Annotated in this window: 57 protein-coding genes and 1 pseudogene (2 of these 58 running past the window's edge); 11 read left to right on the forward strand and 47 right to left on the reverse strand. The window is 46.4% G+C overall.

The features are described from left to right. The 19 genes from ACG3M1_RS12885 to ACG3M1_RS12975 form a co-directional block, all read right to left on the reverse strand. A protein-coding gene (locus ACG3M1_RS12885; RefSeq protein WP_009270388.1) for a sensor histidine kinase crosses the window boundary here: on the reverse strand, positions 1–719 show its 5' portion. Its footprint begins 502 nt before the window's first position; only the first 719 of its 1,221 coding nucleotides appear in the window; its start codon is at positions 717–719; the stop codon falls past the left edge of the window. Continuing rightward, positions 706–1,386 carry a response regulator transcription factor gene (locus ACG3M1_RS12890; RefSeq protein ID WP_008727752.1) on the reverse strand — a complete coding sequence of 227 codons (681 nt, stop codon included), beginning with the start codon at positions 1,384–1,386 and terminating at the stop codon, positions 706–708. The genes ACG3M1_RS12885 and ACG3M1_RS12890 overlap by 14 nt, the downstream gene beginning before the upstream one ends. Next, entirely contained in the window at positions 1,364–2,350 is a 987-nt protein-coding gene (locus ACG3M1_RS12895; RefSeq protein WP_008817194.1) for a PhoH family protein, read from the reverse strand. The genes ACG3M1_RS12890 and ACG3M1_RS12895 overlap by 23 nt, the downstream gene beginning before the upstream one ends. A gap of 15 nt (positions 2,351–2,365) precedes the next feature. Further along, positions 2,366–3,292, reverse strand: a complete 927-nt coding sequence (locus tag ACG3M1_RS12900; protein WP_008817193.1) for a sporulation protein YqfD — start codon at positions 3,290–3,292, stop codon at positions 2,366–2,368. Further along, a complete protein-coding gene (locus ACG3M1_RS12905; protein WP_002609163.1) occupies positions 3,282–3,482 on the reverse strand; it encodes a YabP/YqfC family sporulation protein in 201 nt (66 codons plus the stop codon). Before ACG3M1_RS12905 ends, ACG3M1_RS12900 begins: the two co-directional genes overlap by 11 nt. Before the next feature lie 307 nt (positions 3,483–3,789). Continuing rightward, entirely contained in the window at positions 3,790–4,587 is a 798-nt protein-coding gene (locus ACG3M1_RS12910) for an ABC transporter permease subunit (protein WP_009270387.1), read from the reverse strand. Then, positions 4,580–5,476 (reverse strand): ABC transporter ATP-binding protein, encoded by an 897-nt coding sequence (locus tag ACG3M1_RS12915; RefSeq protein ID WP_009270386.1) that lies wholly within the window; start codon positions 5,474–5,476, stop codon positions 4,580–4,582. Before ACG3M1_RS12915 ends, ACG3M1_RS12910 begins: the two co-directional genes overlap by 8 nt. A 232-nt stretch (positions 5,477–5,708) precedes the next feature. After that, on the reverse strand, positions 5,709–5,888 hold the full coding sequence (rpsU, locus tag ACG3M1_RS12920) for a 30S ribosomal protein S21 (RefSeq protein WP_002609166.1): 180 nt from the start codon (positions 5,886–5,888) through the stop codon (positions 5,709–5,711). 123 nt (positions 5,889–6,011) lie between these two features. After that, on the reverse strand, positions 6,012–7,472 hold the full coding sequence (locus ACG3M1_RS12925) for a UDP-N-acetylmuramoyl-L-alanyl-D-glutamate--2,6-diaminopimelate ligase (protein WP_009270385.1): 1,461 nt from the start codon (positions 7,470–7,472) through the stop codon (positions 6,012–6,014). Beyond that, positions 7,450–8,775 carry a tRNA (N(6)-L-threonylcarbamoyladenosine(37)-C(2))-methylthiotransferase MtaB gene (gene mtaB / locus ACG3M1_RS12930; RefSeq protein WP_008817190.1) on the reverse strand — a complete coding sequence of 442 codons (1,326 nt, stop codon included), beginning with the start codon at positions 8,773–8,775 and terminating at the stop codon, positions 7,450–7,452. Before mtaB ends, ACG3M1_RS12925 begins: the two co-directional genes overlap by 23 nt. A 4-nt stretch (positions 8,776–8,779) precedes the next feature. Then, entirely contained in the window at positions 8,780–9,565 is a 786-nt protein-coding gene (locus tag ACG3M1_RS12935; RefSeq protein ID WP_008817189.1) for a hypothetical protein, read from the reverse strand. Then, a complete protein-coding gene (locus ACG3M1_RS12940; protein ID WP_009587399.1) occupies positions 9,549–10,307 on the reverse strand; it encodes a 16S rRNA (uracil(1498)-N(3))-methyltransferase in 759 nt (252 codons plus the stop codon). The genes ACG3M1_RS12935 and ACG3M1_RS12940 overlap by 17 nt, the downstream gene beginning before the upstream one ends. A gap of 224 nt (positions 10,308–10,531) precedes the next feature. Beyond that, entirely contained in the window at positions 10,532–11,269 is a 738-nt protein-coding gene (locus tag ACG3M1_RS12945; RefSeq protein ID WP_002609171.1) for a pseudouridine synthase, read from the reverse strand. A gap of 61 nt (positions 11,270–11,330) precedes the next feature. After that, positions 11,331–11,660, reverse strand: a complete 330-nt coding sequence (locus ACG3M1_RS12950; protein WP_002609172.1) for a cell division protein SepF — start codon at positions 11,658–11,660, stop codon at positions 11,331–11,333. 30 nt (positions 11,661–11,690) lie between these two features. After that, positions 11,691–12,203, reverse strand: a complete 513-nt coding sequence (locus ACG3M1_RS12955) for a spore maturation protein (RefSeq protein ID WP_008817187.1) — start codon at positions 12,201–12,203, stop codon at positions 11,691–11,693. Continuing rightward, complete coding sequence (locus ACG3M1_RS12960) at positions 12,196–12,768, reverse strand: hypothetical protein (protein WP_008817186.1); 573 nt, start codon at positions 12,766–12,768, stop codon at positions 12,196–12,198. Before ACG3M1_RS12960 ends, ACG3M1_RS12955 begins: the two co-directional genes overlap by 8 nt. Beyond that, on the reverse strand, positions 12,765–13,748 hold the full coding sequence (locus ACG3M1_RS12965) for a D-alanyl-D-alanine carboxypeptidase family protein (RefSeq protein WP_008817185.1): 984 nt from the start codon (positions 13,746–13,748) through the stop codon (positions 12,765–12,767). The genes ACG3M1_RS12960 and ACG3M1_RS12965 overlap by 4 nt, the downstream gene beginning before the upstream one ends. 562 nt (positions 13,749–14,310) lie before the next feature. Beyond that, positions 14,311–14,859, reverse strand: a complete 549-nt coding sequence (gene scpB, locus ACG3M1_RS12970) for an SMC-Scp complex subunit ScpB (RefSeq protein WP_002609177.1) — start codon at positions 14,857–14,859, stop codon at positions 14,311–14,313. Then, entirely contained in the window at positions 14,852–15,589 is a 738-nt protein-coding gene (locus ACG3M1_RS12975) for a segregation and condensation protein A (protein ID WP_008817184.1), read from the reverse strand. The genes scpB and ACG3M1_RS12975 overlap by 8 nt, the downstream gene beginning before the upstream one ends. 547 nt (positions 15,590–16,136) lie before the next feature. Between ACG3M1_RS12975 and ACG3M1_RS12980 the strand changes: the two genes are divergently transcribed. Continuing rightward, positions 16,137–16,622, forward strand: a complete 486-nt coding sequence (locus tag ACG3M1_RS12980) for a hypothetical protein (RefSeq protein WP_009270381.1) — start codon at positions 16,137–16,139, stop codon at positions 16,620–16,622. Between the two features lie 521 nt (positions 16,623–17,143). On the opposite strand, the gene ACG3M1_RS12985 is transcribed toward ACG3M1_RS12980, so the two are convergent. Genes ACG3M1_RS12985 through ACG3M1_RS13000 form a run of 4 tightly spaced genes read right to left on the reverse strand, consistent with a single transcriptional unit; the run spans position 17,144 to position 20,313 of the window. After that, complete coding sequence (locus ACG3M1_RS12985) at positions 17,144–18,520, reverse strand: spore germination protein (RefSeq protein ID WP_009270380.1); 1,377 nt, start codon at positions 18,518–18,520, stop codon at positions 17,144–17,146. After that, the gene (gene spoVAE, locus ACG3M1_RS12990) at positions 18,520–18,870 is read right to left on the reverse strand and encodes a stage V sporulation protein AE (RefSeq protein ID WP_035302927.1); all 351 of its coding nucleotides are present in this window, start codon (positions 18,868–18,870) and stop codon (positions 18,520–18,522) included. The genes ACG3M1_RS12985 and spoVAE overlap by 1 nt, the downstream gene beginning before the upstream one ends. After that, positions 18,870–19,868 carry a stage V sporulation protein AD gene (gene spoVAD, locus ACG3M1_RS12995; protein WP_009587434.1) on the reverse strand — a complete coding sequence of 333 codons (999 nt, stop codon included), beginning with the start codon at positions 19,866–19,868 and terminating at the stop codon, positions 18,870–18,872. The genes spoVAE and spoVAD overlap by 1 nt, the downstream gene beginning before the upstream one ends. A 1-nt stretch (position 19,869) precedes the next feature. After that, positions 19,870–20,313, reverse strand: coding sequence for a SpoVA/SpoVAEb family sporulation membrane protein (locus tag ACG3M1_RS13000; protein WP_008817179.1), 444 nt, complete (start codon positions 20,311–20,313; stop codon positions 19,870–19,872). A gap of 131 nt (positions 20,314–20,444) precedes the next feature. On the opposite strand from ACG3M1_RS13000, the gene ACG3M1_RS13005 reads away from it, so the two are divergent. Together ACG3M1_RS13005 and ACG3M1_RS13010 are read left to right on the forward strand one after the other, a co-directional pair. After that, positions 20,445–21,155, forward strand: coding sequence for an N-acetylmuramoyl-L-alanine amidase family protein (locus tag ACG3M1_RS13005; protein WP_100933553.1), 711 nt, complete (start codon positions 20,445–20,447; stop codon positions 21,153–21,155). A gap of 46 nt (positions 21,156–21,201) precedes the next feature. Continuing rightward, positions 21,202–21,726 carry an NUDIX hydrolase gene (locus ACG3M1_RS13010; RefSeq protein ID WP_055201237.1) on the forward strand — a complete coding sequence of 175 codons (525 nt, stop codon included), beginning with the start codon at positions 21,202–21,204 and terminating at the stop codon, positions 21,724–21,726. Between the two features lie 676 nt (positions 21,727–22,402). On the opposite strand, the gene ACG3M1_RS13015 is transcribed toward ACG3M1_RS13010, so the two are convergent. From ACG3M1_RS13015 to ACG3M1_RS13030, 4 genes are all read right to left on the reverse strand, one after another. Further along, the gene (locus ACG3M1_RS13015) at positions 22,403–22,951 is read right to left on the reverse strand and encodes a GNAT family N-acetyltransferase (protein WP_008817175.1); all 549 of its coding nucleotides are present in this window, start codon (positions 22,949–22,951) and stop codon (positions 22,403–22,405) included. 286 nt (positions 22,952–23,237) lie between these two features. Next, positions 23,238–23,657 carry a VOC family protein gene (locus ACG3M1_RS13020; protein WP_008817174.1) on the reverse strand — a complete coding sequence of 140 codons (420 nt, stop codon included), beginning with the start codon at positions 23,655–23,657 and terminating at the stop codon, positions 23,238–23,240. Positions 23,658–23,661: 4 nt separating this feature from the next. Next, positions 23,662–25,842 (reverse strand): DNA topoisomerase III, encoded by a 2,181-nt coding sequence (locus ACG3M1_RS13025; RefSeq protein ID WP_008817173.1) that lies wholly within the window; start codon positions 25,840–25,842, stop codon positions 23,662–23,664. Further along, on the reverse strand, positions 25,839–27,629 hold the full coding sequence (locus ACG3M1_RS13030) for a MutS-related protein (RefSeq protein WP_395814238.1): 1,791 nt from the start codon (positions 27,627–27,629) through the stop codon (positions 25,839–25,841). The genes ACG3M1_RS13025 and ACG3M1_RS13030 overlap by 4 nt, the downstream gene beginning before the upstream one ends. Positions 27,630–27,750: 121 nt before the next feature. On the opposite strand from ACG3M1_RS13030, the gene rpoN reads away from it, so the two are divergent. Next, positions 27,751–29,010, forward strand: coding sequence for an RNA polymerase factor sigma-54 (rpoN, locus tag ACG3M1_RS13035; protein WP_009270379.1), 1,260 nt, complete (start codon positions 27,751–27,753; stop codon positions 29,008–29,010). 215 nt (positions 29,011–29,225) lie between these two features. Here the strand turns inward: rpoN and parC are convergent, their stop codons facing one another. Together parC and parE are read right to left on the reverse strand one after the other, a co-directional pair. Next, a complete protein-coding gene (parC, locus tag ACG3M1_RS13040; RefSeq protein WP_257339629.1) occupies positions 29,226–31,721 on the reverse strand; it encodes a DNA topoisomerase IV subunit A in 2,496 nt (831 codons plus the stop codon). Then, positions 31,718–33,649 (reverse strand): DNA topoisomerase IV subunit B, encoded by a 1,932-nt coding sequence (gene parE / locus ACG3M1_RS13045; RefSeq protein WP_009587402.1) that lies wholly within the window; start codon positions 33,647–33,649, stop codon positions 31,718–31,720. The genes parC and parE overlap by 4 nt, the downstream gene beginning before the upstream one ends. 223 nt (positions 33,650–33,872) lie before the next feature. Here parE and plsY point away from each other — a divergent pair, with 223 nt between their 5' ends. Continuing rightward, positions 33,873–34,484: a glycerol-3-phosphate 1-O-acyltransferase PlsY gene (gene plsY, locus ACG3M1_RS13050; RefSeq protein ID WP_002609193.1), complete on the forward strand. Its 612-nt coding sequence runs from the start codon at positions 33,873–33,875 to the stop codon at positions 34,482–34,484. A gap of 273 nt (positions 34,485–34,757) precedes the next feature. On the opposite strand, the gene ACG3M1_RS13055 is transcribed toward plsY, so the two are convergent. Both ACG3M1_RS13055 and ACG3M1_RS13060 read right to left on the reverse strand, forming a co-directional pair. Beyond that, on the reverse strand, positions 34,758–35,618 hold the full coding sequence (locus ACG3M1_RS13055) for a DUF4299 family protein (protein WP_009587421.1): 861 nt from the start codon (positions 35,616–35,618) through the stop codon (positions 34,758–34,760). Further along, on the reverse strand, positions 35,615–36,286 hold the full coding sequence (locus ACG3M1_RS13060) for a cyclic nucleotide-binding domain-containing protein (protein WP_009587395.1): 672 nt from the start codon (positions 36,284–36,286) through the stop codon (positions 35,615–35,617). Before ACG3M1_RS13060 ends, ACG3M1_RS13055 begins: the two co-directional genes overlap by 4 nt. Before the next feature lie 137 nt (positions 36,287–36,423). Here ACG3M1_RS13060 and ACG3M1_RS13065 point away from each other — a divergent pair, with 137 nt between their 5' ends. Continuing rightward, on the forward strand, positions 36,424–36,843 hold the full coding sequence (locus ACG3M1_RS13065; RefSeq protein WP_008817167.1) for a DMT family transporter: 420 nt from the start codon (positions 36,424–36,426) through the stop codon (positions 36,841–36,843). Further along, complete coding sequence (locus ACG3M1_RS13070) at positions 36,840–37,292, forward strand: DMT family transporter (protein ID WP_054344375.1); 453 nt, start codon at positions 36,840–36,842, stop codon at positions 37,290–37,292. Before ACG3M1_RS13065 ends, ACG3M1_RS13070 begins: the two co-directional genes overlap by 4 nt. A gap of 23 nt (positions 37,293–37,315) precedes the next feature. Here ACG3M1_RS13070 and ACG3M1_RS13075 read toward each other — a convergent pair whose 3' ends face one another. From ACG3M1_RS13075 to ACG3M1_RS13085, 3 genes are all read right to left on the reverse strand, one after another. Continuing rightward, on the reverse strand, positions 37,316–37,591 hold the full coding sequence (locus ACG3M1_RS13075; RefSeq protein WP_009587419.1) for a hypothetical protein: 276 nt from the start codon (positions 37,589–37,591) through the stop codon (positions 37,316–37,318). Positions 37,592–37,803: 212 nt separating this feature from the next. Beyond that, entirely contained in the window at positions 37,804–37,956 is a 153-nt protein-coding gene (locus tag ACG3M1_RS13080) for a hypothetical protein (RefSeq protein ID WP_008817165.1), read from the reverse strand. 636 nt (positions 37,957–38,592) lie between these two features. Then, a complete protein-coding gene (locus ACG3M1_RS13085) occupies positions 38,593–39,798 on the reverse strand; it encodes an RNA-guided endonuclease InsQ/TnpB family protein (RefSeq protein WP_157813420.1) in 1,206 nt (401 codons plus the stop codon). 472 nt (positions 39,799–40,270) lie between these two features. Here ACG3M1_RS13085 and ACG3M1_RS13090 point away from each other — a divergent pair. Then, positions 40,271–41,208: pseudogene (locus ACG3M1_RS13090) on the forward strand (PD-(D/E)XK nuclease family transposase). 104 nt (positions 41,209–41,312) lie between these two features. Here ACG3M1_RS13090 and ACG3M1_RS13095 read toward each other — a convergent pair. Next, positions 41,313–42,866, reverse strand: a complete 1,554-nt coding sequence (locus ACG3M1_RS13095) for an ABC-F family ATP-binding cassette domain-containing protein (protein WP_065531564.1) — start codon at positions 42,864–42,866, stop codon at positions 41,313–41,315. Between the two features lie 435 nt (positions 42,867–43,301). Between ACG3M1_RS13095 and ACG3M1_RS13100 the strand changes: the two genes are divergently transcribed. Then, a complete protein-coding gene (locus ACG3M1_RS13100; protein ID WP_008817162.1) occupies positions 43,302–45,665 on the forward strand; it encodes an HAD-IC family P-type ATPase in 2,364 nt (787 codons plus the stop codon). 157 nt (positions 45,666–45,822) lie between these two features. On the opposite strand, the gene ACG3M1_RS13105 is transcribed toward ACG3M1_RS13100, so the two are convergent. Genes ACG3M1_RS13105 through ACG3M1_RS13115 form a run of 3 tightly spaced genes read right to left on the reverse strand, consistent with a single transcriptional unit; the run spans position 45,823 to position 49,098 of the window. Then, on the reverse strand, positions 45,823–47,025 hold the full coding sequence (locus ACG3M1_RS13105; protein ID WP_008817161.1) for an ABC transporter permease: 1,203 nt from the start codon (positions 47,023–47,025) through the stop codon (positions 45,823–45,825). Further along, positions 47,026–48,153, reverse strand: coding sequence for an ABC transporter permease (locus tag ACG3M1_RS13110; protein ID WP_008817160.1), 1,128 nt, complete (start codon positions 48,151–48,153; stop codon positions 47,026–47,028). A 12-nt stretch (positions 48,154–48,165) separates the two neighbouring features. Next, positions 48,166–49,098 carry an ABC transporter ATP-binding protein gene (locus ACG3M1_RS13115; protein ID WP_009270376.1) on the reverse strand — a complete coding sequence of 311 codons (933 nt, stop codon included), beginning with the start codon at positions 49,096–49,098 and terminating at the stop codon, positions 48,166–48,168. A 160-nt stretch (positions 49,099–49,258) separates the two neighbouring features. Here ACG3M1_RS13115 and ACG3M1_RS13120 point away from each other — a divergent pair, with 160 nt between their 5' ends. Together ACG3M1_RS13120 and ACG3M1_RS13125 are read left to right on the forward strand one after the other, a co-directional pair. Further along, entirely contained in the window at positions 49,259–50,335 is a 1,077-nt protein-coding gene (locus tag ACG3M1_RS13120; RefSeq protein ID WP_008817157.1) for a sensor histidine kinase, read from the forward strand. Further along, a complete protein-coding gene (locus tag ACG3M1_RS13125; RefSeq protein ID WP_002609207.1) occupies positions 50,332–50,964 on the forward strand; it encodes a response regulator transcription factor in 633 nt (210 codons plus the stop codon). Before ACG3M1_RS13120 ends, ACG3M1_RS13125 begins: the two co-directional genes overlap by 4 nt. Positions 50,965–51,361: 397 nt before the next feature. Here the strand turns inward: ACG3M1_RS13125 and rbfA are convergent, their stop codons facing one another. From rbfA to ACG3M1_RS13170, 9 genes are all read right to left on the reverse strand, one after another. Continuing rightward, positions 51,362–51,700, reverse strand: a complete 339-nt coding sequence (gene rbfA, locus ACG3M1_RS13130; protein WP_002609208.1) for a 30S ribosome-binding factor RbfA — start codon at positions 51,698–51,700, stop codon at positions 51,362–51,364. A 15-nt stretch (positions 51,701–51,715) separates the two neighbouring features. After that, positions 51,716–53,581, reverse strand: coding sequence for a translation initiation factor IF-2 (gene infB / locus ACG3M1_RS13135; protein ID WP_002609209.1), 1,866 nt, complete (start codon positions 53,579–53,581; stop codon positions 51,716–51,718). Between the two features lie 8 nt (positions 53,582–53,589). Then, positions 53,590–53,883 carry a L7Ae/L30e/S12e/Gadd45 family ribosomal protein gene (locus ACG3M1_RS13140; RefSeq protein ID WP_002609210.1) on the reverse strand — a complete coding sequence of 98 codons (294 nt, stop codon included), beginning with the start codon at positions 53,881–53,883 and terminating at the stop codon, positions 53,590–53,592. Next, entirely contained in the window at positions 53,880–54,137 is a 258-nt protein-coding gene (gene rnpM / locus ACG3M1_RS13145; protein ID WP_002609211.1) for an RNase P modulator RnpM, read from the reverse strand. Before rnpM ends, ACG3M1_RS13140 begins: the two co-directional genes overlap by 4 nt. Before the next feature lie 22 nt (positions 54,138–54,159). Next, positions 54,160–55,860, reverse strand: a complete 1,701-nt coding sequence (gene nusA / locus ACG3M1_RS13150) for a transcription termination factor NusA (RefSeq protein ID WP_054344337.1) — start codon at positions 55,858–55,860, stop codon at positions 54,160–54,162. An 18-nt stretch (positions 55,861–55,878) separates the two neighbouring features. Next, complete coding sequence (gene rimP, locus ACG3M1_RS13155; protein ID WP_044947953.1) at positions 55,879–56,346, reverse strand: ribosome maturation factor RimP; 468 nt, start codon at positions 56,344–56,346, stop codon at positions 55,879–55,881. Between the two features lie 143 nt (positions 56,347–56,489). Beyond that, on the reverse strand, positions 56,490–56,660 hold the full coding sequence (gene rpmF / locus ACG3M1_RS13160; protein WP_002609214.1) for a 50S ribosomal protein L32: 171 nt from the start codon (positions 56,658–56,660) through the stop codon (positions 56,490–56,492). A 15-nt stretch (positions 56,661–56,675) separates the two neighbouring features. After that, positions 56,676–57,170, reverse strand: a complete 495-nt coding sequence (locus ACG3M1_RS13165) for a YceD family protein (protein WP_021420759.1) — start codon at positions 57,168–57,170, stop codon at positions 56,676–56,678. A gap of 169 nt (positions 57,171–57,339) precedes the next feature. Continuing rightward, a protein-coding gene (locus ACG3M1_RS13170; protein ID WP_008817154.1) for an alpha/beta fold hydrolase crosses the window boundary here: on the reverse strand, positions 57,340–57,455 show its 3' portion. It continues 823 nt past the right edge of the window; 116 of the gene's 939 nt are visible here — the last part of the coding sequence; its start codon lies off the right edge, out of view; the stop codon is at positions 57,340–57,342.

The raw sequence follows: 57,455 nt of genomic DNA on the forward strand, positions 1-57,455 counted from the left end.
ACCAGAATATCCAGACGGTTGATTTCCTGTTCAATCTGATCCATAAATTCGCGGCGTGTTTCCTCATCATCAAAATCCTCGCGGTTTAAAATTTCCACCATGCCCTTGATAACGGCGATCGGTGTCTTCAATTCATGCGACGCATCTGCGATAAAACGCTTCTGCATCTTCTCCCCCTCCAGTGTTTTTGAAATATCCTGAAACAGAACCAGACAGCCGCTGTACTTCTTCTTTGCTGTCACCGGTACACTGATAGACTGGTATTCCACACCGTTAATATCGATGATTTTATCCATCGGCTTTTCCAGAATAAAGGCATCCTTGATAAATTCTCGCACAGGATGCAGATAGGCGTTGCTCATATAGGTCATATGCTCACCGACAGGACCGTCCTCACACAGCTCACTGACATTGTTATGCATGACGATATTGCCGAACTGATCGACCAGCAGCATCGGAAACGGTATACTGGTCACGACCGTCAGCAGCTGCTTATTCTTCAAATGCGCATCCTTGGCAGTCGATTTGATTTCCTCCTGCAGCTCGATATTCTCCCGGCGATGCACGTTCAGGTTTTTCTGATCCAGAAACTCCCAGAGCAAAGCAATCGAAACTACCACGAGCAGCAGCAGTACATATTCATTCAAATGATAATTGTACTGCACAACCGCAATGCAGGCCAGAATCAATCCCAGATACCCGTATTTATTGCGTTTCATGCACTTCCTCCAGCAGATAACCGACTCCGCGGGATGACCTGATATGTACATGCGACGCATTCAGCTTGTTTCTCAGCTTGAATACATGCACATCCACAATCCGTGTATCTCCGTCATAATCAAAGCCCCAGATATCATTCAGGATGCTGTCACGGGACAATACGATATCCTTGTTCTGGATAAAATACTCCAGCAGGTCAAATTCCTTCTTTGTCAGCGTCATCATCCGCTCTCCGATATATGCCTCACGCCGCTTCATATCCATGGACAGATCCCCCACACTGAGCCGCTTCTCCTGCTTGCGGTTCTGCCGCTTCAGATGGGCATTCACCCTGGCCAGCAGCTCTCTTGGAGAAAACGGCTTTGTGATATAATCATCCACGCCCTGCTCAAAGGCATACAGGATATCCGTTTCATCATCCCTTGCCGTCAGCATGATAAAGATAGCGTCAATGTGCTCACTGCGCAGTTTTTTCACGATATCGATTCCGCTGACATGAGGCAGCATCCAGTCGATGATCAGCACATCAAAATCCTCTTTCATCGCCAGATCGACAGCCGTTCTACCATCACCGCATTCCACGATATCAAAATCCGCTTTTTTCAAATCATATGCAATGATCTTGCGGATGTTATCTTCGTCTTCAATCAATAAAATCCTTGCCATATCGTTCTTCCTCCTGCTCATATCGTTCAATGATTTTCTGAACCAACGGATTACGAACTACATCGAGGCTGGTTAACTCCACAAAGGAGATGCCCTCTATCCCGGACAGCAGATGCTTGGCATTCAGCAGGCCGGAATCACGTTTTTTAATCAGATCAATCTGTGTTACATCCCCGGTAATGACGATGCGTGAATGAAATCCCATCCTCGTCAGAAACATCTTCATCTGTGCACGAGTTGTATTCTGCGCCTCATCCAGTATAATGAAGGCATTGTCCAGCGTCCGTCCGCGCATATAAGCAAGCGGCGCGATTTCAATGACTTCCTTTTCCAGCAGCTTCTCCACCTGCTCCTGTCCCAGCGTATCATACAGGGCATCATAGAGTGGGCGCAGATACGGATCCACCTTTTCCTTTAGATCGCCCGGCAGAAAGCCCAGGTTCTCTCCGGCCTCCACGGCGGGTCTGGTCAAAATAATCTTGCGGATTTCTCCCTTTTTCAGCAGATCGGCCGCATACACAACAGCGAGGTAGGTTTTTCCGGTACCGGCCACTCCAGTCGCAAAGACGATTTCACTGTTGCACATGCATTTAAACAGATGCCGCTGTCCGATCGTTTTGGGATAAATCAGCTTCCCGTTGACCGTTTTACCGATCGCCTTCTGATATGTCGTGGAAAGCTCCTGCAGCCGATTCAGCTTCGCCAGACGGCAGGCATATTCAATATCGCGTCCACTCACATCAATATGTGCCTCCATCATATTAAACAGGGCCTTTACCACAGATTCAATGCTGTGAAAGGTAACTGCATCCTCACTGAGAATGCGCAGCTCATTGTCCCGCATGATGATATCACAGGAAAAGGCGTTTCGCAGCAGCTCTAGATGCTTATCCTGTGCTCCGCATAATTTTACGATCCATTCCATCGGGTATTCTTCTAATGCAATACGAAATTGTTCACTCATAGGCGCTCCTTATCGTTATGGTGTGGTGATGTCCTTGATCAGTGTGTAATGAATCACCATCTTTATTTTACCCATATCTGTAGAGAATTGCAAAATATTTTCCTTGTAAATGCGATCGTCCTTGTGAAAGTCCTCGCTCACCTTGCGTCTGGCATCAAACAGCAGCTGAAAATACTGAAGGGCCTTCGGTTCCCTTGTCTTGTCCATCGTCACGGTGATATCCTTCCAGACATAGGCAAAGACACGTCCCTTGACATATACCTCCTGCTTGCCGCCCTTGGAATCCTCCAGCACATTGCTGACCAGCACATCACCTTTATGCACAAATTCATTGACCTTGTGCAGCTTGTTTCCATGCTGTATATCAAAGCGCTCAATCATACCGTCCTCCTGTGCAATCAGCTCCTCATGTCCCAGCTGGGATAAGGAGGCAAATTCCTTTGGCGTATAGGTAATCAGATACCGGCTGCCCTGTTTCTCAATTTCCAGCCAGGCGATATCATTTTCCAGATTCTTTTTCAGCTGTGTCTTCAGCTGTGAGACATCCCTGCTTTTAAAAGGTGGTACAACCTCCATCTTTTTCAGGGTATCCGCAATCAGCTTCCGGCTTTCATCCTTTTCTCCCTTGATTTGTATTTCAAATACCATGGACGAAAGACCGTACCACAGCAGGATAGAAAGCAGAATTGCCGCAATGCGATAGGGCTTTTTCAGGCTGCGCAGTGCATATCCCAGCATACCGGTGGTTGTGATCAGATCACATGTTTCAAAGCAGCGGTAGATTTTCGGGCGCTGCAGAATGGATGCGTAGAACTGAATATAGTTTCGATGTAGAGTAATATCGTATAGTTCCAGCTGATTTTTCTTTGTAATCCATAAAAACTCATCGCAAGAGGCCTGCACTTTCCATTGATCAAGACCGAAACCCTTTCTATTTTTCATATGCGAACGCCAGATTCTGCACACTGCCCTCCAGCAGGATCTCATCCTTTCCCAGTGCCAGCACATGCAGCTGCTCCCCGTCTATCGTGATACGGTAGGATTTCATCGTCACCTGTATTCTCGTTTCGCTCACCAGGGTCAGTTCCCGGTAATGTTCAATCATGACCTGATTCTTATCTATGGAAAGCATACTCTCACCTCTATACAAAATACGTTTGTGCGTGAGGTTTTATGCCTGTGAATGCTATCCTCCTTCGTTTCCATTATAAAGAAAAGATAAACAGGAAATGTTATAATTTTGTTAAAAGTAAATAAAATGTTGTTTTTCACCCGCATGAATGCACTTTCATGTAAAGTTTTCATTATCACGGAGTTCTATTTTATGAACACAAGCTGTTTTGAGAGGGGCTTCTGCTCATGTATAAAGCATGTACAGTGCAGACAAAAAAGAGGCAGTCCTGCACATACAGGAAATGCCTCAAAGCAGCCGCAGACAACTATAAGGAAAGATCTCTTTGCATAAAGCTTCGCCGGGCGATGAGCAGACAGCTGCTAGCGATCAGAAGCAGCACACCCAGACGTGCCCATGCCTGTGCTTCATTGGCAATCAGCCCCTGTGTGTCAAACAGCGTCATAATCGTCGCATACTGCAGCTTTTCAAGATTTCCCTTCATATTGGCGAGCATCTGTATCATGATGAATACAACACCAGTTCCGGCACCGATCAAAGCGGCATGCCGATATTCATTCAAGGCGGAAGAAGCGAGAAAGCTGATGGACGCCAATGCTGTCTGTAGCAGCAGGCATCCCAGATTCAGCCGCAGAAAGGCTGCAATATCCAAATCGCCCGGAAACATGAGTATACTACAAACAATACCCATAAGCGTACAGAAGGCAATTAGAAGAAACAGCGCACTCAGCAGCACAGCCAGCTGAGTCATCCAGACACGGCTTCGCTTTTCACCACAGCTCAGCAGATAGGTCATACTTCCGTTATCCACCTTTTTGACAAGCAGTCGCAGGGAGAGAATAACAGAAAACAAAAACGGGAACATAATCATGATCATGCCATACAGATAGGTTGAGAAGAAATCCACCAGAGTAGCTGCTGTGCCGCTCATGCCAACCGCTGCCATCATTTCCGGCATAAGCTTCTCAAACTGCGCCAGCGCAGAGCCCAGCTCCGGATCAAACATCGTTAGCATAATACTGAAATACATCGCTAGAATCAAAATGAAAATCAGCAGCAGCTTCCATGCCGATTTCCACTCCATACGAAACAGTGTCTTATTCATGTGCTTCTCCCTTCTCTCCGTAATACTGCAAAAAGATATCCTCCAGACTCTGTGTTGCGACATTGAGATCGCGCAGCTCATAGGCCGGCAGCAGCTGCAGAAGCACCTTGAGATCCTCTCGGACATATACATGCACACACAGCTCACTGATTTGCTTCATCTGCAGTCGCTCCTGCAAAAAACGCTGTGTCTGCGAGGAATCGGCAAAGGTGAGAATGTATGTCTTCGTTTTATTCTTCTGCAAGATGACAGTATCCTCGATTGCCGCCATATGTCCCTGCCGGATGATGCCGATGCGATCACAGGTTTTTTCCACTTCCTCAAACATATGGGAAGACATCAGGATTGTCTTTCCTCTCTGCTTTTCCTCCTGAATCAGCTCGACAAAGGCATTTTGCATCAGCGGATCCAGTCCGCTGGTCGGCTCATCCAGAATCAGCACCTTGGGATCATGCATAAAAGCCGCTACGATTCCCAGCTTCTGCTTCATTCCCTTGGACATGCGACGTATGGCCCCGGTTGGCCGCAGCTCAAAGCGCTCCAGCAGCTCCTGTGTCCGTCCGCTGTCCTGCATGTTCCGGTAACGTGCCATAAAGCGCAGAAATTCCTCACCGCTCATTTCATTCAGGAGATTGATTTCTCCCGGTATATAGCCAAGCTGTCTGGTAATGGCATCGGATTGCTTCCAGCAGTCCATCCCAAGAATTTTCGCTGAACCCTGTTTTGCCTTCAGGAATCCAAGCAGATGACGGATGGTCGTTGTCTTTCCTGCCCCATTCGGCCCCAGGAAGCCGAAAACCTCTCCCTCAGCGATGGAAAAGGAAATATCGAAGATTCCCCTCCCCTCTCCATAATCGCGGCTGAGACGCTCTATTTCGATGATTTGCATAGTATACCTCCCCATGTTCATGGTGTATCTCATCTTCATGCTGATTATAGCAGATTGACTCGTTTGCACAACCCCCTGCACAGCAGCTTTTTTCAATTTCTTTTTTTACCACGCCAGCTTTTGGCCGGCTCCTCTATACACGCACCACAGCCCCTGTACAAAGCAGCTCCCTTGGTAAGCCTATTCACCATGCATAAGCGGAAGTATAAAAAAAGAAGCCTATCGGCCTCTTCTATTTTCCACGACGTGCTTTACGCGCAGCTTCTGACTTTAATTTACGACGAACGCCAGGTTTTACGTAAAACTCTCTTTTGCGAGCTTCAGCAAGGGTTCCATTTCTTGATACTTGACGTTTGAATCTACGTAAAGCATCATCAAGAACTTCGTTTTCTTTAAGTACTACTTTCGGCATGATTTACCCTCCCTTCTGATGCAAGCAATATTATTATACTGAAAAACATATGAAAATGCAACATAAATATGTTCATTTTCTATAAATTCATACAGAAAATTTTTTTATACTTATTTTACAACCTTATTTTTCATCATCCTCCAGTCCGAGACTGTATTTGCGGATGCAGTGACGAGCGACATTGTGATCCCCCATCCACGGCTCACGTCCGAACTCCCGATACATGAATACCTCATCCCCCTTGCCGAGAATCAGGACGGTATCCTTCACATTGGCACTCTCGATGGCCTGCCGTATGGCGGCATAACGATCCGCGATGAAAATATTATTCGTATCGCTGATACCGCTTTTGATTTCATTTGCGATATCCCGCGGATCCTCATCCCGGGGATCATCCTCCGTCAGAATGATGCTGTCGCAATAACGGCTCGCGATTTCGCCGAAGACCCTGCGCTTCTTTGTATCCCGCTTGCCGGCAGAGCCAAACACGGCAATAATGCTGTGTCCGTCCTCTGTGATATCCTTCGCATATTCAAAAACCTTTTCCATACCGTCCGGAGTATGGGCAAAATCGACGATGACATTAAACAGCTGTCCCTCGTCAATACGTTCCATACGCCCTTCAATCTGCCGGATATCATGGAGATAGGGCAGCTGCTGTTCAATCGGAATACCGCTTTCCGCCATGGCGGCCACAGCACCCAGCAGGTTGTATATGTTATACAGGGCAACCAGATTGGTTGAAACCTCATAGCGCTCTGTTCCATGAACCAGGGTAAACCGTGATCCCGTTTTCTCAATCCGGATATTTTCCGCCTGATAGGTCGCGTGATTGTCAATGCCATAGGTAACAACACTGGCCTCGGTCGCATCCGCCAGCTGATCCACATAGGCATCATCCGCATTCAACACAGCAACGCCCTCTTTTTTCAGATTGGTGAACAGCTTTTTCTTCGCTTCGAAGTAATGCTCGATCGTACCGTGAAAATCCAGATGGTCATAGGTCAGGTTACTGAACACAGCGACATCAAAATCCACGCTCTGCACACGTCCCAGCTCCAGACCGTGCGAGCTGACCTCCAAAGCAACCGCCTGCATGCCATGCTCCACCATATCCTTCATCGTTTTATGAATCAGTACAGCATCCGGCGTTGTCAAAGACGGCGGCAGAGTCACCTCTCCATAGCTGATGGATATCGTCCCAATATAGCCACAGGGCGCAAAATGGGAATATACATCCCGAATAATGCTGGTGATGGTGCTCTTCCCGTTTGTTCCGGTAACACCGAACACCTTCATTTTACGGCTTGGATGCCCATAAAACATGGACGCCACCCGATTCAGTGTGCGATTGACATTTTCCACCTGAATATAGGCTACCCCTTTTTTCATATCGTCCACCGGCTTGGAATGCACGATGCATTTTACACCCTTTTCAATGACATCATCAATAAATTCATGCCCGTCATGCACCATGCCCTCCATGCAGAAATACATATCATTCGCCTTGGCGCAGCGGGAATCGATGCACAGCCCCGCAATTTCAATCTCCGGGGCATTTTCAAACATTTGAGACAGCTTCATAAGACTCCTCCTTTAGCGGACAGCCAACCAGCAAATCCCCGTCCAGTGCCGTGATGCGTACGGTATGCATCGTATGCAGCCAGGCAAGCGGAGCCGCTGCTGCGACCTCCAGGTATTCACTGCTGTGTCCGATCAGTTTTCCATCTTTTTCCTTCTCAAAAATGACAGAAACTTCCTTTCCAATGAAATTCTGTTTATAAGCAGTATATAACTGTTTGGAAAGATTCGCAAGTCTTGATGCGCGTTCTTTCTTTATTTTATTTTCCAGATGACCGCTCATCTGCGCAGCCGCTGTATGATCACGGCGGGAATACGGGAACACATGCAGAAAGCTTAGGCGCATGCGAGCGATATTATCCAGGGTATCCTGAAACTGCTCTTCACTTTCCTGCGGAAACCCGGTAATGACATCGCTGGATATGGAAATATCCGGAATAAGGGAGCGGATATAGTCCACCCGTTCCATAAACCATGCTATCGTATAGGGACGATTCATATTCTTCAATACCGTAGTATTGGCAGACTGCACGGGAATATGCAGATGCCGGGCGATTTTTTCTTCCCCCTTTATAAATTCCAGCAGCTCATCCGTGATTTCATTCATTTCAATCGAGGAGATACGAATTCTTTGCAGCTTGGGAATTTCCTTCACCATGCGCTTCATCAGCTGGCACAGACTGCTGTTGATGCCATTGCCGTAGCGTCCGGTATGGATGCCGCTCAGCACGATTTCCCGATGGCCGCTTTCGCTCAGACTTCGTGCGATGGCAAGTACCTCATCCTCCGGCAACGAGCGCTCCGCTCCGCGTGCAAACGGTATGATACAATAGCTGCAAAACTGATTGCAGCCGTCCTGTATTTTCAAAAAAGCCCGTGTCTGATGCTCGAAGCGATGAATCGGAAGCGCCTCAAACACATTGACCTTGCGGACATCATGAATGAGCTTCTGCGGACGCTTCTTTCGAAGACCCTCCTCAATCATATCCGCCAGTCTGCTTTTTCCATCACTTCCCAGCAGAATATCAATATTGGCATCCTGCTCCAGCTGTTCGCTTGCCGTCTGTGCATAGCAGCCGACAACGGCAATCAGCGCCTCCGGATTCAAAGCGATGGCCGCATGAATTTTCTGACGGGATTTACTGCCGGCCGTATTGGTCACGGCACAGGTGTTGATGATATAGACATCCGCTTTTTCTTTAAAGGATACCTGTTCATAGCCCTTTTCCAGCAGGGCACTCTCATAACCCTGTGATTCATATGTATTTACCTTGCAGCCCAGTGTGGCTATTGCAAATGTCGTCATGTCGTCACTCCTTGTCTGCCTTCTTTTCCTGCTTTCTCTTTTGCTTCTCCAGCAGCTTTTCCAGCTTTCTGCCCAATCGTTTTTTGATTAGTGCATGCTCGTTCAAAAACGCAACGAGTGCTTCGTGCTGCTCCTTTAACAGAAGCAGTGCGATTTCCTGCTTCCAGTCCTCCTGCAGTTCCTGCTTCATATCCACGGATACGCTGCGCTTTAATCCGCCTGCATCATACAGATACCAGCGATGCAGGATTGGATGGAAGACGACATAGCCCTCATCCGCCTCCGCCAGCAGCTCACAGCTGGAAAAGCCATACTGAAACGGCTTGGCACCATAGCGCCTGTACTGCACTTCCTTTGCGCACTCCCGGATGAATTTATGATACTGCTTCAAATCCAGCAGCACGATTTCCGTATGATAAAGATGATTAAAGCCCGGCGCAAAGGCAGGCATATAAATCGTTTCACCATCCGCCTCAAAATGCCGGAGCTCTTTCACGAAGCGTTCCACATCCACATTCATCTGTGCCTTACGCTCCAGATAATTCAGATCATACCAGTAATCGAACATTTTTACATAGGTATCAAAAAAAACATCCTCGAACTGCCGTTTTACGAGCAGGGATTCATAGACGATTTCATTCTGTATCACAGCATCATCGCTTTTCCCGTCATGGGGAATCTGATATTCCTCCAGCAGGTCGCAGATGGTACGGTAATGCTTCCGGATATCCTTTTGATCCAGAAGTGTCTTATCATACACCTTATTCAGCCGATCATATATCGTCTTCATCTTTTTCACCTGCCATATCGTAGTAAAACTCAATGGAATTCAGCAGCGAGATTGCCGCTGTTTCCGCACGCAGTATCCGTCCGCCTAAAGATACGCGGTGAAAGCCGGTTGCAGTCAGCGCTTCAACCTCATCCGCCGAAAAGCCGCCCTCACTGCCGACCACCATCAAAACACGCTTTGGGGATGGATGTGCACGCAGCACCTCACACAGGCGCTCGCTTTTGCAATCGGCATCCTCATAGGCTATCAGCCGCAGGTCGGCATCGATCTGCGACAGCTGTGAGAATGTGCAGGGCGGCTGCAGACGCACCAGCGTCGATCGCTTGCACTGCTCACAGGCCTCACATAAAATTTTATTCCATCGTACAATTTTCTTTTCCGATTTCTCATCCTTGATTTTTACAACACAGCGGCTGGATACAAACGGAATGATTTCCGCCACCCCCAGCTCTGCACTTTTCTGCAGCAGATAGTCCCATTTCTCCCCCTTGATCATCCCCTGTGCAAGAATCAGCTCTACACTTGTTTGGGAGCAATCACGCACTTCCCTTACCACTCGTGCCGCTGCTTCCTCCTGATGATATTCCACTTCCGCCAGCAGTACGCGGCCGCTGTTGTCGGCAACACGAATCACATCCCCCTGCTGCATACGCATAACGCGGCGGATGTGATGTGTCTGTTCCTTTGTCATCGGTATCAATTCTCCTGGCATCGCCAGTGTATTTACAAAATATTGCTGCATAAAATCACCGCGTTAATCATACATCATTTTCTGTGTTTCTTCAACAAAAAAAACATTTCAGAAACGTAAGCACACATGTGGAAACAGCACAAAAAACGAATCCGACATCCTTTGCCTGATTCGTTCCTCTTTTCTCATGCTCACGTTCAGGCTTTTCATATCTGCCTGCATATCCTTATGGCATCTGTTATAGCTGCACCTGTCAAAAAAGCCAACAGCGATTGCTAGCGCTGCTTCATTTCTCCCTTTTGAGCAAGACTGCGCAGCTGCTTCACCTCAAAGGGCTTCAGCACACGGTATTCTCCCTGCCGCAAATCACTGCAGTGCAAGAAAGCAAGCCTGCTGCGGTGCAGACGGCGCACCTCATAGCCCAGTGCCTCCATCATGCGCTTGATCTGCCGGTTTCTGCCCTCAACGATCGTTAAATCAAAGCTGCACTGATTTTTCTCTGTATCCTTTTCCGTCATGCGATACTTTGCAGGCAGGGTCTTGATGCCGTCATCCAGCACGATACCTGCTTTTATTTTCTTCATATCCTCCGGCGTCAATATGCCATTGATCGTCAGATTGTACACCTTGGGAATGTGATATCGCGGATGAATGATCTCATTTGCGAAGTCCCCGTCATTGGTCAGAATAATCACCCCGCTGGTATCGTAATCCAGACGCCCCACGGTAAAGATACGCTGCCTGCAGTCCACCAGATCCACCACGGTCTGTCTTCCGAATTCGTCATCGCTGGTACACATGGTGCGCTTCGGCTTGTTCATCAGAAAATAAACCTTATCTTCCTTTTCAATCGCCTTGCCATCCACCTCAATGAGATCTCCGCGCTTTACCTTATATCCAAGTTCTGTTATGGTTTCTCCATTCACAGCGACTCTTCCCTCGCTGATCAGAACCTCAGCTTTTCTTCTTGATGTGATTCCGGCTGCCGCAATCACTTTCTGTAATCGTTCCATATACTATACACCTCACATGGGTATTGTACATGAAATGCTGCGCTTTGAAAAGCAAAATCGACTAATTCTGGAATTCCTGAATCTGATAGCCGTCCGGCAGATATACCAGAATGTTCTCGCTCATCTCCTGAATCCATACCTGCATCGGATAGGCAACCCCCTTCATGAAGTCGCGGATTCTGCGTGCGCACTCCTCATCACATGCGGTGATATCCAGCAGCACCAGGAAATTCTTTTTCAAAGCCTCCCCCACAGCCTCTACATCATCAAAGCTGTCCAGACGAAACACACAGACAACATGATCGCTTTTTTCCGCAGCTACCGCCGCCTTTTCCTCATTCACTGCCAGCATATTCTTTAATCTGTTTTTCACATCGTTCATATCTGCCATTTTCATTCCTCCTGTTATTTATTATCTATTTCACGCAAACACATACAGTGCCAGCAGGATGGCCATGGAAATCCCGGCCACATCCGCCAGCAGCCCAATGGCCAGCGCATTCTTGATCCTGCGAATTCCCACACTGGAAAAGTACAGGGTGATCACATAAACGGTCGTATCGGTAGAGCCCTGGATGATGCTTGCCATATTGCCGGCCAGCGAATCAACACCGCATACCTGAAAGATATCGACCAGCACCGCCAACGAGGCGCTTCCGGAAATCGGACGAAAGATCACCATCGGCCAGATTTCCTTAGGGATATTCGCAATATGGGCAGCCAGTGCACTGCACAATATATCCATCAGTCCACTCTGCCGCAAAAGCGCGATTGCACACATCATGGCAAGCAACGCGGGATAAATATCCAGAAACAGCTTCATCCCATCCTTGACACCCTCGGTAAAGGAATGGTACGCATTGATACGACGAAGCAGTGCGACGGCGACGATGACCAGTACAAGGATTGGTAGAATATAGTCTGTGTTAATCACGGTAATTCCACCAGCGGTCAATGCTCAGGCCGACAACAGAGGCAAACAGCGTCGATACAATGGCATAGGGCATAAAACCGGTCACATGCAGGGAGTGGAAGGAGGCCCGCAGGGCAATCAGTGTCGTGGACAGCAGCGTAACACCAGCCGTATTCAAAACGAGAAAGGTAATCATGGAGCGAGAGGCCGTATCCTTGTCCGGATTCTGCCGCTGCATGCCCTTCATCGCCTGCAAACCAACCGGCGTTGCTGCAGAGCCCAGCCCCACCATATTGACGACCACATTCGTTGCCACATAGCCCAGTGTTTCCTCATCATCCTTCAAATCCGGAAACAGCCGCTTCAACAAAGGATGAAACAGCCGTTCCAGTCCATGAATGATCCCGGCGTCTCGTGCGATGTAAAGAATTCCGTTCCAGAAGCAGGTCACACACAGCAGCGGAATCACAAAGTCGAGGGTTTCCTTGCCGACATTGAGAAAAACATCATTGATGATACCGACATTACCGGTCATCAGACAGTAGAGAATCGTGACCAGCACGATGAGCAGCCAGATGATATTCACGAAAACAGACCTCCTCCCCTTACCTTTTTGCTTGCGAAGCTGTATACATTTACATCGTCATTTTTCTGAACCTCAACAACAAAATCCTTATGGTCATAGTGTGTTTTAACGCGCAGCTTGTCACTGCCATCCTTATGCAGCGTCACCTTCAGCGTTTCCGGGACATGGAATTTCCTACCGTTTACCGTATAGTCACCCTTGCGCATGATCGTTACCACATCCATCTTCTGAAACACCTCGGTGTGCTTTTGTTCATGAAAGGCGAAATCATCCCCCTCCCGCAGCGTCACCACAATGCTTTCCACACCGTCATGCTCTGCGGCACTCACCAGTGTCCGGCCGGCCTTTTTGGTGAAGCCGGTTTTCCCGCCGACGGTAAAGGGATAGTCAAACAGCAGGCGATTCTTGTTTTTCCAGCGCATATTCCAGTCAGTCGTATAATATTTGCTACCGGTAATAGTCCGAAATTCTTTGTTTTTCATCGCATAGCTCATCAGTACCGCCATATCATTGGCTGTTGAAATATTACCCCCATCCTCCTCATCCAGACCGCTGGGATTGGAAAACGTCGTATTGCTCATCCCGATTTCTGCCGCCTTGTGATTCATCAGCTCAACAAAGGCTTCCTGAGAGCCGGCAACATGCTTTGCAATTTCCACCGCTGCATCATTACCGCTTCTCAGCATGAGTCCATACAGCAGATCCCGCATGGTTACCTGCTGTCCCTGCTTCAGATAGACACTGCTTCCATAGGCCTTATTGATTTCATCATCAACCGCAAAGGATTCATCCAATTGTCCATGCTCGATTGCAATCACAGCGGTCATGATTTTGGAAATAGATGCCACGCTCTGCTTCTCATCCTTGTTTTTTTCTTCTACAATCGTATTGTCCGCACCACTCAACACCACATAGCTCTCTGCATGGACACTCATCAGCTGCAGCAGCAGACACAGCAGGATACAAAGACTTCGTTTCATTCACATCACCTACGAAAGTATATGTGCACACGCAAAAAAAGAGAACGCCTTTTCCTTTGCGTTCTCCTTTTTCTATATACGTGAATCACGGATTCTACCCGTTTCCTGATTTCCTTAACTCTCGTACGTTTCTCGCACTTATAAGTTTCATCAGTTTTCTTCTTCCGGGATTCTCACAGCCTTTACAGGTGTCCACCTACTCGCTGACCAGTGCACGGAATCCGTTCTTTTATTATATCGCTTCCGTATCTATCCAGTTTTCTGTAGTACCAGCCTGTATATAAGCTCTTGTAAGTACCTTTCCTTGGTACAAGTACAGTATAGTCCGCAATGATACATATGTAAAGTGTTGTGGAATAATTGGCATCATTATGGAAAAGACTGCAGTTTCCCACAATACCAACGCTTTATACAGTGGAAAAGTTATGGGTTTTCCACAAATGTGACAAAAACAAAAAATCCATATCCTTTTTCTATATACGCATATGCTAAGCTTCATCAAAAGAAGATAGTTTTTTTCACTTCGTCTTTTTGCATCATACCTCCACCATGTAAAAAAGAGCTATTCCTCAAACAGCTCTTCCTCCATGGTATCCTTGAAATCCGGAAGCTCCGGAAGCTCCTTCAGGCTGACCAGCTTGAAGGTATCCATAAATTCCTCCGTGACCTCATATAGAAACGGTCTTCCCGGTGCATCACTTCTGCCGCATTCCTTGATCAGATTTCTCGCCAGCAGCTTGCGCACCATCATATCGCAGCTCACACCGCGTATTTCCTCGATTTCTGCACGAGTGATCGGCTGCTTATAGGCGATGATTGCCAAAGTTTCCAACGCGGCATTGGACAGGGTTGCCACCTTGGTAGAGCTGAACAGCTTCTGCGCATACGGATGGATTGCCTCCTTGGATACGAATTTATAAATTCCGCCAAAGCGAACAAGCTCGATCCCATGCACATCCGCAAGATAATCCTGCATCAGCTCATCCAGTACCACTTCAATTTCCTTTTTATCCAGCTCCTCGACACAGCCGTTCAGCTGCTCGATGCTCAGTCCCTCATCACCGCTGAGAAAAAGCAGTCCCTCAAGAACCCGTTTTTCATGCTCATGCATATATTTGTTCACCTCGAATGATCCATATGTTTTCTTCTTCATCTATGTGGAAGGTTATTTCCTTATGCTTGATTAAATCCAGAACGGACAGAAACGTAACGATAATCATGTGCAGATCCGTACAATCACTGCACAGCTCTTCAAAGCTCATCTTTCCTACCCAGTTCTTCAGTCGTTTTTTAATTTGTATAACGCGCTCATCCAGGGATAACTCCTTGACCGTCATTCTGGTTTCATAAGGATGTGTCAATGCCGCTCTGCGCAGCACACGGTTCATCGCCTTAATGAGATCATAGGGATTCCCGACAAACTCCCCTTCTACCGTTGTATTCAGCCATTTCTGTGTTTCCTCACTCATCGGCTTACTCATCATCAGCTGGCGTTCCTCATATTTCTGTTCAAACTGCTCGCTGATTTCCTTATAGCGCTGATATTCCAGCAATCGGCGAACCAGCTTTTCCCGCTGATCCTCTTCATACTCTTCTTCAATGACAACCTTTTCCCGCGGCAGCAGCTTCTTGCTCTTGTATTCTATCAGACCAGCCAGCTCTGCCAAATATTCACTTGCTATTTCCAGATGCATCGATTCCATGGCATTGAGATAATGCAAATACTGATCCGTCAGCAAATCCATATCCAGCTCGAACAAATCCAGCTTATTGTCCTTGATCAGATGCAGCATCAGGTCAAGTGGCCCCTCAAACTGATCGATTGTCACCGTAAACGCCATAGAAATCACCTCGCATTTTTTTATTATAGCAAAAAACCGCATGAAAATGTAGAAAAATTTTCACACATGCTTTATTTTTAGTCGATTTATTACAGATTTCACACTTTTTTGAGCCTTCTCTTTGTTTCATTCAAATAATTTGTGTGAATTTATGATGTGAATAATTCATTCCATTCGTGCAAAAAAGACGTGTGCACATTTTCCTTACTGCTGCTGGACAGCTTTGTTCCTGTAGAATCAAAACGACAATACCATCATCACTCCACTATTCCTTTCTCCTGTATTGCTATATAGCACAGCAGTTTCTCATGTTTTAGCACAAGAAAGTCCGTAAGGATCCTATGTATTATAGTACGTATCTTGTATGAAGGCTTTTTATAGGAATTGATGTGTAAAAGAAGCAGCAAAAAGAATTAAACATACTTATAAATAGGTTACTATTATTAAAAAAAACTGGTATTCTTTAATTAAGGAAAGGTACCTAATCCATTGACTGTAACACATCTATTTAAAGATTATCTGTATAATAAGAAGAGAGGAGAAATATATGAAATCTTTAAAATGGTTGCTCATAAGTAGTTTAGCTGTATCTTACGTTATGGTTGGCTCTGGTTCAAAAACAATACATGCAGAGCATAATAATATAGAATTCATCCAAATTAAAGAAGGAGAAACTATTCCACTATACAAATTAAAAGGAACTTCTTTAGAAGGCAAAGAGGTCAAAATAATTGGTGATAAATTGTTTGTAGATGGACAAAAACGCGCTGCTGGAGCAATTGCAGTGTTTATAGCTGGAATTTTAGCTGGTTATTTTATCGATGGAATTCTCATTTATACAACGGGTTATTCTGGCGGTGAATTATGCGCTCAAGGATTGACAGCATTAAAAAATTTTGGAAACCGCAATGCGTCTAAGGTTTATTTTAATACAAATAAATCCACTTATGTATACAGCTATATAACAAAAGATGGGCAGCAGTGTACAAGAACACCTAGTGGAACACAATATGTTTGTGCCTATTCAGGTTAACTCTTTAAATTCCGCAGAAAGGAGAGATCATGAAAACGAAATATATCTATATCATCATATTTTTTCTTGGTATGCTGACTTACTTCATTATTTCAACGATATATTCCATGCTGTAAGCTAACATACAGAAAGAGTTTTACCGTAAGGGGCGCTTATTACAAGCCATTATGTATCTGCTTTTTCAATATCCAAAAGGAATGACAATCAATTGCTTTACGTTATCAAAAAGTTTAAAAAGGAGTAATGCTGTTCACAATGATGAATCGCTTACTCCTTTTCTCTATTATTTCATATGTTTATTCATCAGTTCTACCGTCACCCACAAACTTCATCTTTTGATTTTGTTGACAATCGAATACCTGAAATGGGCTTGTTTATATCAATAAAACATAAGGATAAAGAACAGATTGTTTCATCGCTTCTTTCTTACTTTAGAGTGTTTACAAAAAGAAGAATTCAAATTTTTATTGATAAATACAATGTTAAATTCTCCATAATCGAGTAAGAACCGTTTCATCTGTCTATCTCTTGGTTGATTTGGAGGTAGTGTCCCGTTTGACCTTGATGGGAGCACCGAACAGGATTCGCTGACATTCCTTGTAGGAAAATGGGATGAGCGGATACAGGTATGGAAATTTAATCGTCTTGGTCGATAGCAGTATCACGATGTGCAGCAGGACGCCCACACAGAAGCCGCTGACGCCAAATACGAGTGCCAGAAAGCCGATAAAGATACGAAATACCTTATTGGCAAGCGACAGCTCATAGCTTGGTGTTAACAGATTGCCGATATTGACCAGAGCAACCATGATGAGAACCTCTTTTGTATAGGCTCCCAGCTCAATTGCCATATCCCCCAGCAGAAACACAGCCACAAAGCTCATGATGCTGGAAAGGATGGTCGGTGTATGGATCAGGGACTGCCGGATCCATTCGACAATGATATCTGCCAGAATTACCTGAAAGCCGAACTGATATACATTGACATGCTGAATCGGAATATTGAGCAGCGTCGGATTCTGGTCGATGACCAGAGCAATCCACAGCGGAAGCAGATATAGAGAAAATACAATCCCAATCAGGCGGAGGACACGGGTAAAGGTCGCCACCAGCGTCGTCTGCGTATATTCCTCAATCTGCTTGGTCTGTTCAAAAAACGTCGTCGGAAGTATCACACCGGTAGGAGAATTATCAACCAGTGCAACCAGATATCCCTGCAGCAGGTGGATTGCACAGATGTCCGGGCGCTCGCAATAGCGGACATGCGGATAGGGATTCCATGTCTTTCCATACAGCAGCTCTACAAGATTTCGCTCGCTGAGGATTTCCGCCTCCGGAAGTGTATGCATGCGTGTTTCAAAATCATGCAGCACGTCCACATCCACCAGACCATCGATGTACAGGTAGGCAACGTCTGTCCGCGTCTTGATGCCTTCCTTGTTCATCGTGACAACCAGACGGGGATCACGGATTCTGCGGCGGATCAGACCGACATTGAGAATAACATTTTCCACAAAGCCGTCATGTGCCCCGCGTACGCTTTTCTCGACATTCGGTTCAGCAGTGGATCTGGCAGGATAATGCCGGGTTTCTATGCAATAGTAAACCTCGCTGGTATCCATCAGCACCAGACACTGCCCGCTCAGCATATTGGTGATTGCCTTTTTTCGATCGGTCAGCTTATCGATTGCCCCCGGATAAAAGGTGATATGCAGATCATTCCCGGCCGTGATGACAAAGCCCTCCACCAGAGAAGCAATCAGCTCACTATCCGACAGGGAGGAGAGAAAAATCAGCCATGCCTGTGTATTTTGTATGGTGACATGGCGATAGACAATGTCAAAGGACGGCGACAGTGCCGTGCGGATTTCCTCCAGCCGCTGATTCAGATCCTTCATCAGGATTTTGCACGAAACACGAGCGCTGCCAGAAAGGCAAACAGAATGGCGCTGGTGATTCCGGCCGCCGTCAAATCAAACATACCAAGTAAAATCCCCATGACACCGTCGCTTTGCGCCTTCGCAAGCGCCCCGTGAATCAGAGAATGTCCAAAGCTGGTAATCGGTAAGGAGGCCCCCATGCCGGCAAACTCCAACAGCTTGTCATACCATCCAAAGGTATCCAGGGCTGCACCGATCACCACAAATATAGAAGTGATATGTCCCGCTGTAAGCTTCGTATTGTCATAAATCAGCTGCCCTGCAAGACAGATTCCGCCGCACACTACAAACGCACTGATAAATGTCATCATTTCACATCACTCCTTTCATATACGATGGCATGTGCAATACATGGTATGGTTCCCTTTTGTGCAACTGCCACCGGCGACAGCAGTGCACCCGTCGCCACAACCATGATACGGGAGCATTCCCCGTCCTCCAGCTTTTTCAGCAGCTTTGCCATGGACACACACATACTGCAGGCACATCCACTACCACCGCAAAAGATATCCTGATGCTCAAAATCATAGATCATCAAGCCGCAGTCATGCAGGCGGTTATCGATGTCATAGCCCTCCTGATTCATAAGGTCAACCAGAAAGGAGAATCCGATTTTTGACAAATCCCCGGTAACAATCATGTCATAATCCTTCAGCTCGCGATGCATATCCTTCAGATGCTGAGTAATCGTATCATAGGCAGCCGGTGCCATCGCCAGCCCCATATCATTGGCATCCTTATGATCCCAATCGACAATTCTGCCCGGCGTAAAGGCAGCTACCCGTATGTTGCTTTTCTCATTCGATAATAAAGCAGCACCGGCACCCGTTACCGTCGAGGTCGTCGTCTCCTTCTTCTGTATGCCATATTCGTTAGGAAAGCGAAATTGTCGCTCTGCAGTTGCCACATGTGAGCTGGTAAAGGCCAAAACCTGCCTTGCCAATCCATGCTCTACCCAGACAGCGCCGGTACCGATGACCAGAGAGGAGGTGGAGCAGGCACCATACATTCCAAGAAACGGCACCTCCAGATCCTTGGCAAAATAATGTGAGCTGGTCAGCTGATTGATGAGATCACCGCCTACCAGTAAATCGATATCCTGAACTCCCTTCCCCGCTTTGCGCAGGGTCAAATCGACAGCATCTCCCAATAATACACGTTCCGCCTTTTCAAAGCTGGACTCCCCACAATAAGCATCCTCATAGCTCTTATCGAAAAGACTTCCCAGCGGCCCTTCCTTTTCCAATGGCCCTACAACAGCAGAGCGCGCCTGTACATAGACGTTCTTAAAAGTAACCGTACGCATATCAGGCACCAAAGAGCAGGTAGCGAATCGTACCGAAGACGAACGCCGCTGCGATTCCATAAGTCAGAACCGAGCCTGCCAGTTTAAACATATTGCTGCCAATACCGAAAATCGGCCCCTCTGTTCGTCCCTCAATCGCACACGAAGTCAAACAATTCGCAAAGCCACTGATGGGAATGAACAAGCCTGCCCCGCATTTCTGTGCCGCCTTATCATAGACACCGAACCCGGTCAGCAGTGCTGTGACCAGTATCACCGTAACAACGGTAACCGAAACCGCGGTATCCTTATCCAAATCGAACATATCCATACACAGCATCATAAACAGCTGTGCCACAACAGCAAGAGCTCCTCCGCTGATGAATGCAATCAGTGCATTTCTGCCCTTGTGCTGAGCAGGCACATGCTTCTTTGCAGTATCCTGCAATGTTTTCTTATCCATCATAATCACTCCTTCATGGCTAGTATGCACATGTTTTATAGAGTTATAAAACGAGTTCAGAAAAACATCACGAAACAAACAAGTGCCGAACAGACGCTTCCCTGATAATGGAGCTGTAAAAAGGAAGTGATTACATGAGAAATATACGAAGATGGGCTCGCCTTCTTATACTGTGTCTAACAATCGGATTTTTGAGTGCGGCGGCGCAGCAGGGCTATGCATGGCTCACGGACAAAGCAACCAGCAGCCCGTTGCAGGTGGAGGCAGCATCCTTTGATGCAAGCAAGGTGATCGTCCTGGATGCGGGACATGGCGGATATGATACCGGCAGCGTTTCCTATGACGGGGTTTATGAAAAGGATATTACACTTGCAATCACGCAGAAAATCGGAGAGCGGCTGGAGAAGGCAGGCTGTACGGTGGTATATACACGTACCAGTGATGAGGTCAGCTGGTCAAACGATAACAAGGACGATCTTCGCACCCGCGTTGCCATCGCGAAGGAAGCGGGAGCGGATTATTATATTTCCATACATACCAATGCCAGTGAATACGGGGATGGTGCCAGCGGCTTTGAAGCCTATATCGATTATAAAAATGATACGATTACAGCCATGGCGCAGTCCATTGAGCAGAAGCTGATGCAGCTGGGATACACGCAGAATCGCGGCTTGAAAAGCACACAGGATAGCTCGTTGTATGTGATTGACAGCAACCCTGTGCCTGCCATGCTGCTGGAGCTTGGCTTCATCACCGACAGTGCGGATGCAGCCTATATGTGCAGCGAGGAAGGACAGAATGCCCTCGCACAAGGCATTGCACAGGGAATCCTGGAACAGCTCTAGCTTTCGCACCTTTTCTAGGTTATAATTAGAACACGAGGTGAATACAATGCAGAAAAAAATATCTTCTACACCGGTATATGAGGGAACGATCTTTCACATGAGCCGGGATGAGGTTGAAATCAAGGGAAAAACATATCCCAGAGATGTGATTCATCATGACGGCGGTGTCGGTGTCCTCGCTATCAGGGATGGTAAAATTTTACTGGTCAGACAGTACCGCTATGCAATTCAGAAGGAAACGCTGGAGATTCCCGCAGGAAAGCTGGAAAAGGGAGAGGATCCGTATCTGTGCGGCTTACGGGAGCTGGAGGAGGAAAGCGGCTATACGAGTGAACGGCTGGAAACGCTTTGCGCCATGTACTCAACACCCGGCTTCTGCAGTGAGAAAATCTATCTGTACTGGACAAAAAAGCTGATTCCGGTGGAGCATCCCCGCGCCATGGATGAGGATGAGGAAATCGAAACGCTGTGGGTGGATATCCGCAAGGCTGCCGTTATGGTGAACGATGGAACGATTGAGGATGCCAAAACGATTATTGCCATACAGTATGCAAACCTGTACCTTGTCTGAGGGAAAGGTGCCAAGCAAAAAAACAGTCTGTGACGGTTCTGCCTGCCAAAGGACTGGTCAATCGAATTTTATTTTCGGTAAAGGAAGGAAATCTGTATGCTCAGTGTCCTGATGGGAATCATAGTGTTTGAAATACTATTTAGTTTCATTGCAAAGAAAGATAAGAAACTGTTCCTGGCCTGTTCCGTATCTTTTTGGATAGGCATAGCATTTATCTTATCGCTTCAATTTTTTGAGCGATAACTGAATTCCAAAAGAAAAATACAATATAGAAAAAGCGATGGTTAAGATAAAAATCCAATTATCCTCTCCATCGTTTTTATTTGTATATTATAACCTACGGTAGCTCCTGCAACCGCTTCGTCAGTATTATGTCAATCGTGCATCTACTGCTCACTTTTCTGATCTACTTTCCGTTATACATATCTACATGTGAGATAGTGAATCATCCTGAAAGAAATAAGCAAATTTAGCCCTTATCCGCTAAGATTCCACCGTCCTGGCCATTCTCACAGATTTTCTCTGTATCCCAATAGTTTCCAAAATTTTTTAAAGAGAAACCGAGAATGGATATCCATACGCATACTTGAAAAAGACATATTATGCTATCTGACAACAGCGTACGTATTTCAATAAAAGTGACCTGTTTGAAATCAGGATTTTGCCACTGTTTTATTTATTTTTGTCTTATAAGCTGCAGAAATTCTTCCTTTAAAATCCGCATCATGATGAAATTGTGATATTCATAATGGTAGTAATAACCGTCTTCCTGAATTCCCTCTTTCTTAAATCCGTTTTTCTTGTAAAATCGCAAAGCATCTGTATTGAATCCCACAACACCGATGGCCAACCTGTGAAAGCCGAGATCGCCAAAGGCATAATCCATCAGCAGGCGGATTGCCTCTGTGCCATAGCCTTTCCCCTGATGTGCCTCATGGGGAATGATAATCGTCAGATCACTTGTCCCCCAGGCAGGATACATCCGCAGCAGTCCGATTTCTCCAATTACTTCATGTTTCTCACAGGTAGCGATCGCCAGCCATATACAGTCATGTCCGCTGCGCTGCACACATTGTAAAGACTGTGCAGCCGTTGTCGGATACGGTGCGGCAATCTTCGCCCTTGTCAGCGCATCGTTGTACCAGACATCAAAAAAATCCGTATCCTCTTCTGTAAATGGGCGCAGATACACCCGTTCTCCCTTTAAAAATTGTATTTCCTTCATCGTATTCTCCATTTCTTTTCTTATGTTAACGCTAGCGTTACTGTAACTATGCCTTCAGGCACTCTGCAGATTGATTTGCACTGCCTGATTGCTTTTCCCGTTGTTAGAATAAAGCCAGTGATTATGATCATAAGCATAACAAACACCGGTATAGACATCACCGTGAAGCTTTTCTGCGCAGGCGTTTTCCTTTTCTTAACGATATCCTATTTCATCCGCAAACACAGCATACAATAAGAAAATGCAGCCACGCGTATACGTGCAGCTGCAGTACTGGCGATTCACGTTACAGACGTTTACACATCGGATGTCCCTCTTGAAACTGTACCAGATCCCAGAGGTTTCCATACAGGTCTTCAAATACGGCAACAGTGCCGTAATCCGCCTCTTTGGGTTCCCGTACAAAGTGAATGCCGTTTTTCTTCATATCCCTATAATCTCTCTTGAAATCATCCGTCGCAAGAAACAGGAAGACACGGCCACCTGCCTGATCACCGATAAATGCCTCCTGCCGTGGTTTGGAAGCCTTTGCGAGCAGAATCGTTGTGGCATTGCTTCCCGGCGGTGATACAACAACCCAGCGCTTATCCTGCTGCGGCTGATAGGTATCCTCCACAAGGGTGAAATGCAGCTTGTTCGTATAAAATTCGATGGCTTCATCATAATCACGTACGACAAGCGCAATGTGAACGATTGCCTGTTTCACAGTCTCACTCCTTTGCTTTTTGTGCAGCTTCCCAGGCGAGCTGAAAGGCACTCTTTTCCTGCTTTTTTTCAGCCTCCTGCTTTTTATTGAAATCCTGCAGCTCTGCACGTCCGGCAACATTGCGCTTTTCCTTCAGCTGCTCGTTGAAGCGGTCGAATTTCTCACGAAAGCCGCACACACAGGTATACAGACGCTTTTCCTTTTCTCCGACTACATTCAGCTTCTTATGGCATTTCGGACAACGGGCATTGCTGGTGAACGACAGATTCTGCTTGTATTTGCAGGAAGGACTGCTGCAGGCTAAAAGCTTTCCGCGCTTTCCGTTGATTTCCAGCAGGTTGCTGCCGCATTCAGGACATTTCTTCTGCGTCATATTGTCATGGCGGTAGCTTGCCTCACTGTTTTTCACCTTTTCAACCAGGTCACTGGCATAGCTGCGCATTTCCTTCATAAAGCTTTTATCCTTCAGCTTCCCCTTGCTGATTGCGGTAAGCTTTTCCTCCCAGGTCGCCGTCAACAGCGGAGAGCGTAGCTCCTCCGGTACCAGCGATACCAGCTGGATTCCCTTGCTTAGCGGATAGATGGAGTTTCCGCGTTTTTCAATATAGTTGGTTTTGAACAGCTTTTCAATGATATCCGCACGTGTTGCCACGGTACCGATTCCATTCGCATCCTCTAACACAGCCTTCATACGGCTGTTGCTGATAAATTTCGATGGATGCTCCATAGCCGATAACAGGGTTGCCTCCGTATAGCGTGCCGGTGCCTTGGTAAAATGCGAGGTGATGCGCACATCCCTGATTGGATATTGCTGTCCCTTCGCAAGAGAAGGCAGATTCTGATCATCATCCTGCTCTTCATCCTCATCAAAGCGTTCGTTTTTCTGATAGAGTGCGCGCCAGCCGTCACTGATCATAATCCTTCCGCTGGCATAAAAGTCCATATGCTCACACACCGCATGAATTCTGGTCTTCTCATATTCACTCGGTTTGCCCAGTACGGCCAGAAACCTGCGAACCACCAGATCATAGATTTTCTTTTCATTTGGTGAAAGTCTGTTCAGCTCCACATATTCCTCGGTTGGGATAATAGCGTGGTGATCGGATACCTTTGCATCATCGACAAAGCGGCGGCTTACCTTATAGCCGTTTTTCAGCAAGTCACGTGCAAATGGCTCATACACATCAATACAAATCGCCTGCAGCCGTTCCTTCAGTGTCCCAACGATATCCTGACTCAGATAGCGGGAATCGGTACGGGGATAGGTCAGCAGCTTATGTGTTTCATATAAGCTCTGCATATAATTCAGCGTCTCCTTGGCACTGAAGCCGAAGCGCTGATTGGCATCCCTTTGCAGCTCGGTAAGATCATAGAGCTGCGGCGGTTGTTCCTTGTGACGCTTGCGCTCCACGTCCTGAATCGTAATCTGCTTGTGCTTCAGCTGCTTCATAAGCGTCTCTGCCTGCTTACGGTCCATTATGGACGCATTGTTGTTCTTGCGATAATCCAGCACAAAGGCACCGGCATCCACACGCAGTGTGAAATATTCCTTTGGTACGAATTTGCGGATTTCCGCTTCCCTGTCGACAATCATAGCCAGTGTCGGTGTCTGCACACGACCGGCAGAAAGCTGTGCATTGAATTTACAGGTCAGCGCGCGGGTGGTGTTCAACCCGACGAGCCAGTCTGCCTCAGCCCGACATACCGCACTGCGGTAAAGGGGTTCATATTCTCTGGCATCCTTCAGATGCGCAAAGCCCTCCTTGATCGCCTTATCTGTCTGTGACGAAATCCACAGACGCTTCATCGGCTTGCGTACCCCTGCCTTTTCAAGAATCCAGCGGGCCACCAGCTCCCCTTCTCTTCCGGCATCCGTAGCGATTACAATATCACGGATATCTCCGCGGTGCAGCAGGCTCTTTACCAGCTTGTATTGTTTTGCGGTCTGTGAGATCACCTTCAGCTGCATTTTGTCCGGCAGCATCGGAAGGTCCTGCATATCCCAGGTTTCCAGACGTTTATCATAATCCTGCGGGTCTGCCAGCTCTACCAGATGTCCCAGTGCCCAGGAAACCACATACTTGTTTCCCTCCATATAACCGTCCTTTTTTATCGGACAGCCGAGAACTCTTCCCAGCTCTCTTCCTACACTCGGCTTTTCAGCCAGTACAAATGTTTTGCTCATACTTCCTCCTTGAATCCGGCCAGACGCATCAGCTCTCTGGCATTCGTTGTTATGCATTTTCCTTCTTTCAGCCGATAATCAAAGCAGATGCGATCCTTCTCATAATATTCCGAGAAATGATAATTCACTGCCCGTATGGCCGGGTCGCCGCTCAGCTCGCACAATTCAAAATCATGTGTGGAGATCAGGGTGATGATCCACGGCTGATGCAGATGACGGATGGCACTTGTTGCACAGTAAATGCGATCCGCGCTGTTTGTACCCTTAAAAATCTCATCGATCAAAACCAGCATCGGCTCCTGCTTTCTGCTTGCCTCATTCATTTGCTGAATGCGCAGAATTTCCGCATAAAAGGTCGATATTCCCTCGCTTACATTATCATGCACACGCATCGAGGTAAACAGGTTCATGCTGCCTGCACAAAAGGAATCGGCACAGACTCCGGCGCCTGCATGCATCAGCACAAGATTGATGCCCAGCGTTCGTAAAAAGGTGGTTTTTCCTGACATATTGGAGCCGGTTATGATATAGGTGCCGTTATCGATTGTTATAGAATTTGCAACAGCACTTCCTTCCTCCAGCAGCGGATGCACAATATTTACCGCATGCAGATAAGGAGGTTTGGGTGTACTGTCCGCAATACAGACTGCTTCCTTCGCCAGATTCAGCTGTGCAAGAGATAGATAGCTTTCCAGCTCTCCGATATCCTGCAGCCAGATGCGCAGGGTTCTGCCATAGCGCTGTCTCCAGTCCTGCAGAGCAATCACACATTGGAAATCAAGCAAACCAAAGGCGTTGACGAGGAAAAACAGGATACTGTTGGAGCGCAGCTGTACCAGCATCAGTATGCGGCGCAGTTTTTTTATGGCGGCACAAGCTTCCTCCACATCCGAACGAATCCTGCAAAGAGCATCACTTTGAAAGGCAGTATCCTCAATCAGATGAAAGATTCGCTCATAATCTTCAATCAGATATGCCAGTGGTGCTACGCCGGACAGCTGTTGGGCATGCTTCATAAAAAACAAAAGCGAAAGACACAGAGAAACGGTAGCCAGTATGAGAACGGGGCCATAGTGGATGATACCTGACAGAAAAAGAAGCAGTGTCATAAGTGTGAGTGCGGATACAAGAGCACACAGCATACGCACAATGCGTGGATATTGTACCTGTTCTTCTTCCATATAGCTTAGGATATGTTCCATGGTTGAACGTTTTTTTCGCTGTCCATGACGCTCATACAGCTTTAAAAGCTGTATCAGGGTAAAGGTGAATGTCGTCTTTCGGGCGCATTCCTGTACGGCAGCACTGCGGCTTTGCATCGCTTTGCGGGACTGCTGCTGTGCACTGAGAAGCTCTGCCAGTCGTTCTCTTCCGTATACGGTTTTTGCCACACAGAGATACTGATACAGGCTCGCGTCCCCAAACAGATCCAGATCATATGCCTGCGTATTCTCCTCCTGCAGAAATTCAGAACCGGTATCCTGAAATGCTTTCCACCCATTGTTCTTGCGCCGCAGTACATCCTGCAGTACCTCCATCATAACCTCATGATCTTCTATCCTCTGTTTCAACGCCCTGTGCTTTGCGGCGATATATAGAAACAGTCCCAGTGAAAGCACACAGAGCGCATAAAACAGCTGCTCATAATAATATCCGCGAAACAGGGCTAACAGAGCAATCAGAATCAGAACACCTCGCTGCATCGCATAGGAAGAGGAGCGCTGCTTTAAGCTTCTGCATACAGCCTGTGTTTCATCGATTTTCCTTTGTAAAGTATCAATCTGCATATCTTCCCTCCTTACATGCTGTTCATTATACCATACCTTTTCGTGATTCCTGTGTGAGAAACCTAAATTTCCCAGATGAAAACTCTTTCAATTTCATGTATAATAAAAATGGTGATGTAAAATGAAACTGGAAACACGTGTCCTGCAAAATCTTACACAGCAGCAGAAGCTATCCATTCGGCAGCAGCAGGATCTGAAAATACTGGAAATGAACAATCAGGAGCTGGAATCCTGGATTGAAGAGGAGCTGGAGAAAAATCCGCTGCTGGAATTTGATGATGCCTATGAAACCGGGGCCGCATCCCATTCCCAGCAGGATTTTGACCTGCTTTTGAATTTTGTGACAAATGAGCAGACCCTTGCGGATGTACTGCAGGAGCAGATTGCCACATGCCTGCATCCGCTTCATAAGGAGCTTGCAGAGTTTATCGTCAATTCACTGGATGGAAACGGCTATCTGCAGCTGAAGGATGAAGATATCCAGCGAATGCTTCCACAGTACAGCCTGGATGACATCGAGGATACGATCAATGAGATACAGACCTTTGAGCCGGCCGGAGTCTGTGCCAGAAGCCTTCAGGAATGCCTGCTGATTCAGCTGTGCTTTGAGGACATTCCCTACTCCCAGATTGCCATCATGATTGTAAACTTCTATTTGAAGGAGGTTAGCGAGAACAAGCTTCCTGCGATAGCAGAGGCGCTGCAGATACCTCTGGAGGATGTGCTGCAGGCGATTTCCCTGATCCGCTCACTTGACCCAAAGCCGGGGGCACGCTATGCAACGAGCAGCGCCTATGTAAATCCGGACATGCAGATCGTTGTGGAGGAGAATGAAATCCACATACAGATGTTTCGCAAAACCTATGGACTGCGCTTGCAAGCTCCTGTAAAGGATGCAGATGCGGACACAGCAAAATATCTGAGCCAGCAGCAAAAGCAGGCGGAGGCTCTGCTGAGCAGTATTGAAAAGCGCAATTCCACCATCGAGCGCATCATGGAGGTCATTGCCGTTGTCCAGCAGGATTTCTTTTTGCAGCATGGACAGCTGAAGCCCTTGAACATGAAGGATATCGCGGCTAAGCTGAGCCTGCACGAATCCACCATATCCCGTGCTGTATCCGGCAAATCCATCTTATTTGAACAGCAGATCATTCCCCTGAAGTTTTTCTTTCCTGCCAGAGTGAATGAGGACACGAGTGCAAACGAGGTTCATCTGCGCCTGCGCTCGCTGATTGATCAGGAGGATAAAAAGAAGCCGTACAGTGACCAGAAGCTGTGTGATCTGTTGAAGGAGGATGGCCTGGAAATATCCCGGAGAACCATTGCCAAATACCGGGATCAGCTGAAAATTCCTGCAGCATCAAAGCGCAAACAGTTCTGATTACATAAAGAAACAGTGTGAAAAAGCAATCATCTGTATGAAAATGGTTGCTTTTTTATCTGCTTTTTCGCATACCAATGATGCTATGGTTCTTTATTGATACAAACATAAACCACATAATGACTTCAAACAGACAAGCCCTTTGAAAGGAAGCGTGTTGAAGCTTCTAAAAACAGACAAAAGCCGAAGCATAGCGCCCCGGCTTTTTCTATGAATTAGTCTTCAAACAGTTCGATTTCTTCAAACTCCTGTTTTTCCTCCTGTATTGCAGGCAGCTCACGCTGCTCGACAGCTGCAAGTGTCCGCAGGAAATAGTAATCCTGTGTGGTATGCAACGGCGAGGAGAAGGTGGCGTCTTTGCTCATCAGACTGATATCCTTTGCAAGAATCTTCTGCGTTTCCTCATTGATGATGACAAGCTCATCATTCAGGTCATGAAGTGCAATATGCGCAATCTGATAAGGCTTGGATTTCACCTTTTTACAGATCATGCTGCCCTTGGTCGGACGTCCGGTCACATCAACATCGCTCAGCTTGATGCGCTTCATTTGACACTGATCCGTAAAGACGATCAGCTGGGAAGCATCCCCATGAGAAATGCAGGCACTGACAATTTCATCCAGGACCAGATTCATTGCCTTCACACCCTTGGAGCGTGGAGAGGTTTCCGGAATGAGGGATACCGGATACCGGCTCACAAAGCCGTTTTTCGATGCAATCAGAATTTCATCATAAGCATAGGCGACCATCGTTTTCACGACCGCGTCCCCATCCAGCAGCTTCATATTGCTCATGGTTTTATTGTTCCGTGATACCTCATATTCCCGTACTGCCGTCTTTTTCACAAGACCGTTTTTCGTTACGGAAATCATGTAGGCATTCGTCGCAAAGCTGCGCAGGACAAAGGCATCCGTGATTTTTTCTTCTCCGCTGATGCGAATCGTGGAGTTGATATGACTTCCGATTTCCTTCCAGCGGGATTCCTCGACATCATATACCGGCGTATAGCCATAGGTACCCTGTGTTGTAAAAAACAATACATGATCCAGCGTATTCACTTCCCCATAGCCGACCAGATGATCGCCTTCCTTTAAGCCGGTCATATCGTCTCTGCTGGCACCGTAGCTGCGCATGGATACCCGCTTGAAATAGCCGTCACGGGAAATGGTGAACATCACCTGTTCACTGTTGATCATCGCAAGCTTGTCGATAACGATTTCTTCAATTTCATGCTCAATACTTGTCAAACGCGGTGTCTTAAAGGCCTTTTTCACCTCATTCAGCTCACGGATCATGACCTTTTTCAGCATTTTTGGATTCTCCAGAATATCGTGCAGCTCCTCTATTTCATTCAGCAGTGCGGCATATTCCTCACGCAGCTGCGTAATATCCGTGGAGGACAGACGATACAGCCGCATGGTAACGATTGCCTCTGCCTGTGCATCGCTGAAGGCAAAGGCATCCATGATGCGGCGCTTGGAATCCGCCTTGTCCTTGCTGGCACGAATCAATGCAATGATTTCATCCAGAACGGATACCGCCTTGATCAGACCCTCCAGAATATGGCAGCGGTCTTCCTTCTTTTTCAAATCGAAGCGGCTTCTGCGCTCGATCACCTCACGGCGATGCTCAATAAAGGCATCCAGCATCGGAGCCAGACCCATTTGAACCGGACGCTTGTCAACAATCGCCACAACATTATAATTATAGGAAACCTGCAGATCGGTATTTTTATACAGATAATTCAGAATCACCTGGGCATTGGCATCCTTTTTCATATCCACAACGACACGCAACCCGTTGCGGTCACTCTCATCCCTCACATCGAGAATCCCCTCGATTTTTTTGTTCAGACGGATATCATCAATTTTTTTGACCATGTTGCTCTTGATCACTTCATACGGAATTTCTGTAATGACGATCTGCTGTACAGTTTTCTTCTGTTCGATGTTTGCCTTACCGCGGATGATGATGCGGCCCTTTCCGGTTTCAAAGGCTTCCCGGATTCCTTCAATTCCCTGTACAATTCCTCCGGTTGGAAAATCCGGTCCCTGTATGTATTCCATCAGCTCATCCAGACTGCAGTCCGCATGCTGGATACGATACACAGCCGCATCGATTGCCTCGCTCAGATTATGCGGTGGAATATTGGTCGCATACCCGGCAGCAATACCCGTAATGCCGTTAACCAGCAGGTTGGGATAACGGGCAGGAAGCACGGTCGGCTCCATTGCCGTATCATCGAAGTTCGGTGCCCACAGCACGGTTTCCTTTTCAATATCCTTTAACAGATGCTCACTGATCCTCCCTAGTCTTGCCTCTGTGTAACGCATGGCTGCTGCGGGATCATCATCAATCGATCCGTTATTTCCCTGCATGTCGATCTGCGGTGTGCGAATCTTCCATTCCTGTGACATACGCACCATTGCATCATAGACAGAGAAATCCCCGTGGGGGTGATAGTTACCGATGACAAGACCGACCGTCTTCGCAGATTTCCGATACCCCTTGTCCCAGGTGTTGCCATCCTCATACATCGCATACAAAATTCTTCGCTGCACCGGCTTCAGACCATCTCTGGCATCCGGCAGCGCACGATCCTGAATAATATATTTTGAGTATCGCCCGAAGCGATCCCCCATGATATCTTCCAGCGGAGAGGAAATGACGCTGCTGTGATGCTCAACAGCAGGCAGTTCTTTTTTCTTCATCGTCTTGCCTCCACTTCATAATCATCTTCCAGTGTAAAGGATACGTTTTCCTCGATCCAGTCACGGCGCAGATTGGCCTTATCCCCCATTAAAACAGATACGCGCTTCTCAGCCACAACCGCATCGTCAATCGTTACCTGAATCAGTGTACGGGTTTCCGGACACATGGTCGTATCCCACAGCTGATCTGCATTCATTTCACCAAGTCCCTTGTAGCGCTGCAGACTGAAGCCCTTCGGGAAGGTTTTGCGCAGCTCATCCAGCTCCTCATCGGTCCATGCATACTGGATTTCCTTGCCCTTTTGCAGCTTGTACAGCGGCGGCAGTGCGATATACACCATGCCCTGTTCAATCAGCTCCCGCATGTAACGGTAGAAGAACGTCAGCAGCAGAATCTGAATATGCGCACCATCCGTATCGGCATCGGTCATGATGATGACCTTATGGTAATTGGAATCCTCTGCGTGAAAATTCGCACCCACACCGGCTCCCAGCGCATGAATGATGGTATTCAGCTCTTCATTTTTTTCGATATTGGTGATGCTTGCCTTTTCAGTATTCAGCACCTTACCGCGCAGTGGAAGAATCGCCTGGTATTTGCTGTCTCTTCCCTGCTTGGCACTGCCTCCGGCAGAATCCCCCTCGACCAGATACAGCTCTTTTTTTCTGGCATCCTTGCTCTGTGCGCTCGCCAGCTTTCCGGATAGGATCTTCTCGGTTTTTCCTCTGGTTTTCCCCTTACGGGCATCCTCACGCGCCTTGCGGGCAGCCTCGCGTGCCGTCGAAGCACGCTGCATCTTCTTGATCAGTGTGATGGCAAGCTCCTTGTTTTCCTCCAGGAAAAAGCTCAGCTTTTCACTTACGATACTGTCCACCGCTGCCTTCGCCTCTGCCGTTCCCAGCTTGCCCTTGGTCTGTCCTTCAAACTGCAAGAGATTTTCCGGCACCCCCAGTGACAGGATGATCGTCAGCCCTTCCCGGACATCGCTTCCCTCAAAGTTTTTATCCTTTTCCTTCAGTAAGCCGTTTTTCCTTGCGTATTCGTTAAACACCTTGGTAAAGGCATTCTTCGCTCCGGTTTCATGCGTTCCGCCATCCTTGGTACGAACGATGTTGACAAAGGAAAAAATATTCTCCTGATACTCATCCGTATACTGGAAGGCACAGTCCACCTTGATTTCATTGCTCATTCCGCTGAAGGCAACCGGTTTATGGAAGACCTGCTTATCCTCATGAAGATATTCCATGAAGGCAACCAGCCCCTGCTCATAATGATAAACCTCCTCGCGTTCCTTCCCTTCGCGCTCATCGCGTACGACTAGCTTTAAGCCCTCCAGTAAGAAGGCATCCTCCTGGGCGCGCTCTGCGATCTGGTGAAAGGAGTACTTCGTCGTTGAAAACATTGTTTTATCCGCCTTAAAGCGTACCTTGCTTCCGGTTTTGTTCGTTTTACCGATAACCTCCAGCTTGGATACCTCACGTCCCCCGTCGGAAAAGCTCATGCGATAGATTTTACCGTCACGATGAACCGTAACCTCCACCCATTCACTCAGCGCATTTACCACGCTGGCACCAACACCGTGCAGACCGCCGCTGGTCTTATAGCCGCCCTCCGTGCTGAATTTACCACCGGCATGCAGTACCGTATAAATGACCTGCACAGTGGGAACACCGCTGGCATGCATATCCACCGGCATACCCCGTCCTTCATCCTCCACGCAGATCACGTTGTCTTTTTCTATCGTTATGCGGATTGTATCCCCATGACCGTTCAATGCCTCGTCAATCGAGTTGTCTACGATCTCCCAAACCAGATGGTGCAAGCCTCTGGAATCTGTGGAGCCGATATACATACCCGGTCGTTTCCGTACAGCATCAAGGCCGTCAAGAATCTGTATACTGCTTCCATCATATGCATTTTCTGCCATACCATCACCTCTTTCTATTTCGCTGTCGTTGACCTCATCAACAGCCCGCTTTGTTCAGTGTATCAAATTTAAAACCTTCCTGCAATTAAATTTCTTTTAAAATCCGCAATACGGCCTAATTATTATATACTAAAAACATGAAAATAAGAAGAATTGTTTCTTTTTTCTTTTCCTTATGTGGGTAAGGTGGTAAAATATAGACGAATATGAATGAGGTGAAGCTATGAATATCAACTGGATCTGGTATCTGGGGCTGGGGTATCTGCTGGGGTCCATCCCGTTTGCCCTCGTCATCGGAAAACTTTTCTATAAGACAGACGTCCGCAATTTCGGAAGCGGCAATCTGGGCGGCACCAATGCAGGACGTGTGTTAGGAAAAAAAGCCGGAATTTCAGTCATTGTCTGTGATGTAGTAAAGGTTGTTGTTGCTGTCGGTGTCGTTTCCTGCTTTGATCTGGAGGCAAGCATATGGGCAGGCTTTGCGGCGGCATTTGGTCACTGTTATCCGGTATTTGCAGGGTTCCGCGGTGGGAAAGCCGTTGCGACAATGTTTGGATTTCTGTTATCAACATCCATTTTTACCTTCCAGAGTGCGTGGTATCTGATCGTACCGTTCGCAGTATTTCTGGTTGTGCTGTACGCAGGTAAGATGGTATCGCTGTCCAGCATGTGCGCTGCACTTACCAGCAGTATCTATATCACGGTTATGCAGCTGCATATCAGCGTGGAGATTGTCGCGGCCAGCTGGCTGTTGACAATACTGGTGATCTACCGGCACAGGGCAAATATCGTAAAAATTAAAAACGGTACGGAAAACAAAATATCCTGGCTGTGATCCAATAAGAAAAAAGCAGACCGGCATACGGTTCTTTCTTATTTTAGGGTTTTTGCAAAAGGGAGACTTCAACACTATTGTATTTATCAATAGAAGTTGGAGTCTCCCTGTTTTATATTTACCCGCAATCGAGAAAGAACCTGGCATCCGCATGGGCTGCATTTTTTTATACTTAGCCATGTATATGTTGAACGCCTTCATGAATCTTCTTTGCAGGAAGCATCGTCCATTGATTATAGAATACTACAGCGTTCTTTTTTGCCTCTAGCGCCATCAGATGTCCACACCATATTGCTGAATCAGTTCTCTTTGATGTGCGGCACGCATACCCGGCAGCTTTCGCATTTTAGCATCATAGCGTTCACATTCCGATAAATGAATTTCCTTTACAAATGCTTCATATGGAAGCTGTCCCAGAAAGGTCTCCTCTTCCAGATCATAAAAGGCCGCATACCAAGTATCAATTTGTATGTCCTCTCCACTTACCGGATCCTTCATCCCAAAGGGTGCCTCCGGCTTGATTGGCAACAGACTGTCAACGGTGGAGGTTATTGTATATACACCGAAAAATCCATCCTCCTTCTGGTAGACGCGTGGTACTGCATAATAAACATCCTGCTTCTGATGGTTATGCAGCCATGCTCCGAAGTCGTCGTGCATCTCCTCGTGATCCTGCTGTTCAAACCAAAGTGGGTGCATAGCGGAAAAGAAACAGCCATCCGCATGCTCTTTCAGAAAGGAACCCAGACACTCGTCACTGAATGTGGTGAGATGCTGCTTAATACCTGCAATGCTTCGCAGCTCCTGTGTTTCCCCATCCTGTTCAAAGGCACTCGTCTTCCAGCGTTTGCAGAGGTGCTGAATCAGGGCATAAAAGGCTTCGATTTCCTGATGGCAGGTCGGCAGCAGCAGATACAGCTCCACCTCATACGGCTGCTTCCAGACCACCTGTATACCTCTTGCGATACACGAAGGGTCATACAGGATAAAGTCATCTGCCGATTCCGCCTCCAGCGGCTGCATCCGCCAGGTGCTGTCCATGACGCCTGCCTGCAGACCGGTTTCCAGAAAATCATGCATACTGAGTTTCTTTTTGAAAATTCCCCTGTTTACAATTTTAATATCCACACTCATGATGTAATTCCTCCATAGATGTCCTGCCCCAGCGTTTGCAGCTGTTTACGGTTATTGATTCGATAAACGCCTTTTTCACATTTATATAGGAGCCCCTGTTCACAAAACTGTGACAGACAGCGCTGCAGCTGCCGGTAGCTGCAGCCAATCAAACTGCTAACCTCACCATGATCCTCCTGAAAAACATCCCGCTCACATACTGCCATGAGATATGATGCCAAACGGTTTTCAACCGGATAGGAAAGCGAGATGGATGCGTTGCGATTGCTGTTTTTCAGCTTTTCCGACAGCTCGGATACCAGATACTGCAGAAAGCGGACATCCTGTCTGAGTGACTGTTCACAGCGAACTAATGGCAACTGCAGTGTTATTACTTCACTCAATGCCGTCACTTCATTCAGCACAGGCATCTGCTTCCAAAGCTCCACCTCACCAAGAATACTGAGCGGATACAGGAAGGAGTGCAGGACCGTTTGTCCGTTTGCACTGATATAGCTGGTCTTTGCCTTTCCCTCCACCAGAAACAAAAGATGATGCAGCTCGGTATCTGCATGCAGAAGGATATCCCGCCGCTTCCATGTTTTTAATTCCAGCATGGATACATGCCGTTCCTCCAGAATCTGATCGAGTCGATATTTCCGAATATAAGCGGCTGCCGTTTTTTCCATACACTTCCTCCGTCCGTTTTTGAAAAGGTATGCAATGTGTATCGCCTTTCCTTAATCATCTGCTTTCTTCTCTCATTATGACATATGTCCTATGCGTGTTCAAGAAAAACCTGTATTCTACTATACGAGGTGATAATATGGCAATCAGTATGGCAATACTCAGTGGTATTGTGGTCAGTGTCATGATGGTATTTAACGGACAGCTTTCTGATCTGATCGATCTGTATACCGCAACGGTTCTAATCCATGCCTGCGGGTTATTGACGATGTATATCGTTTTAAAAGTAAAACACATTTCGCTTCGAGACCTTCCCCATGCTTCCCGTTTTTTATATCTGGGTGGTGTAATCGGGGTATTCACTGTCTTCTTCAACAATCTGACCATTACGATTTTGGGAGCCTCAATGATTAGTGCATTGGGATTATGTGGACAGATGCTGACTTCGATCATTCTGGAACAAAGCGGTGCGCTTGGCACACAAAAACAGAAACTGCAGCCGATAAAGCTGGTATCTCTGCTCATTATTTTAATAGGAATCGGGGTGATGCTGGAATGAGCTATATCTGTTCCATTTTCTTTGCATTGCTGGCAGGGGTCAGTATCGTATTGAGTCGCAGTGTAAATGCCTTGTTGGCGGAAAAAATCGGAGCATTATCCAGCAGCTTTTTCAATTATGCGAGCGGGTTGCTGGCGAGTCTGGCTTTTCTGTTGCTGTTTGCCCCGCATATTTCCCCCGCACTCCCGCAGCTGATGAAAAACGGGAACGCTATCCTGCTTATGGGCGGTGTCATCGGTGTCATCAATATTATTATTCTAAATCGTATCGTAACCCGCATTCCTCCCCTGCAGCTGACACTGATTGTATTTGTTGCACAGCTTGCCAGCGGTATGCTACTGGATTATTTTCTGCTGGATCTGTTTTCCATGCACAAGCTGATCGGCTGCAGTATCGTTGTTATCGGTCTGCTGATTCACACCTATGCGCAGGGTAAGCCGGCAGCCTGAGGCTTCACAATCGTATCGGTTTGCTACTTCTTCCTTCGATCCTGAAGGTTATGAAAACGAGTGCCGATATGACGAGCAATAAAAAAAACCAATACAGCACATACACCCAATGCTGCAGCATCAAACATGAAGCCTCCAAGATACTCTCCAAACGAATCGACACCCTTACTGGCAAAAAAAGCCGTGATGCTTCGATTCTGACGGCAGAATTTATCGATATCAGGTTTGCATACACCTAACACCAGAAAAACCGTCAGCACGACAACACCGCCAGATAAGACTCTTTTCTTAATTCTCATGATCTATTCCTCCTGCAGCTATCCTGAAAAGTATATCACAAATCTATCGTTAAAAAGAAATCTTATCTTTGTTTTCTACAGGGAATACAGAGAAAGATTTCTTTTCATATGTCTGCAGCAGGTCACAATGACAAAATGTGAAACGAACAGAATAAGCATGCAAATGCGTTTTCATATCCTGTGTCCGCATTATTAGCCGATACAGCAGAGATTCAAAGGTACATAATTGCAAGTAGTATCAGAAGAACAATAACAACGAGTACACCACCACCGATGATATAGCTGCTGTATGTTTTGTGTAAATCCTGTTGTTTGGAAACCCATGCTTTGTTCAATTCCTTTGTTTCCTTTGAAATCTGAGACATACATTCACCTTCCTTCCAGTTGCTAATCATGCCTGATTAGCTAAACAAAGCCGGCCTGCTGCAGCAGGGGGATATACGACAGATAAAAAATCATTCAATTTTATGATAAAACAAGGAAGTTGAATCAACCTTCATGTACTGTTTGCATCCTACTCAAAATGCGAAGAATGGAATCAAGTATGAATCTTTGTATTGGATTCTATACATGCTTCACTGAATCAACATATGGATACTTTTCACAGTAAATATCTATTACTATATGCCCAGTCTGATTTAACTGCCACTCTACATCTTATATATAGCATATTTTTCATTATAATACAATAGCACGTAACCTTTATGCCTATTTCTCAACATATCGAAGATTTTATGATTGCAGCAAATTCCAGCATAACAATTCATCATTGCAATATGGAAAAGCCATCATTATCTGCACTCCTATTACGCTTATGTGTTTGTATACCTGATTCGGATATCGGTTAACCACCTTGACACATTCCAAATTCCGTAAACCCTCAACAGCCAACAAGCGCTTTTTTGCTCATGTTTACAAAATCGATTGTGAACTACCGCCAGCTAAAGAGCAAGCGGCTTCTAATGAATGCCTACGCATTCATCAAAACATTTTGTTCGTGTTCAGATACACGTAACTGGTACGTTCACTGTACCTCTACTCCATCGCTCTCGCTTTGGCATACATGGATATACTTTTCGTATGATATTGCTTGCTCCATTGATATCGGCATTCATTAGAATGCCGTTTTTGCTTCTGTACAATCCTCGTTTGATTCTTTTCCCTGTGAAGGTGTGTGTTACATCGTTTCCATAGACTGGTATTTGATCCTCGTCAATGGAACTAGCTTTCGATGTATAGCTTTCTTCACAGACCACGACTCTGATCCCTGCCGCTTCTCCTTTGTATTTGATCATTTCGATCAGCGTACGAAACGGTATCTGCACAAAGGTCTGATTGTTCTTCTTCCCCATATGGATACGCTTCTTCCAACCTGCATTATTTCCTACGACGATAACTTCGATTCCTTCCTCCACACATAGATCTATTATTTTTCTTGATGCTTTGTGCAGGATATCCTTTACACGTCGATTTCGCTTTTCGCTGATACGTTTCATTCGTTTTGTTTGATGGATCCCTTTGCTATCCTTCTTTCCGATTCTTAGCAGTGAGCGGTAATGTGCGATCTGTTTGTTGTAGAATTGATTGACTGCTTTTATTTCATTTCCTTTTATCAGCACAGGGTGGTGTCCACTCGTAAATGCAATCGCCATCAGATTATCGACACCAATATCAATGCCGGCCACTCTGGTTGCCTCATGGATTGTAATCGTCGGTTCCATGATTTCTATCTCGCATACGATTTCAAGCTTGATAGTATCTCCATTGGGAATCAGACGTACTTCCTTCAGCTTCTGTTCATGCAGGTCCATCTTACCAAGATCATATCGGTCACGTACACACCCTGCCTGCAGCACTGCCTTAGGAAACTTTACATACCAACCATGCTTGTCTTTTCTCAGTTTGCATATCTGATTGGTAAAGATCAAGGGTTTATAACCGTCTTTATCTGCATATCGAGGGATATGAGGGACTGCTTCATATTTGTCAGGATGTGCTTTGTAATCAGCTAAAGTAGCAAAAAAGCTTTTCCAGTCACGATACAGCATATGCAAAACAATCTGATTTGCCTGCGCAGGAAGAGCACGGTAATCGATCTGGTCACGCAATTTGAAAAAACCATCCAGATGCTGCATGGAAACAAAGCGATGATCATGATCAATGATGTGGAATGGTGTGCTATGATGCTTTTGACGTATGACATTCAATTCATCAACGACACCATTGAGATCTTCCAGGACCTGTATCTCATGTGGAAAGCGATCCTCATTTGATTTGATGGAAGCACTGTACGCATTTCTTATATAGAACGAAGCAACGTTGTACAGATTTTTAGCACGATGTGTAAGAGCAGAAAAGCCGGGGGTTTTGCGGGTGATTAGCAGATAGGATACTAGAATATGTACGATATGATTTCATATTGGAAACCCTCCTTTTGCTGACTTCATTATACCACGAACGCAAGAGAAATTTAAGAAACGATTCGTGAAAAACAGAAAGAAAACAAGGATGAAAAGAAATATGGCTGCACTCATCCCCCACCTGTTCATCGACCATGAGGTGGGCGTATTCTGCCTGCTTTTTAGATAAAAAAAATAAAAATATCTGTAAAAATTTTAGGAGTTTTGCATGTTCGATACGTATATAAGAGTGTATATAAAAAAAAGGAGGATTGTACATATGCAAAAAGAGATGAAAAGGGAGTATCCGATTCCCTTTCACAATGATGTTTTTTTCAAGTATATGCTGATTGGAGAGGATGCAGGCTCTAAATTGCTGAGAAGCAGAATTATTGAAGAAATTTATGGATTGAAGGTTCAAAGAACCCAGGTGCTGAATCCGGAGCTGCTGCCGGAAGTCTTTTTCGGAAAACGAACGGTTTTGGATGTTGTATTGGAGGATGAAACCGGTCACCTTTATGATTTGGAGATGCAGGTATCCGGGTATACGAAGGAGGAACAGCTGCGTTTTCAGCAGTATGGCTACCGACTGGTCGGAAGACAGCTGAAGCAGGGGGATGATTATACCAAGCTGAAGCCGTTTTATCAGATTATCTTTATGAATTCGATGCCGAAAGCAGGAGGACGCATGATTCGTCACTATACGGTAAAGGATGAAGACAATCAGGAAGAACCAAACAATACTCTGCATCGTGCAATTGTGTTTTTACCGATGATCAGGCAGCGTGTGAAGGAGGTCGGGGTATGGAAAACCTGACAGAATTTGAAACCTTCTGTTATGTGCTTGCATATAATCCGGATGATGCTATACTAAACATGAAGAGAAGGATGGTGAATGTGGCTATGGAAAAATATAATGCAATGCGTGAGGATGGCCCGTTATTCAGCTGGGCGGAATCGGTGGAGTTTGCAAATCGTGCAGTACAGGCAAATCTGAGAGAGCAAACTGCGGAAGCCAAAAGACAGGGAAAGGATGAGGGTCTTGACCAAGGCAAGAAAGCCTTATTAAGAGCACAGATTATCCATAAGTATGGAATCGATGATGGATGGGTGGATACCTTGTCCAACGCGCAGATTGATGCTGCCGTCATATTTATTCTGGAATGTGAAGCCTATCCCGACTTAAAGGAAAAGCTGAAGCATACCGCTGCGGAATAGATCAAGTTCTCCTGTCTTTAAACGTTTATTCAAAAAAGAACCTGCCGCCTGACGGGTTCTTTTCCTTACATTATAGCACCAGAGAATATACATCATCGAATGCATTACAGAATTTTTGTCGTCCATTCCTCCAGATTCCAAACCTCATCCACAATATCGCCATAGAAATCCGGGTCATGGGAAACCAGAAGAATCGTTCCCTTGTAGGCCTTCAATGCCCGCTTCAGCTCTTCCTTGGCATCCACATCCAGATGGTTGGTAGGCTCATCCAGCACTAAAACGTTATGCTCACGATTCATCAGCACGCAAAGACGAACCTTTGCCTGTTCTCCTCCGGAAAGCACACACATTCCGGATTCGATATGATCTGTCGTCAGTCCGCACTTTGCCAGAGCCGCACGTACCTCACCGTTTGTCATCGCCGGATACTCTTTCCAGAAATAATCCAGTGCACTCATGGATTCTCCGGCTTCCTCCTGCTCGAAGAAGCCGATGGATGCATACGGGTCAACCTCAACGCTTCCGCTGACGCCTGGAATTCTGCCCATCAGCGTTTTCAGCAGTGTTGTCTTACCAAGACCGTTAACACCTTTTATCGCCACCCGCATATTGCGCTCCAGCACCAGATGCATTGCTTTTGTCAGCGGTTCCTCATAGCCGATCACCAGTTCCCTTGCATCGAAAATCACACGCCCCGGTGCGCGGTCCGATAAAAAGGAAAAGCTGGGCTTCACTTTTTCCTTTACCTTTTCGATACGATCCATCTTATCCAGCTTCTTCTGGCGGGAATGAGCCATGTTACGCGTTGCAACACGCGCCTTGTTGCGGGCGATGAAATCCTCCAGATCGGCGATTTCCTTCTGCTGTTTTACATATGCCGCCTCCAGCTGGCGTTTCTTTAACGCATGCTGTTCTAGAAAATAATCGTAATCTCCGACATACCGTGTCAGCTCACAGTTTTCAACATGATAAATAATGTTGACAACGCTGTTTAAGAACGGAATATCATGCGACACCAGAATAAATGCATGCTCATAGGAAATCAGAAAGTTCTTAAGCCATGCAATATGTCCCTCATCCAGATAGTTGGTCGGCTCATCCAGAATCAGAATCATCGGATTTTCCAGCAGCAGCTTGCATAACAGCACCTTGGAGCGCTGCCCTCCACTCAACATGGTAACATCCTTTTCCAGACCGATATCCAGTAATCCAAGGCCCTGTGCGACCTCCTGTATTCTGGCATCAATCATATAGAAACCGCTGTGCTCCAGTATGTCCTGAATTTCCCCGACATCCTGCAAAAGCTCATTCATACGCTCCTCACTGCAATCTCCCATCTCTTCATATTTCTGCAGCATTTCCGCTTCCAGCTCAAACAAATGGGAAAATGCATCCTGCAATACCTGACGAATCGACTTTCCCTTCTCCAGAACCGTATGCTGATCCAGATAGCCTCGTGTGATTCTGCGGCACCAGGCAACACGCCCTTCCTCCGGAACCAGCTTTCCCGTCAGTATATTCAGAAAGGTTGATTTCCCTTCTCCGTTGGCTCCGACAAGACCAACATGCTCACCGCTCAGCAAACGAAAGGATACATTCTCCAGAATCTGTCTTCCGCCAAAGCTGTGCGAAACATTTTCTACCGTAACAATACTCATACCTACCTCCACAATTCTTACCCTGACAAGTATACCATGTGCTCCATTCGTATGCAATCCTGCTTTCCGTTTGTAGAAGGCTTTACTACTCGAATGAAATCGTCAATACCAGTGATACGTTTATACAAATAAATGCAGGCCGTTTTCGAATATAATCCTGCCGAACACAATGCTTTTATGAGAAAGCGAATACGCCTCACCGTTTTATATCAATCGGTTCCAAATGGCTTCATCAACAAGCTTCATATTGCTATGCTACTTCCAGAAACGGCTTTCACTGCCTTATTTCTTTCATATCCGTGTTGCTTCGACATATACTAACGAAAGCATATGCTGAATTTAGAAATATTTAAGAAAGAAATACGACAAAATTACAAAAGCGTAAGGCCCAAAGTCATTAGGATTTGCTATAATATACATATACGAGGTGATTTCATGCACAGCAATGACGACAAACGAGAATGGATTGATCCAGCACAGGGTCTCAGCGATTCTCAGGTTCAGGAGCGTATTGATGCAGGCTGTGTCAATACACAGGATGAGCGCATTACCAAAAGCTATGAGGAAATATTCCGGGACAATGTTTTAACCCTGTTTAATCTGATCAATGCTATTCTGGCAGGATTGATTATTTTTATCGGCTCCTTTAAAAATCTGCTTTTTCTGGGGGTTGTAATTTCCAACCTGGTCATCGGTATCCTTCAGGAGATTCGAGCCAAGCGTGTATTGGACAAGCTGTCTTTGATTACACAGCCCTATTTGAAGGTATTGCGCAACGGAAAAGAAATGGAACTGCATATGGATGATATCGTTCTGGATGATATTCTATGCCTTTCCACCGGCTCTCAGGTATGCGCCGACGCTATGGTTGTTGAGGGACGTCTGGAGGTTAACGAATCCCTGGTTACAGGAGAATCGGATATCATCGTCAAGCATACGCACGATACCCTTTATTCCGGCAGCTTTGTCGTCAGCGGACAGGCCAAGGTACAGGTACAGCATGTCGGCAAGGATAATTATGCCGCTACGATTATGAAGGATGCAAAAACATTTAAAAAGCATAAATCACAGCTGCGGGATTCCATTAACTTCATAATTAAAACCATCGGTATTATCATTATTCCCGTTGGCATTCTGCTGTTTTCAAAGCAGTTTTTTCTGACGGAGAGCACTCTGCCGCAGGCGATCGTATCTACGGTTGCGGCATTGCTGGGAATGATACCGGAAGGCCTTGTTTTATTGACAAGCGTTGCACTGGCGGTTGGCTCCATCAATCTGGCGAAGCGCAAAACGCTGGTGCAGGAGCTGTACTGCATTGAAACACTGGCACGCGTGGATACCCTGTGTCTGGATAAGACAGGAACCATAACGGAAGGCAATATGCAGGTGGAGCGTATCCAGGCACTGAACGCAGACGAGAAGGAAATCCTTTTAATTCTTGCAAATATGATGGATGCTCTGCAGGATGACAATGCAACTGCTCAGGCGATTCGCAGGCATACACCGCAGGAATATGAAGCATTTCGCGTATTACATACCCTTCCCTTCTCCAGTGCAAGAAAGCTGAGTGCCGTAAGCTTTGAAAATCGCGGAACCTATATCATGGGTGCCTATGAATTTGTCAACGGCAGTGAAAATGCAGAGCTGCAGGCTGAAATTGACAAACAGGCCAGTCTTGGAAACAGGGTGCTGGTACTGGCACACAGCAAGGAAGCTATGGAACAGGAGCCTGCCAAGAACAATACAGTGATCGCTTTGATTCTGCTGAGTGATCCCATCCGGTTGGAGGCACCGCAAACCCTGGATTACTTTCTGTCGCAGGGGGTTGATGTCAAGGTTATCAGCGGGGATGATCCACGCACGGTTCATGAAATCGCACATAAGGCTAATCTGAAAAATTATGAGCGCTATGTGGATGCCAGCACCTTAAAGGATGAGGATATTCCGGAAGCAGTGAAAGCCTATACCGTTTTCGGTCGTGTTTCACCGATGCAGAAAAAGCTGATGATTCGCGCTCTAAAGGAACAGGGGCATATCACGGCAATGATAGGAGACGGTGTCAATGATGTCATGGCCTTAAAGGAAGCGGATTGCAGCATCTCTGTTGCACAGGGAAGCGAGGCAGCAAAGAACATCGCCAATCTGGTTTTACTGGACAACAATTTTGCGAGTATGCCGCATATCGTGGACGAGGGCCGAAGAGTCATCAACAATATTCAGCGTGCCGCTTCCCTGTTTCTTGTGAAAACGACATTTTCAACCATCCTCAGTATTTTAACCCTTTTCTTCATGAGCCGCTATCCGTTTGAGCCGATTCAGCTTACACTGATATCCTCCTGTACAATTGGTATTCCTTCCTTCTTCCTGGCACTGGAAGCCAATCATGCCCGCGTGGAGGGAAATTTTCTGATCAATGTGCTGGGGCGTGCCCTTCCCGGAGCGCTGTGTGTCGTACTCAGTATCCTTTATGTCAATATATCCTCTTTGTTTTTTCAAATGACGCCGGCGGCTATGTCCACCATGTGTGTATTACTGACAGGTACCAGCTCCCTGATCGTTCTGTATCGGGTGTGTACGCCGTTTACCAGAAAGCGTCTGCTGATCTTCTCCAGCATGACCGCACTCTTTGTTGCATGCATCGTCTTTTTACCGGGCATTTTCTCTCTGGTACGACTGAGCTATATGCAGTTTGTATTGACCGGTGCCGGTATGGCAGCTATACCGTTTGTCATGGATTTCTTTTTCCGCTTTGGAAACCGCTTCAAGCTAAAGGAACGGCTGCTTAAGGTTGGGAAATAGCAAACGTCAGAACAGAGCGGATCAAATGAACCTTCCTTATAGATCTTTTGGCGGATATAAAAAAAGGAAATCATGTATGGATTGATAAATCACAATCTTTTGGATTCTCTTTTGGAAATAAGAGAGGAAGAGCTTGCTAAGGCTCCTCCTCTTTTTATTATGGCTGCATACTGGTATCCTCTAGTGCATCCTGCGTACGGCGGTTTTTCATAATCACCAGTGCGATACATAGGAAGGCAGCAGCAAACAGCAGCAGAATTCCATAGGTCATAAAGGCTTCCTGCAGCAGCGCATCTCCTACATGAACTGCCGAGGTCAGCGAATCATTCAGCTTCACATACCAGTAGCTCGGCAGAAAACGGGATATCACGAGGATATTCTCTCCGATCATACTCAGTGGTACAAAGGCACCGCACAGAAAGCTGGAGCCTAAACCGACAATATTGCTGATGCCGTTCAGCATATCGTCCGGATGCTTGCTTTTTGCGGATATCACACAGAACATAAAGGACATGGAAACACACATCAGCATGAATACAAACGCATTGACAATTTCCAGCAAGCCACCCAGCGTCATCATGGAGTCCCATACCATCCCGAGAATCATCAGCATCATAAGTCCCCACAACGCGATACCTACAGACAGATTACAGAACACCAGCTGCAGGTTCATACGATTTTGTGATACCGGAGCAATCAGATTCCGCTTGGTGATCTCCGCGTTGAAAAAGGAATGCATCGTTAAACCGATCAGCAGTATGGTGATGACAAGCATAATATAGGAAGCATAATTGAAATATGCACCACGCAGCATGGAGGAGGTGGCAACCTCTTCAGAATCTGACATTTTCACCTCAGCTGTAGTATTCAGATTTTTCTGTACGCGTGTATGCAGCTCAGAAATCCCCTGCTTCGGATAAAGCTTTTCATACGCATGCATGGTATCCAGATATTTATTGATTGTCTGCTGAAGCAGTACACCGTTCACATCGTCCGGGCGCTGATTCATGGAAACCGCTTCTTTCCCGGATGCGAACTCCTCTTCAAAGCCCTCAGGAATCGTTATGATAGCGGACACATCTGCATAGAACAGTGCATCCTGTGCATCGCTGTTCGATACATTTTTATGCTTGATATTCGCCTGTGTGCCGAGATAGGTTAACAGGCCTTCACTCAGACTGCTGCCATCCCGGTCAAGAACGGCGATATTCGGCTTTGATCCCTCATACATCTTAATATCACTGCGCTCAGATGCAGACATGCCAAACACAAAGAAGACGGTGAAGAAGATGGACATATAGATCATCAGCGTCAGCCAATGTGATTTCATAATTTTATAATAAACCTTTAAGACACTCATTTAACGCACCCCCAGACTGTGATAGCTCTTCCTACTGAGTGCACGGAAGCTGATCAGATAGCATACCATCGTAAATCCTGCAAGCAATGCCAGATTAAAGAAATAGCGCTCGCCTACACCATAGTAGTACAGGGAATACAAGCCATCCGTAATCATATTCACCGGATTGATATAGGTTAAAAACGGAGCATATTCCTGTACATAATATTTCAGCTGTACCGCCATCATACCGGCGAGCGCACTGCAGATCAGTGTGATAGAGGTCATGATCCCCGTCTTGCCATCCGGAGGTATCTTGCTAGTGATACTGCCAATCAGAATGCCAAAAGCATTTCCGGCAAAGGCTCCCAGCACCATCATGAGGAAGACATAGCCAAGCTGTGATCCAAAGGATACGTCCAGAATGAAATACATATAGGCAAACTGGATGAGCAGAAAGACAATTTGAATCGCTATATCAATTATAAAATCCGCAAGCAGTGCCTTTCCCTTGTGCAATGGTGATACTGCCAGGCGTGCTGCACGTTCGCTTTGATTCGCCTGCAGCTCATACATGGAATTGATCGCCCAGTATCCGCCAAACATGGCGTTCATTGCCAGGACTGTATAGAAGAAGACGGAGGACAGATCTGTATGATCCGTGTTCGCTTCCTTCACATGAGAGGCTGTCTGTGTGAACAGTGCAGATACAGCGGAGCCATCGGGATATTGCTGCATCGCCTCCTCCACCAGATGGATTTTCTGGCTGTATTCATCAAAGAAGGTTTTTGTGATTGTCTGATCCAGACCGTTTTGATTCACAGTGATTGCAATCGGGTCCTGCAGCTTTACAACCGCGCTGACCTTATCCTCCTTTAACAGCTGCTTTGCCTGTTCCTCACCAACATAGCTTACCTTGAACAAAGCAGTATCCCCCTGCCTGACATCCTTGAGAACGGCTTTAAGCTGTGACAAATCCTTTTGCTCGACGACAGCGATTGGAACCGTTTGAAAGGTATCCACCGTATAGGCATCCTTCAATACCATTCCAAAGAAGGTTGTCAGCAGCATGGGAAATATCAATGTCCAAAACAGCAGTACTCTGTTTCGAATCATCAGGCGAAACCTGTATTTCAGTAAATGCAGCATATTCACCCCTCCTTAATCCCGCAGCTGTTTTCCTGTGATTTCCAGGAAGACATCATTTAAGGTCGGCTGCTGGGAATACACCTTGCCATAGGTGATATTCTCCTGTGTGAAGTAATCCAGCAGATTGGCCAGATTGCGTTTTCCTTCAGTAAACTTAACCTGCAGAACATTGGCATTGTACTGTACGGAGAACACATTTGCGATATCCTGAATATCCTGTACCTGCTGCTCCTGCAGCTTCACCTGCTCCACTTCGATCTTTTCCTTCATCATAATGCCGGCCTTCAGCTCCTCCTTGGAGCCAGCCGCAATGGTTTTTCCCTTGTCGATGATGATGATGCGACTGCAAATTTCCTCAACCTCTTCCATATAATGAGAGGTATACACAATGGTTGCCCCCTGCGCATTCAGGCGCCGTATGCCCTCCAGTATCGCATTACGGCTCTGTGGATCGACTGCGACCGTCGGCTCATCCATGAAAATGAGCTTTGGCTGATGTGCAATTCCACAGGCGATATTCAACCTTCTCAGTAAACCGCCGCTCAGCTTACCCGGTCGGAATTTACGAAACTCCTCCAATGAAACAAAACGTATTGCCTCATCCACAAGTGTTTTACGCTTTGCCTTATCACTGACATACAGACCGCAAAAGTAATTGATGTTGTCCTCGACGCTCAGCTCATGAAAAACTGCTACGTTTTGCGGAACCACACCGATTTGCTGTTTCAAATCGTAGCTGTCCGCTTTCATCTGCTTTCCGAAAATGCGGATGTCTCCCTTGTCATATGTTAACAGAGCCAGCATACAGTTGATTGCCGTTGTTTTCCCGCTTCCGTTCGGTCCCAGAAGTCCCAGAATTTCACCTTCCTCAACCTCCAGCCGGAAATGATCCAGCGCAATCAGCTCCTTGTATCGTTTCACCAAATTGTTTACTTCAATAATCATGATGCTCCCTCCTTGTCCTTGTCTATATTATAGAGAATCCGGTAAATTTTCGGTAGTGTATATCTTCACATTCGGATATGACAGATGTCATATTCACGCATGACAAATTGTATCTGTCCCAAAACAATGGTAAAATAGAGACAGAACAGGAGGAGAAGCCATGAAACAGCTTATAAATTATCTGTTATTTTTATGTATCGGCTGCTGCTTCAGCTTTTTTTATGACCATCAGCTGTACCGCCTGCTGGCTCTGCTTTCAGCAGTGATTCTGGCCTCTATATCCTATCTGTACACAAGGCGAACATGGACGCCGTATGCAATGATTCTGTTTGCATTGCTCGCCACCCTGCAGCAAAGCTTTCTGTACTATCTGCCGCTGCTGCTATACTGTATCAGACGACAGCATTTTTCTTACACCATCCTCCTGTATCTGCTTCCGATTCTCTTTCATCTGCGTATGGAAAATCTGTATTTATGCAGTGCCATTGCCATTTTTTCTATATTCGCCATATCCCTTCGGCAGCAGTGGGAGGAAAATGAGGAAATTAAGCTTTCCTTCATGCGGCAGCGCGATGCGACAAAGGAGCTGGCAGATATTCTGTCCAATAAAAACAGGCATCTTCTTGTCCAGCAGGAACAGGAAATCCGAATCGCCATTCTGGATGAAAGAAACCGTATCGCCAGAGAAATTCATGATCATGTGGGACATCTGCTTAGCAGCGCTTTGTTGCAGATCGGCGCTATACAGGCAATTCAAAAGGAAGATAAGCTGAAGGAGCCGCTTCAGAATTTACGAGATACCCTTTCTCAGGGAATGGATAACGTACGAAGCAGTGTACATGACCTGCACGATGATGCACTGGATTTGCAGGTGACACTGCAGCGCCTGCTCAAGGACTACAGCTTTTGTGATGGTACGCTGGAATACGATGTGCTGCATCCCCTGTCTCAGCAGACAATCTATCATATCCTTGCCATTGTAAAGGAGAGCATGAACAATACAATGAAGCATTCCAATGCGACAAAATACAGCATTACCGTACGCGAGCAGCCGGCCTTTTATCAATTGATTCTACGTGATAACGGCACCAGGCACAGCAGTGTCCCCTGGCAGACCAGAGGCATCGGCTTAAGCAACATGCAGGAGCGTGTAGCGGACATGCACGGCTATTTGAACATCACACACACATCCGGCTTTCAAATTTATATCACACTGCCGAAGGAGGATAAACCATGAGAATACTGATTGTTGATGATGACAAACTTGTATGCAGCTCTTTAAAAACCATATTGGAGGCACAGGGACAAACCATTGCGGGTATCGGCTGCAGCGGCCGGGAAGCATTGCAGCTGTACAGGGAAACCAACCCTGATGTCCTGTTGATGGATATCCGTATGGAGGGGATGAACGGCGTGGATGCCAGTGAAGCAATTCTACACAGCTTTCCGGATGCCCGCATTCTGTTTCTAACAACATTCTCCGATGATGACTATATCATTCGCGCCTTAAAGCTGGGAGTCAAGGGCTATATCCTTAAGCAGAACTTCGATTCCATCATTCCGGCTTTGGAGGCAGTGTATATGGGACAGAATGTTTTCAATACGGAAATTATCGCCAAGCTTCCCGATTTGCTGAAGCAGCATACAAAGGAAACGCTGTGCAGCTATGATTTGAATGAGCGGGAGCTGCATTTCATTCAGCTGGTTGCCAAGGGGCTCAACAACAAAGAGCTGGCACAGACGCTGTTCCTCAGCGAAGGGACAGTCCGCAACTATCTCAGCAGCCTGCTGGAAAAGCTGCAGCTGCGTGACCGTACCCAGCTTGCGATTTTCTATTACCAGAACCTGCAGTCAAAAGAAACATAACATGCCGTTAACTGCTGTCTTGAATAACCTGTTCATAACAGGCTGTCATCAGAAAAAACAGGAAATTAGAAAGAATCAATTGCATTGGCTTATACGCATGTAATTGATTTTTTGTCCTGATGATGTGGCATCTTCTGGAATCACCCACCTCATTACGTTTCACTGGAAATGATCCTAAGCACAATGTCTTGTCACGATTGTTACATTTCGTAGCTGTATCCATTCATCACCGTATTGTACGCTCCTAAAGTATCTGTTCATCCCTCTATGCAGGAGTGTGATGCGGCATAAAAAATGGGCAAAGCACCCTACAGGCAGCTTCCTGTATACAGTCAGTGGCAGCTGCACAAAAAAAACGAAGCCGCAGGAGTTTTGATCCTTGCGGCTTCGTTTTCATTTACTTATTGATTTCACTGATGATGCGCTCGATTTTATTTCCGCGTTCCAAAGAGTCATCCAGCTTGAAAATCAGCTCCGGTACCTTACGGATCGTCATCCGCTTGGCAAGCTCGCTGCGCAGGTAGCCCCTGCTGCGATCCAGTGCCTTCATACCGGCTTCCTCTCTTGGCTTCTGCCCCAGGAAAGAAACATAAATCTTCGCAATGGATAAATCATTGGTCACCGTAACATCGGTAATCGTAATAAATCCGATTTTGGGATCCTTGAGAGAAAACTGGATAATCTCCGAAATTTCCTTCTGAATAATTCCCGCTATTTTTTCAGCCTTTAATGTCATGTTATCACCTTATGTTTATTCTGGCTCAACCTGCTGATCTTCATACGCCTCAATAACATCATCCACCTTGATATCGTTGAAGTTCTCGATTGTCAGACCGCATTCGTAGCCGCTGGTTACTTCCTTGGCATCATTCTGGAAACGTTTCAGTGATCCCAGCTTGCCGGTGTAGATAACCACGCCCTCACGAATCAGACGAACACCGCATTCCTTGCGCAGACAGCCATCGGTGACCATACACCCGGCAATCGTTCCCACTTTGGAGACCTTGTAAATCTGACGCACCTCAGCCTGTCCGATGACAACCTCTTCATAAACAGGAGCCAGCATACCTTTCATGGCATTTTCCATTTCTTCCAATGCCTTATAAATAATATTGTGCAGACGGATTTCAATTCCTTCCTCTTCTGCTTTTTTACGTACCAGCGCGTTAGGACGTACGTTGAAGCCGTAAATTACGGCATGGGATGCACTTGCCAGCAGAATATCGGATTCTGTTATTGCCCCCGCCTGAGAACGAATGACATTGACACGTACGCCCTGTACGTCGATTTTTTCCATGCTTGCACGAACTGCTTCCGCACTACCCTGTACATCGGCCTTGATAATCAGGTTGACCTCCTGTACTTCTCCTTCTTCAATCTGACGAGCCAGATCATCCAAAGACATCGCAGCGCCTGTCGCATTCCGTTCGGAAGCGATTTTGTTGTTCAGACGCGTTTCCGCAATCTGACGGGCTTTCTTTTCATGATCGAATGCCTTGAAGATATCTCCGGCAATCGGCACATCATTCAAACCGATAATTTCCACCGGTGTGGAAGGCAGAGCCTTCTTGATTTCACGACCGTGATCATCCGTCATCTTTCGCACCTTACCAAAGGCCGTACCAACAACGACTGCATCCCCGGTATGCAGGGTACCACCCTGTACGAGCAGCGTGGTAACAGGACCGCGCCCCTTATCCAGCTTCGCCTCGATAACCGTTCCGGTTGCCAGCTTGTTTGGATTGGCACGGAAATTGTATACCTCGGATACGACCAGAATGGTTTCCAGCAGATCACTGACACCGGTTCCGAATTTTGCAGAGATATCCGCGTAAATCGTATCTCCGCCCCATTCTTCCGGCATCAGACCAAGCTCACTCATTTCGGAAACAATGCGTTCACGGTTCGCACCGGCCTTGTCAATTTTGTTGACTGCAACGATAACCGGTACACCTGCAGCCTTGGCATGGTCAACGGCCTCCTTGGTCTGCGGCATGACACCGTCATCGGCAGCGACAACGATAATAACCAGATCGGTAACCTTGGCACCCCGGGCACGCATAGCGGTAAAGGCCTCATGTCCCGGTGTATCCAGGAAGGTAACCCGCTTTCCTTTTACATTTACCTGATAGGCACCGATATGCTGGGTAATACCACCAAACTCGCCTTCTGTAACATGTGTCTTACGGATGGTATCCAGTAGCGTTGTTTTACCATGATCAACATGTCCCATGATGGTAACGACCGGAGGACGATTTTCCAGAAGAGCTTCATCCTCTGCCTCTTCCATCTGTTCCTCAAAATCACTTTCTTCTATAATAATTTCCTTGTGCACATCTACATTCCATTCCATGCAGACAAGCTCAATTGTCTCATCGTCCAGCGTGGAGTTGATGGTAACCATTGTTCCCATCATGAACAGCAGCTTGATAACCTCACTCGCATTGCGGTTCAGCTTTTCTGCCAGCTCTCCTACACTCAGTGGTCCGTTGTATGTGATTTCCTTTACTTCTACACGTTCCTTCTTTGGTGTAAAATTCGTGTTTGTGTTTCTTGATCGGTTGTTGTTATTCCCCTTCCGATTGTTATTTCCTCTTCTATGCTGTTGTCTTGCCATATAATCACCTAGCCTTTCAAGCAAGCTGCAATCTTCTCTGCAAATCCCTTGTCAAGAATTGCGATTGCTTTTCTGTTGCGATCGCCGATCGCCATATTCATCAATGCTCCATCCATGTAAACACAGGGAACCTTGTAAAAGCTGCATTTATCGTTCAGCTTCTTTTTCGCATTGTCACCGATATCCTCTGCCAGAATCAGCAAATGGACATGACGGGCACGAAGCTGCGTGTAGACGATTTCTCCGGTAGCCGTTTTTCTTGCACGTGCCGCCAGTCCCAGTATGCCCGTCACATCCTTCATTTGCTAAACATCTCCTTCAGCTTATCGTAGATTTCCTCAGGTATTTCACATTCCAGAGAACGTACCAGTGATTTTCTCTTCATCGCAGCCTCCAGCGCCTCTACACTGCGTTTCAGATAAGCTCCGCGGCCGTTGCGTTTTCCGGTTTCATCAATTTCAATTGTTCCCTCCGGTGTACGGACAATACGGATCAGCTCTTTTTTCGGAAGACTTTCATTGGTAGCCACACATTTACGCATCGGTATTTTCTTCATGTCGCATCTACCTCCTTACATCTTATTCTTCGTAATATTTATCGTATTCATCGAAGTCGATTTCATCATGTATCCAGTCGCTCTCTTCAATCTCACGCTCTTCACGTTCGATTTCCGCAAGCTCCTCCTCAGAATAGATCGGCTTCATTTCATAATCCTTCTTGTTCAGGTCAAAGGTTGGCTTACGGCGCTCCTCTTTTTCCTCGTATTTGTCGTATTTCTTATAGCGTGGTTTTGCAGCGGCCTTATCATCCTGCTTCGCTGATGCATCTGCCAGTGTCTCGAATTTGGAACGGTATTCCTGTTTTTCCTTCAGGTTCAGACCCTCCTGCTTCTGCTTTTCTCTGGCAATGCGGGCAGCCTTTTCCAGGTCGGTTTCTTCCTGCGGCTGTGCTTCCTCAACCACCTCTTCAACAGGGGCAGACACACTTGCTTCCTCAACAGCCGGTAACGCTGTGGCTTCCACAGGTTCACTGCTTTCTTCCACAACCGGTTCACTGACAGCCTCTTCCGTTACAGCCTCCTGGAAGCTTACGCCTGCATCATCCAGACTGAGTGCATCCTGCGGCTGTGCGTTTTCTTCAAAGCGCTCCATCTGTGCAGCAAGCTTGGCCTCCTGCTGACGTGCCAGGAATTCCTCGCGCTGCTTCATTGCGATTTCCTTCCAGTTGATTCCTGCTGCGTCCACATCGGTTTCCGCCTTGATATCGATTTTGTTTCCGGTCAGCTTTACAGCCAGCCGTGCGTTCTTTCCACGCTTACCGATAGCCAGAGATAACTGATTATCCGGTACGACAACGAGCAGTCCGCCCTTGCGCTCCTCACTCGGGATAACCGCCAGAACCTCAGCCGGAGACAGTGCATTTTTAATCAGCTCCGTCACATCCTCGCTCCATTCAAAGATATCGATTTTCTCTCCGCCCAGCTCATCGATGATAACCTGTACGCGCTGTCCTCTTGGACCGATGCAGGCACCGATCGGATCGATGTTCTCATTGTGCGAATAGACTGCCATTTTCGTACGCTCTCCCGCTTCCCGCGCGATCGCCTTAATTTCAATAATACCCTGGAAGATTTCCGGAACCTCTTTTTCAAACAAACGCTTTACCAGTGTCGCATCCCCGCGGGATACCAGTACCTGTGCACCCTTGGTTTCCTTGTTTACCTCCGTGATTACCACACGGATCATTTCACCCTCACGGTAGCGCTCATTTGGAATCTGCTGATTTTTCGGCATCAGAGCAAGAGTCTTACCGATATTGACAACACAGAATTTCTCCTCGACAGATTCAATCGTCCCCATGACCATTTCCTCCACCTTATCGCAGTATTCCTCATACACCACAAGCTTTTCTGCCTCGCGGATTTTCTGCTTCATGACATTCTTTGCCAGAATAACAGCTGCGCGTCCCAGATCGGCTATACTGACTTCCTCTTCCACAACACCGCCGAGCTCCAGCTCCTGATTGACACGCTTTGCGTCCTCCAAGGAGATTTCCAGCTCGTCATCCTCTACGTTTTCAACGATCAGACGCTGCTGATAGACCTTGATATCACCGGATTTTTCGTTGACATCCACGCGTACCAGCGCATCCGGTATTTCAATATGCTTACGAAATGCCTTTGCCAAAGCTTCCTGCAGGGCTTCTACAACGACTTCCTTGGAAAGCTTTCTATCGGTTTCGATGGCCTGCATCGCAGCCATAAAATCTTTTAATTTCATTTTTTATTCGCATCCTTTCTAAATTTTCACAGACAGACGGATCAGTGCGATGTTATCCATCTCGATTTCCGCCTTCTTCTTCACGGCCTTTGCCATGTAATCCAGATATACCGTATTGTTTTCAAACGCTGTCAGGGTTCCTTTTACATCATCCATGCCAGCCTTTGGATTCTTTAGCTTCACATATACAAATTCGCCGATGGCATCCTTGATCTGTTCTTCATTTTTCAATTCCCGCTCTGCGCCGGGAGAACAGACCTCCAGAAAATATTCACTGGCAATCATATCCAATTCATCCAGCATCGCGCTGATTTTTTCAGACTGTGCAGCACAGGTATCAATATCCATACTGCCGTCCTTATGCATAATCGACACCTGCAGAATGCGCATACTGCCTTCGGTATGCCAGGCAACATCATACAGCTCGATACCGTCTTCTGCCACAAGCGGAGTGATCAGTTCTTTCAGTTTTTGTATTTGATCCATAACATTCTCCTTTACAAACATAATGAAGGAGTGGGCTTGACCCACTCCGGTTGAAGTATCTGTACATAATATACCACGAAACAGGTCAAACATCAACCTTTTTTCCAAAAGGCAGAAAAAAAGCCGCATGTACGGCCTTTACTCTATTTTTCTACGATGGTTTTTCCGTTGTATTCACCACAAGAACACATTTTGTGCGGCACCTTGTACTCACCGCAAGCCGGACATTTTACTAATGTCGGTGCAGCTAATTTATAATGAGTTCTACGTTTTGCTTTTCTTGTTTTTGAATTACGTCTCTGTTGAACAGCCATGTTAGCACCTCCTACTTAATCTTCCAATTTGAATTCTTTCAACTTTGCTAAACGAGGATCGATTTCTTTGCTTTTTTCTTTTATGTAATCTTCCTCTTTGACAACTTCCCAACCGTCACCTTTAGGATACTGTGTCAGTCCTTCCTTCACAATTTTCAGGGGAACCTCCATCACTATCAATTGAAAGATCACCGGCAATAACTCTACGACATCACCTTTAACTTCGTGTACATCTTCGTCATCTGTCTTTTCGAAGGAGAACACTTCTAAAGATTTTGTATGGAAATCATATTCTACATCCTCAAGGGTTATAGAACACGGTACTATCATCACGCCTTCAATATCCAGATCCGCAAATACGCGTTCACTGGAAGCCTCGTAATGAACATTCCCTGATACCGTAACATCCTGCAATCCTCTGATCTGATGCATCTTAGAAAATACCTCGGGCTCAAATCGGATCATTTCGTCAAATTCGATCGTTGCATCCTTCGCCTGCAGCAGTTCCATTCTGGACCATTTCAAAAGAATCACCTCGTTGTCTGACCTATCCTATTATAAGGAAAATCTGCGACAAAGTCAACACCATCTTCTCTTCCATAGGCTAGCTTATATATTAAACCACAAAACAGGAGGAATGAAAAGTATTTTTTTCATTTTTCTTTTCATTTCCGGGATTTTACGTATTTTTTTCTTCCACCTTTAAAAGAAATGCAGAAACATCCTCATATACAAGCAGATGATCCGGTTCATTCAGTATTTCATGACGCATGCCGTCAAACAGTCTGGCACTGA

The sequence above is a fragment of the Clostridium sp. 10cd* genome, from assembly GCF_044336395.1.
In the GTDB taxonomy this organism is placed as follows: domain Bacteria; phylum Bacillota_I; class Bacilli_A; order Erysipelotrichales; family Erysipelotrichaceae; genus Clostridium_AQ; species Clostridium_AQ innocuum.

What these genes read in the sequence shown, in the direction of transcription:
- scpB (WP_002609177.1), bottom strand. Translation starts at nt 14,859, where the DNA reads ATGCATGAGCATGAAAAACGGGTTCTTGAGGGACTGCTTTTTCTCAGC.
- rpoN (WP_009270379.1), top strand. Translation starts at nt 27,751, where the DNA reads ATGAAACTGGAAACACGTGTCCTGCAAAATCTTACACAGCAGCAGAAG.
- ACG3M1_RS12940 (WP_009587399.1), bottom strand. Translation starts at nt 10,307, where the DNA reads ATGCAGCAATATTTTGTAAATACACTGGCGATGCCAGGAGAATTGATA.
- ACG3M1_RS12950 (WP_002609172.1), bottom strand. Translation starts at nt 11,660, where the DNA reads ATGGCAGATATGAACGATGTGAAAAACAGATTAAAGAATATGCTGGCA.
- ACG3M1_RS13080 (WP_008817165.1), bottom strand. Translation starts at nt 37,956, where the DNA reads ATGTCTCAGATTTCAAAGGAAACAAAGGAATTGAACAAAGCATGGGTT.
- ACG3M1_RS13110 (WP_008817160.1), bottom strand. Translation starts at nt 48,153, where the DNA reads ATGCTGCATTTACTGAAATACAGGTTTCGCCTGATGATTCGAAACAGA.
- ACG3M1_RS13000 (WP_008817179.1), bottom strand. Translation starts at nt 20,313, where the DNA reads ATGATGGATAAGAAAACATTGCAGGATACTGCAAAGAAGCATGTGCCT.
- ACG3M1_RS13120 (WP_008817157.1), top strand. Translation starts at nt 49,259, where the DNA reads ATGAAACAGCTTATAAATTATCTGTTATTTTTATGTATCGGCTGCTGC.
- rpmF (WP_002609214.1), bottom strand. Translation starts at nt 56,660, where the DNA reads ATGGCTGTTCAACAGAGACGTAATTCAAAAACAAGAAAAGCAAAACGT.
- rnpM (WP_002609211.1), bottom strand. Translation starts at nt 54,137, where the DNA reads ATGAAGAAAATACCGATGCGTAAATGTGTGGCTACCAATGAAAGTCTT.
- ACG3M1_RS13065 (WP_008817167.1), top strand. Translation starts at nt 36,424, where the DNA reads ATGGCAATCAGTATGGCAATACTCAGTGGTATTGTGGTCAGTGTCATG.
- ACG3M1_RS12935 (WP_008817189.1), bottom strand. Translation starts at nt 9,565, where the DNA reads ATGAAGACGATATATGATCGGCTGAATAAGGTGTATGATAAGACACTT.
- ACG3M1_RS13025 (WP_008817173.1), bottom strand. Translation starts at nt 25,842, where the DNA reads ATGAGCAAAACATTTGTACTGGCTGAAAAGCCGAGTGTAGGAAGAGAG.
- ACG3M1_RS12985 (WP_009270380.1), bottom strand. Translation starts at nt 18,520, where the DNA reads ATGAAGGATCTGAATCAGCGGCTGGAGGAAATCCGCACGGCACTGTCG.
- ACG3M1_RS12925 (WP_009270385.1), bottom strand. Translation starts at nt 7,472, where the DNA reads ATGAAGCTGTCTCAAATGTTTGAAAATGCCCCGGAGATTGAAATTGCG.
- ACG3M1_RS12895 (WP_008817194.1), bottom strand. Translation starts at nt 2,350, where the DNA reads ATGAGTGAACAATTTCGTATTGCATTAGAAGAATACCCGATGGAATGG.
- ACG3M1_RS13165 (WP_021420759.1), bottom strand. Translation starts at nt 57,170, where the DNA reads ATGGAACTGCTGCAGGCGAAGGATGCAACGATCGAATTTGACGAAATG.
- ACG3M1_RS12980 (WP_009270381.1), top strand. Translation starts at nt 16,137, where the DNA reads ATGAAATCTTTAAAATGGTTGCTCATAAGTAGTTTAGCTGTATCTTAC.
- plsY (WP_002609193.1), top strand. Translation starts at nt 33,873, where the DNA reads ATGAATATCAACTGGATCTGGTATCTGGGGCTGGGGTATCTGCTGGGG.
- ACG3M1_RS13070 (WP_054344375.1), top strand. Translation starts at nt 36,840, where the DNA reads ATGAGCTATATCTGTTCCATTTTCTTTGCATTGCTGGCAGGGGTCAGT.
- ACG3M1_RS12965 (WP_008817185.1), bottom strand. Translation starts at nt 13,748, where the DNA reads ATGAAACGAAGTCTTTGTATCCTGCTGTGTCTGCTGCTGCAGCTGATG.
- ACG3M1_RS12910 (WP_009270387.1), bottom strand. Translation starts at nt 4,587, where the DNA reads ATGAATAAGACACTGTTTCGTATGGAGTGGAAATCGGCATGGAAGCTG.
- spoVAE (WP_035302927.1), bottom strand. Translation starts at nt 18,870, where the DNA reads ATGACATTTATCAGTGCGTTTGTAGTGTGCGGCGGAATCTGTCTTGCA.
- parC (WP_257339629.1), bottom strand. Translation starts at nt 31,721, where the DNA reads ATGAAGAAAAAAGAACTGCCTGCTGTTGAGCATCACAGCAGCGTCATT.
- ACG3M1_RS13005 (WP_100933553.1), top strand. Translation starts at nt 20,445, where the DNA reads ATGAGAAATATACGAAGATGGGCTCGCCTTCTTATACTGTGTCTAACA.
- ACG3M1_RS13115 (WP_009270376.1), bottom strand. Translation starts at nt 49,098, where the DNA reads ATGATTATTGAAGTAAACAATTTGGTGAAACGATACAAGGAGCTGATT.
- ACG3M1_RS12890 (WP_008727752.1), bottom strand. Translation starts at nt 1,386, where the DNA reads ATGGCAAGGATTTTATTGATTGAAGACGAAGATAACATCCGCAAGATC.
- ACG3M1_RS13010 (WP_055201237.1), top strand. Translation starts at nt 21,202, where the DNA reads ATGCAGAAAAAAATATCTTCTACACCGGTATATGAGGGAACGATCTTT.
- ACG3M1_RS12900 (WP_008817193.1), bottom strand. Translation starts at nt 3,292, where the DNA reads ATGAAAAATAGAAAGGGTTTCGGTCTTGATCAATGGAAAGTGCAGGCC.
- ACG3M1_RS13030 (WP_395814238.1), bottom strand. Translation starts at nt 27,629, where the DNA reads ATGCAGATTGATACTTTACAAAGGAAAATCGATGAAACACAGGCTGTA.
- spoVAD (WP_009587434.1), bottom strand. Translation starts at nt 19,868, where the DNA reads ATGCGTACGGTTACTTTTAAGAACGTCTATGTACAGGCGCGCTCTGCT.
- ACG3M1_RS13140 (WP_002609210.1), bottom strand. Translation starts at nt 53,883, where the DNA reads ATGAAGGATGTGACGGGCATACTGGGACTGGCGGCACGTGCAAGAAAA.
- mtaB (WP_008817190.1), bottom strand. Translation starts at nt 8,775, where the DNA reads ATGACGACATTTGCAATAGCCACACTGGGCTGCAAGGTAAATACATAT.
- ACG3M1_RS12945 (WP_002609171.1), bottom strand. Translation starts at nt 11,269, where the DNA reads ATGGAACGATTACAGAAAGTGATTGCGGCAGCCGGAATCACATCAAGA.
- rbfA (WP_002609208.1), bottom strand. Translation starts at nt 51,700, where the DNA reads ATGACATTAAAGGCTGAAAAAATAGCGGGAATTATTCAGAAGGAAATT.
- ACG3M1_RS13105 (WP_008817161.1), bottom strand. Translation starts at nt 47,025, where the DNA reads ATGAGTGTCTTAAAGGTTTATTATAAAATTATGAAATCACATTGGCTG.
- infB (WP_002609209.1), bottom strand. Translation starts at nt 53,581, where the DNA reads ATGGCAAGACAACAGCATAGAAGAGGAAATAACAATCGGAAGGGGAAT.
- ACG3M1_RS13100 (WP_008817162.1), top strand. Translation starts at nt 43,302, where the DNA reads ATGCACAGCAATGACGACAAACGAGAATGGATTGATCCAGCACAGGGT.
- ACG3M1_RS13015 (WP_008817175.1), bottom strand. Translation starts at nt 22,951, where the DNA reads ATGAAGGAAATACAATTTTTAAAGGGAGAACGGGTGTATCTGCGCCCA.
- ACG3M1_RS13075 (WP_009587419.1), bottom strand. Translation starts at nt 37,591, where the DNA reads ATGAGAATTAAGAAAAGAGTCTTATCTGGCGGTGTTGTCGTGCTGACG.
- ACG3M1_RS12975 (WP_008817184.1), bottom strand. Translation starts at nt 15,589, where the DNA reads ATGGCGTTTACGGTGACAATCGATCAGTTTGAGGGGCCACTTGACCTG.
- ACG3M1_RS13125 (WP_002609207.1), top strand. Translation starts at nt 50,332, where the DNA reads ATGAGAATACTGATTGTTGATGATGACAAACTTGTATGCAGCTCTTTA.
- ACG3M1_RS12915 (WP_009270386.1), bottom strand. Translation starts at nt 5,476, where the DNA reads ATGCAAATCATCGAAATAGAGCGTCTCAGCCGCGATTATGGAGAGGGG.
- rpsU (WP_002609166.1), bottom strand. Translation starts at nt 5,888, where the DNA reads ATGCCGAAAGTAGTACTTAAAGAAAACGAAGTTCTTGATGATGCTTTA.
- nusA (WP_054344337.1), bottom strand. Translation starts at nt 55,860, where the DNA reads ATGAAATTAAAAGATTTTATGGCTGCGATGCAGGCCATCGAAACCGAT.
- ACG3M1_RS12905 (WP_002609163.1), bottom strand. Translation starts at nt 3,482, where the DNA reads ATGCTTTCCATAGATAAGAATCAGGTCATGATTGAACATTACCGGGAA.
- ACG3M1_RS13060 (WP_009587395.1), bottom strand. Translation starts at nt 36,286, where the DNA reads ATGGAAAAAACGGCAGCCGCTTATATTCGGAAATATCGACTCGATCAG.
- ACG3M1_RS13095 (WP_065531564.1), bottom strand. Translation starts at nt 42,866, where the DNA reads ATGAGTATTGTTACGGTAGAAAATGTTTCGCACAGCTTTGGCGGAAGA.
- parE (WP_009587402.1), bottom strand. Translation starts at nt 33,649, where the DNA reads ATGGCAGAAAATGCATATGATGGAAGCAGTATACAGATTCTTGACGGC.
- rimP (WP_044947953.1), bottom strand. Translation starts at nt 56,346, where the DNA reads ATGGATCAAATACAAAAACTGAAAGAACTGATCACTCCGCTTGTGGCA.
- ACG3M1_RS13055 (WP_009587421.1), bottom strand. Translation starts at nt 35,618, where the DNA reads ATGAGTGTGGATATTAAAATTGTAAACAGGGGAATTTTCAAAAAGAAA.